Source organism: Stenotrophomonas sp. STEN240, from assembly GCF_056756175.1.
In genome coordinates this window covers 55,949-112,232 of the sequence record NZ_JBRRBO010000008.1, presented here as the reverse complement: position 1 = coordinate 112,232, position 56,284 = coordinate 55,949, and the positions used below count along the sequence as shown (strand labels likewise).

The 56,284-nt window shown below is 64.1% G+C and carries 49 protein-coding genes, 7 tRNA genes and 1 riboswitch (2 of these 57 cut by a window edge); of the genes, 44 read left to right on the top strand and 12 right to left on the bottom strand.

The window, feature by feature from the left end; translation table 11 throughout:
- The 23 genes from ACVOKO_RS05780 to ACVOKO_RS05670 form a co-directional block, all read left to right on the top strand.
- Nucleotides 1–215 carry the end of an NADH-quinone oxidoreductase subunit M gene (locus ACVOKO_RS05780; RefSeq protein ID WP_346497994.1) on the top strand. The gene continues 1,297 nt to the left of window position 1, outside the view, so 215 of the gene's 1,512 nt are visible here — the last part of the coding sequence; its start codon lies off the left edge, out of view; the stop codon is at nucleotides 213–215.
- Between the two features lie 36 nt (nucleotides 216–251).
- Nucleotides 252–1,712, top strand: coding sequence for an NADH-quinone oxidoreductase subunit NuoN (nuoN, locus tag ACVOKO_RS05775; protein WP_346497993.1), 1,461 nt, complete (start codon nucleotides 252–254; stop codon nucleotides 1,710–1,712).
- 199 nt (nucleotides 1,713–1,911) lie between these two features.
- Nucleotides 1,912–1,988, top strand: a tRNA-Met gene (locus ACVOKO_RS05770).
- Between the two features lie 200 nt (nucleotides 1,989–2,188).
- Nucleotides 2,189–2,776 (top strand): ribosome maturation factor RimP, encoded by a 588-nt coding sequence (rimP, locus tag ACVOKO_RS05765; RefSeq protein WP_346497992.1) that lies wholly within the window; start codon nucleotides 2,189–2,191, stop codon nucleotides 2,774–2,776.
- Nucleotides 2,777–2,780: 4 nt separating this feature from the next.
- Complete coding sequence (gene nusA / locus ACVOKO_RS05760; RefSeq protein WP_346497991.1) at nucleotides 2,781–4,292, top strand: transcription termination factor NusA; 1,512 nt, start codon at nucleotides 2,781–2,783, stop codon at nucleotides 4,290–4,292.
- 95 nt (nucleotides 4,293–4,387) lie between these two features.
- Complete coding sequence (gene infB, locus ACVOKO_RS05755; RefSeq protein ID WP_346497990.1) at nucleotides 4,388–7,024, top strand: translation initiation factor IF-2; 2,637 nt, start codon at nucleotides 4,388–4,390, stop codon at nucleotides 7,022–7,024.
- A 162-nt stretch (nucleotides 7,025–7,186) separates the two neighbouring features.
- Entirely contained in the window at nucleotides 7,187–7,576 is a 390-nt protein-coding gene (rbfA, locus tag ACVOKO_RS05750; RefSeq protein ID WP_346497989.1) for a 30S ribosome-binding factor RbfA, read from the top strand.
- 114 nt (nucleotides 7,577–7,690) lie between these two features.
- Entirely contained in the window at nucleotides 7,691–8,602 is a 912-nt protein-coding gene (truB, locus tag ACVOKO_RS05745) for a tRNA pseudouridine(55) synthase TruB (protein WP_346497988.1), read from the top strand.
- 182 nt (nucleotides 8,603–8,784) lie between these two features.
- Nucleotides 8,785–9,045, top strand: coding sequence for a 30S ribosomal protein S15 (gene rpsO, locus ACVOKO_RS05740; protein ID WP_057626688.1), 261 nt, complete (start codon nucleotides 8,785–8,787; stop codon nucleotides 9,043–9,045).
- Nucleotides 9,046–9,191: 146 nt separating this feature from the next.
- Nucleotides 9,192–11,300: a polyribonucleotide nucleotidyltransferase gene (pnp, locus tag ACVOKO_RS05735; RefSeq protein ID WP_346497987.1), complete on the top strand. Its 2,109-nt coding sequence runs from the start codon at nucleotides 9,192–9,194 to the stop codon at nucleotides 11,298–11,300.
- 524 nt (nucleotides 11,301–11,824) lie between these two features.
- Entirely contained in the window at nucleotides 11,825–14,242 is a 2,418-nt protein-coding gene (locus ACVOKO_RS05730) for a DNA internalization-related competence protein ComEC/Rec2 (RefSeq protein WP_430980720.1), read from the top strand.
- Nucleotides 14,243–14,245: 3 nt separating this feature from the next.
- A complete protein-coding gene (locus ACVOKO_RS05725; protein WP_346497985.1) occupies nucleotides 14,246–14,908 on the top strand; it encodes a MotA/TolQ/ExbB proton channel family protein in 663 nt (220 codons plus the stop codon).
- A gap of 4 nt (nucleotides 14,909–14,912) precedes the next feature.
- A complete protein-coding gene (locus ACVOKO_RS05720) occupies nucleotides 14,913–15,335 on the top strand; it encodes an ExbD/TolR family protein (protein WP_057626685.1) in 423 nt (140 codons plus the stop codon).
- Entirely contained in the window at nucleotides 15,332–17,077 is a 1,746-nt protein-coding gene (gene msbA, locus ACVOKO_RS05715) for a lipid A export permease/ATP-binding protein MsbA (protein WP_346497984.1), read from the top strand. The genes ACVOKO_RS05720 and msbA overlap by 4 nt, the downstream gene beginning before the upstream one ends.
- Nucleotides 17,077–18,099, top strand: a complete 1,023-nt coding sequence (gene lpxK, locus ACVOKO_RS05710) for a tetraacyldisaccharide 4'-kinase (protein ID WP_346497983.1) — start codon at nucleotides 17,077–17,079, stop codon at nucleotides 18,097–18,099. Before msbA ends, lpxK begins: the two co-directional genes overlap by 1 nt.
- Nucleotides 18,100–18,135: 36 nt before the next feature.
- Entirely contained in the window at nucleotides 18,136–18,909 is a 774-nt protein-coding gene (kdsB, locus tag ACVOKO_RS05705; RefSeq protein WP_346497982.1) for a 3-deoxy-manno-octulosonate cytidylyltransferase, read from the top strand.
- Nucleotides 18,906–19,397, top strand: coding sequence for a low molecular weight protein-tyrosine-phosphatase (locus tag ACVOKO_RS05700; protein ID WP_346497981.1), 492 nt, complete (start codon nucleotides 18,906–18,908; stop codon nucleotides 19,395–19,397). The genes kdsB and ACVOKO_RS05700 overlap by 4 nt, the downstream gene beginning before the upstream one ends.
- Nucleotides 19,394–20,803, top strand: a complete 1,410-nt coding sequence (locus ACVOKO_RS05695; protein ID WP_346497980.1) for a hypothetical protein — start codon at nucleotides 19,394–19,396, stop codon at nucleotides 20,801–20,803. The genes ACVOKO_RS05700 and ACVOKO_RS05695 overlap by 4 nt, the downstream gene beginning before the upstream one ends.
- Nucleotides 20,800–22,647 carry an excinuclease ABC subunit UvrC gene (gene uvrC / locus ACVOKO_RS05690; protein ID WP_346497979.1) on the top strand — a complete coding sequence of 616 codons (1,848 nt, stop codon included), beginning with the start codon at nucleotides 20,800–20,802 and terminating at the stop codon, nucleotides 22,645–22,647. The genes ACVOKO_RS05695 and uvrC overlap by 4 nt, the downstream gene beginning before the upstream one ends.
- A 7-nt stretch (nucleotides 22,648–22,654) precedes the next feature.
- Nucleotides 22,655–23,269, top strand: coding sequence for a CDP-diacylglycerol--glycerol-3-phosphate 3-phosphatidyltransferase (gene pgsA / locus ACVOKO_RS05685; protein WP_346497978.1), 615 nt, complete (start codon nucleotides 22,655–22,657; stop codon nucleotides 23,267–23,269).
- Between the two features lie 48 nt (nucleotides 23,270–23,317).
- Nucleotides 23,318–23,393 (top strand) — tRNA-Gly (locus ACVOKO_RS05680).
- A gap of 59 nt (nucleotides 23,394–23,452) precedes the next feature.
- A tRNA-Gly gene (locus ACVOKO_RS05675) sits at nucleotides 23,453–23,528 on the top strand.
- Nucleotides 23,529–23,586: 58 nt separating this feature from the next.
- A tRNA-Gly gene (locus ACVOKO_RS05670) sits at nucleotides 23,587–23,662 on the top strand.
- A 133-nt stretch (nucleotides 23,663–23,795) separates the two neighbouring features.
- Here ACVOKO_RS05670 and pnuC read toward each other — a convergent pair.
- The 3 genes from pnuC to ACVOKO_RS05655 form a co-directional block, all read right to left on the bottom strand.
- Nucleotides 23,796–24,380: a nicotinamide riboside transporter PnuC gene (gene pnuC, locus ACVOKO_RS05665; protein WP_346497977.1), complete on the bottom strand. Its 585-nt coding sequence runs from the start codon at nucleotides 24,378–24,380 to the stop codon at nucleotides 23,796–23,798.
- 8 nt (nucleotides 24,381–24,388) lie between these two features.
- Complete coding sequence (locus tag ACVOKO_RS05660; RefSeq protein ID WP_346497976.1) at nucleotides 24,389–26,563, bottom strand: TonB-dependent siderophore receptor; 2,175 nt, start codon at nucleotides 26,561–26,563, stop codon at nucleotides 24,389–24,391.
- A gap of 69 nt (nucleotides 26,564–26,632) precedes the next feature.
- Nucleotides 26,633–26,727, bottom strand: a riboswitch (TPP riboswitch).
- A gap of 42 nt (nucleotides 26,728–26,769) precedes the next feature.
- A complete protein-coding gene (locus tag ACVOKO_RS05655) occupies nucleotides 26,770–27,906 on the bottom strand; it encodes a phosphotransferase enzyme family protein (protein ID WP_346497975.1) in 1,137 nt (378 codons plus the stop codon).
- Nucleotides 27,907–28,295: 389 nt separating this feature from the next.
- Here ACVOKO_RS05655 and ACVOKO_RS05650 point away from each other — a divergent pair.
- Nucleotides 28,296–28,371, top strand: a tRNA-Gly gene (locus ACVOKO_RS05650).
- Between the two features lie 73 nt (nucleotides 28,372–28,444).
- A tRNA-Cys gene (locus ACVOKO_RS05645) sits at nucleotides 28,445–28,518 on the top strand.
- A gap of 181 nt (nucleotides 28,519–28,699) precedes the next feature.
- On the opposite strand, the gene ACVOKO_RS05640 is transcribed toward ACVOKO_RS05645, so the two are convergent.
- The 3 genes from ACVOKO_RS05640 to ACVOKO_RS05630 form a co-directional block, all read right to left on the bottom strand.
- A complete protein-coding gene (locus tag ACVOKO_RS05640; protein ID WP_346497974.1) occupies nucleotides 28,700–29,899 on the bottom strand; it encodes a leucine-rich repeat-containing protein kinase family protein in 1,200 nt (399 codons plus the stop codon).
- 169 nt (nucleotides 29,900–30,068) lie between these two features.
- Nucleotides 30,069–31,160 carry a 4Fe-4S dicluster domain-containing protein gene (locus tag ACVOKO_RS05635; RefSeq protein ID WP_346497973.1) on the bottom strand — a complete coding sequence of 364 codons (1,092 nt, stop codon included), beginning with the start codon at nucleotides 31,158–31,160 and terminating at the stop codon, nucleotides 30,069–30,071.
- Nucleotides 31,157–31,444, bottom strand: a complete 288-nt coding sequence (locus tag ACVOKO_RS05630; protein WP_346497972.1) for a hypothetical protein — start codon at nucleotides 31,442–31,444, stop codon at nucleotides 31,157–31,159. The genes ACVOKO_RS05635 and ACVOKO_RS05630 overlap by 4 nt, the downstream gene beginning before the upstream one ends.
- Nucleotides 31,445–31,621: 177 nt before the next feature.
- On the opposite strand from ACVOKO_RS05630, the gene ACVOKO_RS05625 reads away from it, so the two are divergent.
- From ACVOKO_RS05625 to ACVOKO_RS05605, 5 genes are all read left to right on the top strand, one after another.
- Nucleotides 31,622–32,008, top strand: a complete 387-nt coding sequence (locus ACVOKO_RS05625; protein WP_346498009.1) for a group III truncated hemoglobin — start codon at nucleotides 31,622–31,624, stop codon at nucleotides 32,006–32,008.
- A gap of 102 nt (nucleotides 32,009–32,110) precedes the next feature.
- On the top strand, nucleotides 32,111–33,520 hold the full coding sequence (gene hemN, locus ACVOKO_RS05620; RefSeq protein WP_346498008.1) for an oxygen-independent coproporphyrinogen III oxidase: 1,410 nt from the start codon (nucleotides 32,111–32,113) through the stop codon (nucleotides 33,518–33,520).
- Nucleotides 33,521–33,601: 81 nt separating this feature from the next.
- Nucleotides 33,602–33,688, top strand: a tRNA-Leu gene (locus ACVOKO_RS05615).
- Between the two features lie 22 nt (nucleotides 33,689–33,710).
- A complete protein-coding gene (locus ACVOKO_RS05610; protein ID WP_346497971.1) occupies nucleotides 33,711–35,000 on the top strand; it encodes a nucleotide sugar dehydrogenase in 1,290 nt (429 codons plus the stop codon).
- Between the two features lie 31 nt (nucleotides 35,001–35,031).
- Nucleotides 35,032–36,654, top strand: a complete 1,623-nt coding sequence (locus ACVOKO_RS05605; RefSeq protein WP_346497970.1) for an FMN-binding glutamate synthase family protein — start codon at nucleotides 35,032–35,034, stop codon at nucleotides 36,652–36,654.
- 161 nt (nucleotides 36,655–36,815) lie between these two features.
- On the opposite strand, the gene ACVOKO_RS05600 is transcribed toward ACVOKO_RS05605, so the two are convergent.
- Together ACVOKO_RS05600 and ACVOKO_RS05595 are read right to left on the bottom strand one after the other, a co-directional pair.
- Nucleotides 36,816–38,048, bottom strand: a complete 1,233-nt coding sequence (locus ACVOKO_RS05600; protein WP_346497969.1) for a TIGR03862 family flavoprotein — start codon at nucleotides 38,046–38,048, stop codon at nucleotides 36,816–36,818.
- On the bottom strand, nucleotides 38,032–38,463 hold the full coding sequence (locus ACVOKO_RS05595; RefSeq protein ID WP_346497968.1) for an FKBP-type peptidyl-prolyl cis-trans isomerase: 432 nt from the start codon (nucleotides 38,461–38,463) through the stop codon (nucleotides 38,032–38,034). Before ACVOKO_RS05595 ends, ACVOKO_RS05600 begins: the two co-directional genes overlap by 17 nt.
- A gap of 61 nt (nucleotides 38,464–38,524) precedes the next feature.
- On the opposite strand from ACVOKO_RS05595, the gene ACVOKO_RS05590 reads away from it, so the two are divergent.
- The 3 genes from ACVOKO_RS05590 to ACVOKO_RS05580 all read left to right on the top strand — a co-directional run bounded on the left by ACVOKO_RS05590 (nucleotide 38,525) and on the right by ACVOKO_RS05580 (nucleotide 40,958).
- Nucleotides 38,525–38,890, top strand: coding sequence for a DUF6164 family protein (locus tag ACVOKO_RS05590; RefSeq protein WP_346497967.1), 366 nt, complete (start codon nucleotides 38,525–38,527; stop codon nucleotides 38,888–38,890).
- A 190-nt stretch (nucleotides 38,891–39,080) separates the two neighbouring features.
- Nucleotides 39,081–39,848 (top strand): sulfurtransferase, encoded by a 768-nt coding sequence (locus tag ACVOKO_RS05585; protein ID WP_346497966.1) that lies wholly within the window; start codon nucleotides 39,081–39,083, stop codon nucleotides 39,846–39,848.
- 114 nt (nucleotides 39,849–39,962) lie between these two features.
- On the top strand, nucleotides 39,963–40,958 hold the full coding sequence (locus ACVOKO_RS05580; protein ID WP_346497965.1) for an LLM class flavin-dependent oxidoreductase: 996 nt from the start codon (nucleotides 39,963–39,965) through the stop codon (nucleotides 40,956–40,958).
- A 272-nt stretch (nucleotides 40,959–41,230) separates the two neighbouring features.
- Here the strand turns inward: ACVOKO_RS05580 and ACVOKO_RS05575 are convergent, their stop codons facing one another.
- A complete protein-coding gene (locus tag ACVOKO_RS05575) occupies nucleotides 41,231–41,905 on the bottom strand; it encodes an exopolysaccharide biosynthesis protein (protein WP_346497964.1) in 675 nt (224 codons plus the stop codon).
- Nucleotides 41,889–43,232, bottom strand: coding sequence for a hemolysin family protein (locus ACVOKO_RS05570; RefSeq protein ID WP_346497963.1), 1,344 nt, complete (start codon nucleotides 43,230–43,232; stop codon nucleotides 41,889–41,891). The genes ACVOKO_RS05575 and ACVOKO_RS05570 overlap by 17 nt, the downstream gene beginning before the upstream one ends.
- 273 nt (nucleotides 43,233–43,505) lie before the next feature.
- Here ACVOKO_RS05570 and ACVOKO_RS05565 point away from each other — a divergent pair, with 273 nt between their 5' ends.
- Together ACVOKO_RS05565 and ACVOKO_RS05560 are read left to right on the top strand one after the other, a co-directional pair.
- A complete protein-coding gene (locus ACVOKO_RS05565; RefSeq protein ID WP_346497962.1) occupies nucleotides 43,506–44,132 on the top strand; it encodes a DUF47 domain-containing protein in 627 nt (208 codons plus the stop codon).
- Nucleotides 44,133–44,144: 12 nt separating this feature from the next.
- Entirely contained in the window at nucleotides 44,145–45,266 is a 1,122-nt protein-coding gene (locus ACVOKO_RS05560) for an inorganic phosphate transporter (protein WP_346497961.1), read from the top strand.
- Between the two features lie 238 nt (nucleotides 45,267–45,504).
- Here ACVOKO_RS05560 and parE read toward each other — a convergent pair whose 3' ends face one another.
- Complete coding sequence (parE, locus tag ACVOKO_RS05555) at nucleotides 45,505–47,394, bottom strand: DNA topoisomerase IV subunit B (RefSeq protein ID WP_346497960.1); 1,890 nt, start codon at nucleotides 47,392–47,394, stop codon at nucleotides 45,505–45,507.
- Between the two features lie 157 nt (nucleotides 47,395–47,551).
- On the opposite strand from parE, the gene ACVOKO_RS05550 reads away from it, so the two are divergent.
- From ACVOKO_RS05550 to truD, 7 genes are all read left to right on the top strand, one after another.
- Nucleotides 47,552–47,803 carry a hypothetical protein gene (locus ACVOKO_RS05550; protein WP_346497959.1) on the top strand — a complete coding sequence of 84 codons (252 nt, stop codon included), beginning with the start codon at nucleotides 47,552–47,554 and terminating at the stop codon, nucleotides 47,801–47,803.
- A gap of 130 nt (nucleotides 47,804–47,933) precedes the next feature.
- Nucleotides 47,934–49,598, top strand: a complete 1,665-nt coding sequence (locus tag ACVOKO_RS05545; RefSeq protein WP_346497958.1) for a CTP synthase — start codon at nucleotides 47,934–47,936, stop codon at nucleotides 49,596–49,598.
- 386 nt (nucleotides 49,599–49,984) lie between these two features.
- Nucleotides 49,985–51,277: a phosphopyruvate hydratase gene (gene eno, locus ACVOKO_RS05540; protein WP_346497957.1), complete on the top strand. Its 1,293-nt coding sequence runs from the start codon at nucleotides 49,985–49,987 to the stop codon at nucleotides 51,275–51,277.
- A gap of 5 nt (nucleotides 51,278–51,282) precedes the next feature.
- Nucleotides 51,283–51,654 carry a cell division protein FtsB gene (gene ftsB, locus ACVOKO_RS05535; protein WP_346497956.1) on the top strand — a complete coding sequence of 124 codons (372 nt, stop codon included), beginning with the start codon at nucleotides 51,283–51,285 and terminating at the stop codon, nucleotides 51,652–51,654.
- Nucleotides 51,651–52,349 carry a 2-C-methyl-D-erythritol 4-phosphate cytidylyltransferase gene (ispD, locus tag ACVOKO_RS05530; protein ID WP_430980719.1) on the top strand — a complete coding sequence of 233 codons (699 nt, stop codon included), beginning with the start codon at nucleotides 51,651–51,653 and terminating at the stop codon, nucleotides 52,347–52,349. Before ftsB ends, ispD begins: the two co-directional genes overlap by 4 nt.
- 45 nt (nucleotides 52,350–52,394) lie before the next feature.
- Nucleotides 52,395–52,895: a 2-C-methyl-D-erythritol 2,4-cyclodiphosphate synthase gene (ispF, locus tag ACVOKO_RS05525; RefSeq protein ID WP_346497955.1), complete on the top strand. Its 501-nt coding sequence runs from the start codon at nucleotides 52,395–52,397 to the stop codon at nucleotides 52,893–52,895.
- Nucleotides 52,892–53,983: a tRNA pseudouridine(13) synthase TruD gene (gene truD, locus ACVOKO_RS05520; protein WP_346497954.1), complete on the top strand. Its 1,092-nt coding sequence runs from the start codon at nucleotides 52,892–52,894 to the stop codon at nucleotides 53,981–53,983. Before ispF ends, truD begins: the two co-directional genes overlap by 4 nt.
- A 173-nt stretch (nucleotides 53,984–54,156) precedes the next feature.
- Here truD and ACVOKO_RS05515 read toward each other — a convergent pair whose 3' ends face one another.
- A complete protein-coding gene (locus ACVOKO_RS05515; protein WP_346497953.1) occupies nucleotides 54,157–54,696 on the bottom strand; it encodes a Smr/MutS family protein in 540 nt (179 codons plus the stop codon).
- A gap of 181 nt (nucleotides 54,697–54,877) precedes the next feature.
- On the opposite strand from ACVOKO_RS05515, the gene surE reads away from it, so the two are divergent.
- Both surE and ACVOKO_RS05505 read left to right on the top strand, forming a co-directional pair.
- Nucleotides 54,878–55,657, top strand: coding sequence for a 5'/3'-nucleotidase SurE (gene surE / locus ACVOKO_RS05510; RefSeq protein WP_346497952.1), 780 nt, complete (start codon nucleotides 54,878–54,880; stop codon nucleotides 55,655–55,657).
- Nucleotides 55,654–56,284, top strand: partial view of a protein-L-isoaspartate(D-aspartate) O-methyltransferase gene (locus ACVOKO_RS05505; RefSeq protein WP_346497951.1) — the 5' portion only. It continues 47 nt past the right edge of the window; only the first 631 of its 678 coding nucleotides appear in the window; the start codon lies at nucleotides 55,654–55,656; its stop codon lies off the right edge, out of view. The genes surE and ACVOKO_RS05505 overlap by 4 nt, the downstream gene beginning before the upstream one ends.

Below are 56,284 nucleotides of genomic sequence, written 5' to 3'. Positions count from 1 at the left end.
ATTCGCTGTGGCTGTACAAGCGTGTGTTCTTCGGTGAGGTGGGCAATGCCCACGTCGCCGAGCTGAAGGATATGAACGGTCGCGAATGGCTGGTAATGGGCGTATTTGCTGTAGGCACCTTGGTGCTGGGCTTCTACCCGCTGCCGCTGACCGAGCTGATGGAGCCGTCCATCGCCAAGCTGGCGATGCAGATCGCATCGAGCAAGCTGCTGTAAGCGGCCCGTCGAGAGTATTGATTCCAGGATTTGATGATGACCACGCCGACGCCTCTGCCGTTGACCATGACCGACCTGCTGCCGTTGCTGCCCGAACTGGTAGTGATTGGCGGTGCCTTTGCCCTGTTGATGCTTGATCTGTTCATCAGCACCAAGCACAAGGTCTGGACCCACTTTCTGTCGGTAGCGATCCTTGCTGTCGCCTTCGCCTTGCTGTTGGGCGGTGCAGGCGGGCAGGGCGAGGTGTTCCACGGCATGTTTGTCCGTGACAACGCCGCCGATGTCATGAAGACGGTGATCGTGCTGGTCAGCGGTTTGAGCCTGATCTACGGCTGGAGCTACCTGCGCGAGCGCAACCTGTACCAGGGCGAGATCCCGGTGCTGATCCTGTTCGCCACCGCCGGCATGATGATCCTGGTGTCGGCCGGCAGCCTGCTGATGGTGTACCTGGGCCTGGAACTGCTGGCACTGTGCTCCTACGCGCTGGTTGCCAGCAACCGTGAGAACAAGCTCGCCGCCGAAGCAGGCATGAAGTACATCGTGCTCGGTTCGCTGGCGTCGGGCCTGCTGCTGTACGGCATGTCCTTGATCTACGGCGCCACCGGCTCGCTGCACTTGGACGTGATCCATGCCTCCATCGCCCATTCGGACGAGCGCTTGCTGCTGTTGACCGGTGCGGTGTTCATGGTTGCCGGTGTTGCCTTCAAGCTGGGCGCTGCACCGTTCCATATGTGGCTACCGGACGTGTACCAGGGTGCCCCGGCACCGATCGCGCTGTTCATCAGCTCGGCACCGAAGCTGGCTGCCTTCGGCATGGCTTACCGCCTGCTGGAAATGGGCGTTGGCCCGCTGTCGACCGAGCTGCAGTACGTGTTGGCCGGCCTGGCCGCACTGTCGCTGGTCGTTGGCAACCTGATGGCGATCGCACAGAGCAACCTGAAGCGCATGCTGGCCTATTCGACGGTTTCGCACATCGGCTTCCTGCTGATGGCGGTGGCCGGTGGTGGCAAGGAAGGCTATTCGGCGGCGATGTTCTACGCCATTGCCTACGCCATCATGTCGACCGCCTCGTTCGGCGCGATCATCGCGCTGTCGCGTGCCGGTTTCGAGGCCGAGAACATCGAGGACTTCAAGGGCCTGAATGCCCGTAGCCCGTGGATGGCAGGCCTGGTCCTGTGCATCATGGCGTCGCTGGCCGGTATTCCGCCGTTCCTCGGCTTCTGGAGCAAGCTGGCGGTGCTGAGCGCTGCGATCAAGGGCGGCCTGTTGTGGCTGGCCATGGTCGGCGTGCTGTGTGCGGTGATTGGTTGCTTCTACTACCTGCGCGTCATCAAGGTCATGTACTTCGATGAGCCGGTAGGTGAGCCGCTGCCGCGTAACAACGATCGCATCCTGGGTATCGTTTTGGGCGTGAATTCCGTGCTGTTGCTGGTCCTCCCGCTGGGCTTGGGCCCGATTCTGGAATGGATGAGCAATTCTTTTGCACATTTGTCATAAAAAACGATACAAATCTGCGCGAAGTGTGTATTATTCATCTCCTGAGTTGACGACCTCACCGCCTAGCGGAAAGGTCGGAGCCACCTGATAAGTGGTTCAACCGGAAGGGTTTTTCCGGGTTTCTCTAGCAGTTAGAGAGAAACGCGAAGTAAATAAGTCTTGCATTATCGACTTGGTTACTTCATAATCTCGCTTCTGATGCGGGGTGGAGCAGTCTGGCAGCTCGTCGGGCTCATAACCCGAAGGTCGCAGGTTCAAATCCTGCCCCCGCTACCAGCTTCGGTCTTTGGCAACACGCAGTGTTGATAGAGGCAAAAGTTGGGCTCGCAAGAACGGCTGCTTCCGTTCTTGCAACCGGGATCCGGCCAACGGATCCAAACGGACAAAGGGCCCACGTGGGCCCTTTGCTGTTTCTGTAATACGCAAAACCCCGGTTGGGTTACAACCGTTCTCTAACTTACGAATCAAGGCTGGCTGTGAGCGACAAGGCTACTGAAATCGCGAATCTGCTGAGCCCCACCGTGCAGGCGTTGGGGCTCGAGTTGCTTGGCGCCGAATATCTGCCGGCCCCGGGCGGTGCAACGTTGCGCCTTTATATCGACGTGCCGCTGGCTGAGCAGCCTGAGCGCATGGTCAACGTCGAAGACTGCGAGCGGGTGAGCCGTGAGGTTTCCGCGCAGTTGGATGTTGAAGACCCGATCAGCGGCAATTACACGCTGGAAGTGTCCTCGCCCGGCGTGGATCGCCCGCTGTTCACGCTGCAGCAGTTCGAGCTGGCCATTGGTGAATCCGCCAAGGTCGGGCTGAAGCTGCCGCAGGAAAACCGCCGTCGCCTGCAGGGCGAGATCGTTGCGGTTGACCTGACGCAGGGCACGGTGACCTTTGTCGTCGACAACAAGCCGTTCGTGGCTTCGTTCGACAATATCGACAAGGCACGCATCATTCCGGACTGGGCCGCATTGGGCCTCGCACCGACCAAACCGACGGGTCCTGCTCCCAAGCAAGGCAAGTCCAAGAATAATTCCAATAACGAAACGGCGGCCAAAAAGCCGCGCGCGGAGTGAGCCGATGAGCAAGGAACTTTTGCTGGTAGTTGACGCAGTCGCCAACGAGAAGGGCGTGCCGCGCGAAGTTATTTTTGATGCGATCGAGGCCGCGCTGGCCTCTGCCGCGAAGAAGCGTTACCCCGATCAGGAAATCCTGGCGCGCGTTTCGATCAACCACAAGGACGGTACCTACGAAACCTTCCGTCGCTGGGAAGTGGTCGCCGATGACGTGGTGATGGAATCGCCGGACCGCCAGATCCGCATGATGGACGCGGTGGACGAAGCCGATGACGTCGAGATCGGTGATTACATCGAAGAACAGATTGAAAATCCGGATTTCGGCCGTATCGCAGCGCAGGCTGCCAAGCAGGTCATCGTCCAGCGTGTGCGCGAGGCTGAGCGCCAGCAGGTGGTGGATGCGTGGAAGGACCGCGTTGGCGAGCTGGTCACCGGTGTGGTCAAGCGCGCCGAGCGCGGCAACATCTATGTCGATCTGGGCGGCAATGCCGAAGCCTTCATTCCGAAGGACAAGGGCATTCCGCGTGACGTGCTGCGTGCCGGCGATCGTGTTCGCGGCTACCTGGCTGAAGTGCGTTCGGAACCGCGTGGCCCGCAGCTGTTCATCAGCCGCGCTGCTCCGGAATTCATGATCGAGCTGTTCAAGCTGGAAGTGCCGGAAGTCGGCCAGGGCCTGGTTGAAATCAAGGCCTGTGCGCGTGACCCGGGCGACCGCGCCAAGATCGCCGTGCTGGCTCACGACACCCGTACCGATCCAATCGGCGCCTGCATCGGCATGCGCGGTTCGCGCGTGCAGGCCGTGTCCAACGAGCTCAATGGCGAGCGCGTGGACATCGTGTTGTGGAACGACAACCCGGCCAACTTCGTCATCAACGCGATGGCGCCGGCTGAAGTGCAGTCGATCATCGTCGACGAAGAAAAGCATTCAATGGATCTGGCCGTGGCAGAAGACCGCCTGGCCCAGGCCATCGGCAAGGGCGGCCAGAACGTGCGCCTGGCCAGCCGTCTGACCGGTTGGCAGCTGAATGTGATGACCCAGGACCAGGTGACCGCCAAGTCGGAAGCCGAGCAGGGCGTCGCCCGTCAGCTGTTCATGGACAAGCTGGAAGTGGACGAAGAAATTGCCGGCATCCTGGTGTCGGAAGGCTTTGGTACGGTGGAAGAAATCGCCTACGTGCCGGTTGGTGAGTTGCTGGCAGTGGAGGGCTTCGACGAAGATATCGTTGAAGAACTGCGTGCCCGCGCCCGCGATGCGCTGCTCAATGAAGCGCTGGCGGTGGAAGAGGGGGTTGACGGCGGTGTGCCGACAGCCGATCTGCTGGCACTGAAGGGCATGGATGAGGCTACCGCGTATGCGCTGGCTGGCCACGGCGTGCGCACAAGTGAGGATCTGTCGGATCTGGCTGCCGACGAGGTTCTGGAGTTCGGCATCGAGGGTATGGATCTGGAGCGCGCCGCGGCGTTGGTCCTGGCAGCCCGCGCCGAGGAGATCGCCCGCCTGGAGCGCGGCGAATGAGCCAGCGATGAACAGTGCCCTGAGCCGCTCAGGGCGTAGACTCCGCGCTGCCTTCGTTCGTAACGAGGGAGTGCAAACAAGATCATAGGATCCGAATGTCGCAGCAAACCACCATCCGCAAGCTCGCCGAACTGGTCAACACGCCGGTCGAGAAACTGCTTGAACAGCTGTCCCAGGCCGGGATGAAGTTCAGCGGTCCCGACCAGGTCGTGACCAGTACCGAGAAAGTGAAGCTGCTTGGCTTCCTCCGCCGTTCGCACGGCAAGGAAGAGCAGCCGGTCGAAGAGGCTGATGCCGCATCGAAGAAGATCACCCTGAATCGCCGCAAGCATCAGGAAGTGACCGTCAGTGCTGGCCGTAGCAAGACCACCGTCAATGTGGAAGTGCGCCAGAAGCGCACCTACACCAAGCCGGAAGGTGGCAAGCCTGCGATGACGCCGGACGAAGAGCGCGCCGATATCCTGCGCAAGCTCGAAGAATCGCGTCAGCGCAATCTCGACGAGCAGCGCATGCTGGCCGAGAAGGATCGCGCCCGCGACGAAGGCATCGCCGCCAAGAAGGCCGCCGAGGTAGCCGAGGCTGCACGCGTGGAGGCCGAGAAGGTCGCCGCCGAAGAAGCCGCCAAGGTCGCTGCAGCAAAGCCGGCTCCGGCAGCTGAAGCGCCGGCACCGCGTGCTGCGCGTCAGGCCCCGGCAGCAGCAGCTGCCCCGGCCCGTGCGCCTGCCCGCGATGACCGTGGCAACAACAACGCCAATGCCAACGCCAAGCCGGGCAAGCGCAACGAAGGTGGTGATGGCAACCGTTTCGGCGGCCAGCTGCACCTGTCGGCGTCTGATCGTGCCCGTCGTGGCAACAGCAACAACAATAATTCGCGTGGCCGTCCGGGTGCTCGCGCACCGCAGGGCCGTCGTGGCAATGACGCATCGCGCAGCGGTGGCGGCAGCCATGCCTTCGAACGTCCGACCGCACCGGTTGTGCGTGAGGTCGCCGTCGGCGACACCATCACTGTGGCCGATCTGGCACAGAAGCTCGCTCTGAAGGGCGGCGAGGTGGTCAAGGCGCTGTTCAAGATGGGCGTGATGGCCACCATCACCCAGTCCATCGATCACGATACCGCCGCGCTGGTTGTCGAAGAGCTCGGCCACAAGGTCGTGCGCGCCAGTGACAACGATGCCGAAGACGCACTGCTGGCCATCACCGACGCCGATGAGCGCGTAGCGGTGCCGCGTGCACCGGTGGTGACCATCATGGGTCACGTCGATCACGGCAAGACCTCGCTGCTGGATTACATCCGTCGCACCAAGATCGCCACTGGCGAAGCCGGCGGCATTACCCAGCACATTGGTGCCTACCATGTGACCACGCCGAAGGGCGTGATCAGCTTCCTCGATACCCCGGGCCATGCCGCGTTCACCTCGATGCGTGCCCGTGGTGCGCAGCTGACCGATATCGTGGTGGTGGTTGTCGCTGCCGACGATGGCGTGATGCCGCAGACCAAGGAAGCCATCCAGCACGCTCGCGCAGCCAATGCGCCGATCGTGGTGGCAATCAACAAGATCGACAAGGCGTCGGCTGATCCGATGCGCGTCAAGAACGAACTGCTTGCAGAGCAGGTCGTGGCCGAAGATTTCGGTGGTGACGTGCAGATGGTTGAAATCTCGGCCAAGACCGGCCTGGGCATCGACGACCTGCTGGATGCGATTTCGCTGCAGGCCGAAGTGCTGGAGCTGAAGGCCGTGGCCGAAGGCCGCGCCAGCGGCGTGGTCATCGAATCCTCGCTGGACAAGGGCCGTGGCCCGGTCGCGACGGTGCTGGTGCAACAGGGTCTGCTGAAGAAGGGCGACTACCTGGTGTGCGGTATCCAGTACGGCCGCGTGCGTGCATTGTTCGACGAAACCGGCAGCCAGGTTGCTGAAGCCGGTCCGTCGATTCCGGTGCAGGTGCTGGGTCTGTCCGGCGTGCCGGAAGCTGGCGACGACTTCGTCGTGGTTGAAGACGAGCGTCTGGCCAAGGACGTCGCGCAGACGCGCGAAACCAAGCGTCGCGAGTCGCGCCTGGTCGCTACTGCCGGCAGCCGCATGGAAGACATCATGTCGCAGCTGGGCAAGGGCGATGGCCAGCAGGTATTGAACCTGCTGATCAAGGCCGACGTGCAGGGTTCGGTGCAGGCACTGAGCCAGGCGCTGGTGGCACTGTCCAACGACGACATCCGCATCAACGTGATCCACTCCGGCGTGGGCGGCATCACCGAGTCCGACGCCAACTCGGCTGTGGCTTCCAAGGCCACCGTCATCGGCTTCAACGTGCGTGCGGATGCTTCGGCCCGTCGCATCATTGAGTCCAACGGCGTTGACCTGCGTTACTTCTCGATCATCTATGACGTGATCGACCAGGTGAAGCAGGTGGCCTCCGGTCTGCTCGGCGTGGAAATCCGCGAAGAGATCATCGGTATCGCGCAGGTCCGCGACGTGTTCCGCAGCTCCAAGTTCGGCGCGGTTGCAGGCTGCATGATCATCGAAGGCGTGGTGAAGCGGAACAAGCCGATCCGCGTGCTGCGGGACAGCGTGGTGGTATTCGAAGGCGAGCTGGAATCGCTGCGTCGCTTCAAGGAAAACGTCGAGGAAGTTCGCAACGGTACCGAGTGCGGTATCGGCGTGAAGGCTTACAACGACGTCAAGCCGGGCGACCAGATCGAGTGCTTCGAGCGTATCGAAGTGCCGCGCACGCTCTAAGTGCCGGGATTGGGTGTTGGAGTTCGGGATTCGCCGAGGCGGATTGCCACTGATCTTCAGCTCCCATCGCGGTATGGATGCACGGTTCGGGAATCGCTCGCGGTTCCCGGATCGGTTGTACGGTTCCATTGAAATTCACTCTTTATTGCTGATACTTGCCTGATGCCTAAGACTTTCCATCGTACCGACCGTGTTTCTGCACAGATCCGCCGTGATCTGGGCACGCTGGTGCATGCCGCCGTGCGTGAATTCGGCCTGCCCTCGGTCAGTGTGTCGGACGTGGAAGTCACGCGTGACATGGCCCACGCCAAGATCTTCGTGACCGCGCTGATGCCGGAACGTGCGGAAGAGGCGATGAAGGGCTTGCGCGGGCTGACCGTCGAGCTGCGCATGTCCCTGGCCAAGGCGATGAAGCTGCGTCACGTGCCGGAGCTGCACTTCCACTACGACGATTCGGTCGACCGTGGCGAGCGCATCGAAAACCTGCTGCGTGACCTGGTGCCGCCGCCGGAACCCGAATCCGACGCCGACAAAGACACCAATAAAGAATAATCGCAGCAGCCCGAAAGGGCTGTTGTCATGTCTGGCCTGCGTGCGATCGCGCAGGCGGCTTACCCGTTTTCCGCCAGTAGCGCCGGGTGCGCGCTGGCTTGCCCATGGTGTTGCATGCGTCCTCGAATCCAATTCCGCCGCCTGGATGGCATCGTTCTGCTCGACAAGCCGGCTGGCATGAGCTCCAACACGGCCCTGCAGGTTGCCCGCCGTCTGTTCCGTGCCGAAAAGGGTGGGCATACCGGCAGCCTCGATCCGCTGGCCACCGGCCTGCTGCCGCTGTGTTTCGGCGAGGCGACCAAGATCGCCGGCCTGCTGTTGGGCTCGGCCAAGGCCTATGACGCCGAAATCCGGCTGGGCAGCACCACCGATACCGATGATGCCGATGGCGCTGTGCTGCGCGAGCGGCCGGTTCCGGCGTTCAGTGACGAACAGCTGCAGGCGGCCTTGGCCAGCCTGACCGGCAACATCCGGCAGCGTGCGCCGATCTATTCGGCCTTGAAGCAGGGCGGTGAGCCGCTGTACGCCAAGGCGCGCCGCGGCGAGGCCATCGAGGCGCCCGAGCGCGAGGTGCTGGTGCAATCGATCGAGGTGCTGGGGCGTGAAGAGGCGCATCTGTCGCTGCGCGTGACCTGTGGCTCGGGCACCTACATCCGCAGCATTGCCCGCGACCTGGGCGAGCTGCTGGGCTGTGGCGCGCATGTCACCGCGCTGCGCCGGCTGTGGGTTGAACCGTTCATGGCGCCGAAGATGATCGGCCTGGATGCGCTGCGCACGGTGGCCGAATCCGGTGACGAGGCGGCGCTGATGGGCTGGCTGCTGCCGATCGAGCAGGGTTTGAGCCAGTTTGCCCGGGTTGACCTGGATGCGGCGCAGGCGGCGCGGTTCTGCCTGGGCCAGCGCTTGCGTGACCCGGCCTGGCCAGTCGGCCTGGTGGTGGTTCATGGAGAAAGCGGCCAGCCGCTGGGCCTGGGCCAGGTCGAAGAAGGCGGGCGATTGGGCCCGCAACGCCGCTTCAATCTCTGAACGGGCAGGGGCCAGCCGTACCTTCCAGGTCACGTTCGCCTTGTCCCGGATGGTTGTGACCGTTACAATTTTGCGGCCCTAGAAAGGGCAACTGTCCGCCTCGGTGGGCAGCCTATTAATCGGCGAGCTGAGCGGTGCGTCCATTGACGTTCCTGCCGGCCCCGCATCTGAAGAGAAAACTCATGTCGATCGACACCCAGAAAGTCATTGAAGAAAACAAGCGCGGCGCTGCCGACACCGGTTCCCCGGAAGTCCAGGTTGCCCTGCTGACCGCTCGCATTGAACTGCTGACCGGCCACTTCAAGGAACACAAGAAAGATCACCACAGCCGCCGTGGTCTGCTGCAGATGGTCAACCGCCGCCGTAGCCTGCTCGACTACCTGAAGAACAAGGATGTCGCACGCTACAAAGCATTGATCGAAAAGCTCGGCCTGCGCCGCTAATCGATATCCGCCGCGGCGCAGCGATGCGCCGCGGCTTTGTTTTAAGAGCTTCAAAATCGTAGTAGACCGGCCGGAACCGCCCGGCCAGCCGTTGCCGACATGGGTTGGCACCGGACCAATCGAAGAAAGCATTTCAAGGATCCCCCGTGGCAAAAATCACCAAAACCTTCCAGTACGGCAAACACACCGTCACGCTTGAAACCGGCGAAGTCGCCCGCCAGGCCGGCGGCGCAGTCATCGTCAAGATGGACGACACCGTGTTGCTGGTCACTGCCGTCGCCGCCAAGAGCGCGCGCGAAGGGCAGGACTTCTTCCCGCTGACTGTTGATTACCAGGAAAAGTTCTACGCCGGTGGCCGTATCCCGGGTGGCTTCTTCAAGCGTGAAGGCCGTGCGACCGAGAAGGAGACGCTGATTTCGCGCCTGATCGATCGCCCGATCCGTCCGCTGTTCCCGGAAGACTACAAGAACGAAGTGCAGATCATCGCCACGGTGATGTCGCTGAACCCGGACATCGACGGCGACATCGCCGCGCTGATCGGTGCTTCCGCTGCGCTGTCGCTGGCCGGCACCCCGTTCAAGGGCCCGATCGCCGCCGCCAAGGTGGGTTACAAGGATGGCGAATACATCCTCAACCCGACCGTGTCGGAGCTGAAGGAATCGCAGCTGGAGCTGGTGGTCGCTGGTACCGCCAATGCCGTGCTGATGGTGGAATCCGAAGCCGCGCTGCTGTCCGAAGACGTGATGCTGGGCGCCGTGACCTTCGGTCACCGCGAAATGCAGAAGGTCATCAACGCGATCAACGAACTGACCGTTGAAGCCGGTACCAAGCCGAGCGACTGGGTTGCCCCGGCCAAGAACAACGTACTGATCAGCGCCCTGCAGGAAGCCGTCGGCGGCAAGCTCGGCGAAGCCTTCCAGGTGCGTGACAAGCTGCAGCGTCGCGATGCCATCTCGGCGATCAAGAAGGACGTGGTTGAAGCCCTGGCTGGCCGCGTTGCCGCTGAAGGCTGGAACCCGGCTGAAGTGTCGAAGGAATTCGGCGAGCTGGAATACAGCACCATGCGCAACTCGGTGCTTGACACCAAGGTCCGCATCGACGGCCGTGCGCTGGACACCGTCCGCCCGATCGCGGTGAAGACCAGCGTGCTGCCGCGTACCCACGGCTCGGCCCTGTTCACCCGCGGCGAGACCCAGGCCATCGTGACCATCACGCTGGGCACCGCACGCGACGGCCAGATCATTGACGCTGTTGCCGGTGAGTACAAGGAAAACTTCCTGTTCCATTACAACTTCCCGCCCTACTCGGTCGGTGAGTGCGGTCGTTTCGGTGCGCCGAAGCGTCGTGAAATCGGCCACGGCCGTCTGGCCAAGCGCGGTGTGCTGGCTGTGATGCCGTCGCTGGAAGCCTTCCCGTACACAATTCGCGTTGTGTCGGAAATCACTGAATCCAACGGCTCCTCGTCGATGGCTTCGGTCTGCGGTTCCTCGCTGGCCCTGATGGACGCCGGCGTGCCGGTCAAGTCGCCGGTCGCAGGTATCGCCATGGGTCTGGTCAAGGAAGGCGAGCGTTTCGTCGTCCTGTCCGACATCCTGGGTGACGAAGATCACCTGGGCGACATGGACTTCAAGGTCGCTGGTACCGCCGAGGGCATCTCCGCCCTGCAGATGGATATCAAGATCGAAGGCATCACCGAAGAGATCATGAAGCAGGCACTGCAGCAGGCCAAGGCTGGCCGTCTGCACATCCTGGGTGAAATGGCCCACGGCCTGACCACCCCGCGTGCCGAGCTGTCGGATTACGCACCGCGTCTGCTGACCATCAAGATCCACCCGGACAAGATCCGCGAAGTGATCGGCAAGGGTGGCTCGACCATCCAGGCCATCACCAAGGAAACCGGCACCCAGATCGACATCCAGGACGATGGCACCATCACCATCGCTTCGGTGAACAACGCCGCTGCCCAGGCCGCCAAGGCCCGCATCGAGCAGATCACCTCGGACGTCGAGCCGGGCCGCATCTACGAAGGCAAGGTCGCCAAGATCATGGACTTCGGTGCATTCGTCACCATCCTGCCGGGCAAGGACGGTCTGGTCCACGTGTCGCAGATCTCCAGCGACCGCGTCGAGAAGGTTGGCGACGTGTTGAAGGAAGGCGATCTGGTCAAGGTCAAGGTGCTGGAAGTCGACAAGCAGGGCCGTATCCGCCTGTCGATGAAGGCAGTCGAAGAAGGCGAGGGCACTCCGGCCGAATAAGGCTGCCGTGTTGTATCGCTGAGAAGAAAAGCGGGCCTTGTGCCCGCTTTTCTTTTGCCTGGAAAACGGCGGAGCCTGCCAACCAAGGCGCAGCGCATAAGCAAGGCAACGCGCGCAAGATAGTGCCGAGCCACGCTCGGCAGCGGCCGTACAAGCAAACCGGCAACCATGCTCGGCAGAGGCCGTCCAAGCAAACCCGCAGCCGTTTGTAGGAGCGGCGTCAGCCGCGAAACCAGCAGCCTTGAAGCGCCCGCAATCCTTGGAACCTGATCGACCTTCAGCTTCGCGGCTGACGCCGCTCCTACAAAAACCTATCCTGCAAACCCCGACACCGGTAGTGCCGAGCCATGCCCGGCAGAGGCCGTACAAGCCAAACCCGCAGCCGTTCGCAGGGGCGGCGCAAACACTGCCGCAACCCGGCGACGCTCGATGCCCGACAACCCCGATCTTCCAGCGCCCGGTTCTGCCGATGGAATCGGGGCAGGTGCCTGCCAGCATTGGCCATGGGGCAAATGGAGGCGGATATGGCTGCTCGCTCAGACGGGGGTGGTGTGGGGCCAGGTCATGCAGGCATCGCTTTTGCCGGCAAGGCTGTTGCCATCTGTTTTCTGGCAGGCATCTGCATTGCGATCCTGGCGCCTGGCTTGCCGCCAAGCCCCTTGCGGTGGTCCAGCCTTTTGCTCGGCCTTTTGCTGTGGCTGGCCAGCCCACGCTGGCGCTGGCTGGGTGCATTGCTGGCTGGCATGGCTTGGGCGTGGTTGCACGCCGGCTGGGGCCTGGATCAGCAGCTGCCGCTGGCCTTGGAGGGTAGGGAAGTGTCTGTGGTCGGCGTAGTGGCCAGCCTTCCCCAGCACGAAATCCGACGTACCCGTTTCCAGCTACGGGTGGATGGAGACATCGCTCAATCGGCGGGTCTGCATGGGCGCACATTGCAGGTGTCCTGGTACGACGACTTCGGTGCAAGCGAGCCGGGTGCGCGCATCCACGTGCGTGCTGGCGAGCGCTGGCGGCTGGATCTGCGCGTGCGCGCACCCCGTGGTCTGATCAATCCCGGTGGCTTTGATGCCGAACGCCATGCCTTGGCGCAAGACATCGCCGCCAGCGCTATCGTGCGGCAGGCGCCGACGCCGCACAGAGTGTCGGCTGCAGCAGGGCTTGGCGCGTGGCGCGAGCAGATGGCGGCGCGGATCAGGGCGCAGGTGCCGGCCGGATCCTCGCACTATGTGCAGGCATTGGCGCTGGGTGACACGCGCGGGCTTGGTGAGGCGGATTGGCAGGTGCTGCGGGCGACAGGGCTGACCCATCTGATCGCCATCTCCGGCTTCCATGTTGGCATGGTCGCTTTGTGCGCAGCGTGGATGGTGGCCGGTGTCTGGCGGCTGCTGCCCTGGTGTGGCCGCTATTGTCCCAGGCCGCAGGCGGTCGCCATCGGTGCGCTGATCGGCGCAACTCTGTATGCAGCCGTTGCCGGCTTTGGCCTGCCGACAGTGCGGACGGTGTTGATGGTGGCGGTGGTGGTGCTGGCGCGGCTTGGTCGCCGGCCAGTGGATGTGGCCGCGTCACTGGCATTGGCTGCATTGGCTGTGCTGTGTCTGGCGCCGTTGTCGGTGTTGACGGCCGGCTTCTGGCTCAGCTTCGCCGGTGTGGCGTGGCTGCTGTGGTGCCTGCCTGAGCGCGGGCATTGGCTGCGCAGTTTTCTGTCGGCGCAGCGGGTGGCGACGCTGGGCCTGCTGCCGCTGACGGTACTGCTGTTCGGCCAGGCCTCGGCGATCGGGCCGGTCGCCAACCTGCTGGCGATTCCGTGGTGGAGCCTGGTGGTGGTGCCATTGGCGCTGCTGGGTACTGCCTTGGAGGCCGCATGCAATGGTGCCGGTGGGTTTGCCTGGCGGGCATCGGCATGGTGTTTCGATCTGAGCTGGCCGCTGTTCCAGGCGCTGGGTAGTGGCCGTTATGCGCTGTGGTGGTTGCCGGAGCCGGCGTGGTTGGCGCTGCCGCTGGCCTTGTTGGCGGCGGTCTGGATGTTGCTGCCTGCCGGCATGCCGGGCAAATACCTGGCGCTCCTGCTGTGGTTGCCTTTGTGCCTGCCGTGGCGTGACCGGCCCGGCGACGGTGCGTTTGAACTGACCACGCTGGATGTTGGGCAAGGCTTGGCGGTGCTGGTACGTACCGGCCAGCACAGCCTGCTGTTCGATGCCGGCCCGGCGGTCGCCGACGGCTTTGATGCGGGCGAGCGGGTGGTGGTGCCGGCACTGCGCGCCTTGGGCGTGCAGCGGCTGGACGCGTTGGTGGTCAGCCACGGCGATCACGACCATGCAGGCGGCGTGGCGGCGGTACAGGCCGTATTGCCGGCGCGCAGTCTCTGGGCGCCGCCCGGGTTGACGTTGCAGTCGCCACAGGCCGGGTCTGTCTGCGAGGCGGGGCAGGTATGGCAATGGGACGGGGTACGCTTCGAGTTCCTGCATCCGACGCAGGGGTTTCCCTATCTGGGCAACGAGTCCAGTTGCGTGTTGCGGGTGCAGGGGCCCTTTGGGGCTGCCCTGTTGACTGGCGATATCGGTGAGGTGATCGAACAGCGTCTGCTCAAACAGGTGCCGGCAAAACTGCGCGCGGATGTGGTGCTGGTGGCGCACCACGGCAGTGGCGGTTCGTCCAGCCCGGCTTTTGTGGCCGCAACCGGCGCGCGCCTTGCGCTGATCTCCAACGGCCACGGCAACCGCTTCGGCCATCCACGCCAGGACGTGGTCAGGCGTTGGCAGCGCAATGGCGCCGAAGTGCTGGCTACAGACAATAGTGGGGCGCTGCAGGTGTGGCTTGGTGAAGGCGGGCTGCAGGTACGGGAGCGCAGAATCTGGCGTTCAAGGCTGTGGGATGCCGCTGAGCGGGCGCGGGCGGCTGCTATCCTATCGGACATCAAAAACGCGGCCACGGCGCCGGAGGGTTGAAACGTGTGGGAATTGGTCAAAGCCGGCGGATGGCCGATGGTGCCGTTGCTGCTGTTGGGCGTGCTGGCGTTGGCCATCGTTCTGGAGCGTTTCTGGAGCCTGCGGCGTAACGAGGTATTGCCCCCGGGGCTGGGCCAGGAGGTCCGCAACTGGGCAGCGCGCGGCAAGCTGGATGCCAGCCATATCGACTCCCTGCGTGCCAACTCACCGCTGGGTGCGTTGCTGGCTTCCGCGCTTGAGGCGCGCAATCGCCCGCGTGACCAGATCCGCGAACGTATCGAAGACACTGGTCGTCATCTGGTACATCGGATGGGGCGCTTCCTGAATGCCTTGGGCACCATTGCCTCGGCCGGTCCCTTGCTGGGCCTGCTGGGTACCGTGGTGGGCATGATCCAGATGTTCCTGGGCATCCTCGATCACGGCGTGGGCGATGTGGGCCAGCTGGCCGGCGGCATCGGCAAGGCGCTGGTGTGTACCGCCACAGGCATGATGGTGGCGATCCCGGCGTTGATGTTCCATCGCTATTTCCGTGGCCTGATTGATGGCTATGTGATCGAGATGGAGCAGGAGGCCGCAGCGCTGCTGGACGCGCTCGATGGGCGGCCGGCGGTGATGGCTGCCAACAAGGCTGCAGCGCCGCGCCCGGCGGCGACTGAAAAGGCCTGAGCCCATGCGTATTGGTAGCAACCGCACGCAGGATGAGCCGCATATCGATCTGGTGCCCCTGATCGACGTGATCCTGGTGCTGATCATTTTCTTCGTGGTGACCACCACCTTCGATGCGCGCTCGACGCTGCAGGTGCAACTGCCCACCGCCAGCGACCAGAAGACGACGGCGCCGCAGAGTTCGTTGAGCGTGCTGGTCAATGCCGATGGCCGCTACTTCGTCAATGACCAGGAAGTGCTGCGCACCGACATCGAATCGCTGAAGCAGATCATCGCGCAGCTGGCCGGTGCTGATCGCGAGCAGACGGTGCTGCTGCGCGCCGATGCGCGTACACCGTATCAAGCGGTGGTCACCGCGCAGGATGCCTTGGGTCAGCTTGGGTTCCGCCGGATTGCGATTGCCACTGCGCCGGAAGCCAAGCAATGAGTGATAACACTTCGGCCTGGCAGGTCTACAAGCGCTTGCTGGGCTTTGCCAAGCCCTATCGGCCGCTGCTGTTGATGGCTGGCCTGGGCATGCTGATCGAAGCAGCTGCGGGCAGTGGTTTCCTGGTCTTGATGAGCCCGATCACCAATAGCCTGGTGAACCCGAAGGACATCAATCAATGGATGCCCTTGGCCGTTATTGGCCTGTTCCTGTTGCGTGGTGCGGCCGGCTACTTGACCGACATAGGCATGGGCAAGGCTGCACGCAGTATCGCGCGAGATTTCCGTGTGCGCGTACTGGGCAAGTATTTGAGGTTGCCAGGCCAGCGGTTTGATTCGGAGCCGGTGCCTTCGATGCTGGTACGGCTGGGCTCGGATAGCGATCAGGTGGCGCAGGCCGCGGTTGATGCGATGAAGGTGGTCTTGCAGCAATCACTGCAGGCACTTGGTTCGCTGGGGGTGATGCTTTACTACAGCTGGCAGGTAACCCTTGCGATCTTTGTGCTGGCACCGCCGTTGGCATGGGTGATGAACAAGGTGGCCAAGCGCTACCGTCGTATCAGTCACCGCATCCAGGAGAGTGGGGCTGATCTGCTTCAGGCGGCCGACCAGGCGCTGTCCAGCCAGCAGGAAGTCAAGATTTACGGCGCACAGCCGGTCGAGCTGGATCGCTATACCGCCCTGGCAAATACCAATCTGCGCTTGGCGATGAAGGTCGAGGCGACGCGCAGTGTTTCTTCAAGCATGGTGCAGTTGATTGGTGCGGTGGGGCTGGCGGCGCTGTTGCTGATTGCCGGTCACGAAGCCGCTGCCGGGCGCCTTACCGTGGGTGATTTTGTCGGTCTGTTGATGGCGATGCTGGCCATCATCCCCGCGCTGAAGCAGCTCACCAACGTGCAGAACATGACCCAGCGTGGCATCGCCTCGGCGCAGCGCCTGTTCTCGGTTCTTGATGCTGAAGATGAAGTAGACGCAGGCAGCATTCCGCTGCAGCGTGCAAAGGGCCTGCTTGAGTTCCGCAATGTCACCGCGCGTTACGCAGGGCAGGACAAGCCGGCGCTGCAGGACATCAGCTTCATTGCCCGGCCGGGCACGGTCACCGCCATTGTCGGGCGTTCCGGCAGCGGCAAATCAACCTTGATCAAGCTGATTCCGCGCTTCTATGAAATCGAGGCCGGTGAGATCCTGCTTGATGGTCATCCGCTGCAGGACTACAAGCTGGCCGACCTTCGTCGGCAGATCGCCCTGGTCGGTCAGCAGGTGACCTTGTTCAATGGCAGCATCGCGCAGAACGTGGCCTACGGCGAGTTGCAGGAGCGCAGCGAAGCGGAGCTGCAGCAGGCCATCGATGGCGCCAATGCCAGCGAGTTCGTCGAGCAGCTGCCGCAGGGTGTGGATGCGCCGGTGGGGGCCAAGGGCAGTCGTCTGTCCGGCGGCCAGCGCCAGCGCCTGGCGATTGCCCGCGCCATGCTCAAGGACGCGCCCATCCTCATCCTGGACGAAGCCACCGCCGCGCTGGACAACGAATCCGAGCGGCTGGTGCAGGACGCCCTGCAGAAGCTGATGCCCGACCGCACCACGCTGGTCATCGCCCATCGCCTGTCCACCATCGAACATGCCGATCAGGTGTTGGTGATGGACCAGGGGCGCATTGTTGAGCGGGGCACCCATGCCGAGTTGCTGGCGTTGGGTGGCGTGTACGAACACCTGCATAGCATGCAGTTCCGCGACAGGCAGGAATGATGGCCAAGCAAGGACCGCAAACGCCGGCCTACTGGTATGGCGATGCGCCGGTGCCATTGCCGGCACGCTTGCTGGCACCGCTGTACGCCGCGCTCACCGGCCTGCGCCGCAGTCTGTACCGGCGCGGCTGGCTGCGCGCCCGGCAGGTGGCGGTGCCGGTGATCGTGGTTGGCAACATCACCGCCGGTGGCACCGGCAAAACGCCGTTGACCATCGCACTGGTCAACCGCCTGCGCGAAGCCGGCTGGAAGCCGGGTGTGGCCAGCCGTGGCTATGGCCGCGATGAGGCCGATACCGCGCGTTGGGTTACCGCCGATATGGACGTGCGCCTGGGCGGCGATGAGCCGGTGCTGATCGCCTGGAAGACCGGCGTGCCGGTGCGGGTGGACAAGGATCGGGTGGCGGCGGCGAAGGCGCTGCTGGAAGCTGGCTGCGATGTGGTGGTCTGCGACGACGGCCTGCAGCACTACCGTCTGGCGCGTGACATCGAGATCGAAGTGGTCGATGCGGTGCGTCGCTATGGCAATGGCCGGCTGCTGCCAGCCGGGCCGCTGCGTGAGCCGGTGTCGCGAGCGGCACATTGCGACTTCCGTGTGGTCAACCTGGGCCAGGCCAGCGATGCGCCGGATCAGCTGGCCGAATGCGGCTTTGGCGAGTGGGCCATGCGTTTGTCGATCGAGGTGGCGCGGCCGCAGAATGGCGGCCCCGACAAGCCCTTGAAGGCCTTCGCTGGGCTGCGCGTGCATGCGGTGGCCGGCATCGCCAACCCGCAGCGGTTCTTTCAAATGTTGCGCAGCCGCGATATCGGCGTGGTGCCGCATGCTTTCGCCGATCATCATCGCTATACACCGCAGGACCTGTCGTTCGGCAGCGAGTTGCCGCTGTTGATGACCGAAAAGGATGCCGTTAAATGTCAGGCATTCGCCACCGCCTGGCATTACGCGGTGCCGCTGCAGGCCGAGCTGCCGGCAGCGTTCTGGATTGCCTTGCTGGATCGTCTGGGTAAGTTGGCCCGCGCCTGATAGGGGCGGCCATGCTGCTTGTTGGAAGGAGTTGAAATGAGCCTTGTTGCTGAATTTGTGGTGGCCATTCCGGCCCGCTATGCCTCCACCCGCCTGCCGGGCAAGCCGTTGGCGCTTATCGCCGGCGAGCCGATGGTGCTGCATGTGGCGCGTCGCGCCCTGGCGGCCGGGGCCCGCGAAGTCTGGGTAGCCACCGACGATGCGCGCATCGCGCAGGCGGTGGCGGGTTTGTCCGGCATACACGTGGCGATGACCGACCCGGCACACGCCTCCGGTACCGATCGCCTGGCCGAATGCGCCCGCCAAGCGGGTTGGGCGGACGATGTCATCGTGGTCAACCTGCAGGGGGATGAGCCGTTCGCTCCCGCTGCCGGCATCCGTGCGGTGGCGACGGCCCTTGCCGATAGTGGCGCACCGATGTCCACCTTGGCGACGCTGGTGGAGGACGCACCCACCTTGTTCGATCCCAATGTGGTCAAGCTGGTACGCAACGCCCAGGGCGACGCGTTGTACTTCAGTCGTGCCCCGATTCCGTGGCACCGTGATGGCTTCGCCCGCAGTCGCGACAACTTGCCGCCGGCACAGTGGCTGCGGCATATCGGCATCTATGGTTACCGTGCAGGCTTCCTGCAGACGTTTGCGGCCATGCCGCCCGGCAACCTCGAGCAGATCGAGTCGCTGGAGCAGTTGCGGGTGCTGGAGGCCGGTTACCGGATAGCCGTGGCGTTGTCGCCCGCGCCGTTCCCGCCGGGCATTGATACCCCGGAAGACCTACTGCGCGCCGAAGTGCAGATGCGGGCAGCGCCTTGAAGTTGCTGGTGGTATGCCTGGGTAATATCTGCCGCTCGCCGATGGGTGAGGGCGCTTTGCGCGCACGGCTCGGCGAGGCCGGGCTGGATGGCTGGGTGCAGGTCGACTCGGCGGGCACCTCCGGTCATTGGCATGCCGGGCGCAGCCCGGATCCCCGAGCCGTTGCCTGCGCCCGCGGCCATGGCGTGGATATTTCCGGCCAGCGTGCCCGCCAGCTGCTGGTTGCGGATTTCGAAGAGTACGACCTGATTCTGTGCGCCGATGGCGACAACCTGCGCGACGCCCAGGCATTGGCGCCTGCGGGCCTGGCCTCGCGTGCGGTGCCATGGCTGCCGTGGGCCGGAATCACCCACAGCGAGGTGATCCCGGATCCCTATTACGGTGATGTGAAAGATTTCGAGCACAGTTGGGCACTGATCGATGCTGCGGCCCAGGTCACGGTGCGTCGCCTGTCGCGGCGCGAGGACTCCGGCATAATCCCTGCATGAACGAAACCCGCGTATTGGAACTGCCCACTTCCGCTATCTGGCTCAATGCCGCACCGGTAAGCCTGCAGGATATGCGTGGCCGCCCGCTGGTACTGGCCTTCGTCAACGGCGCATCGGTGTGGTGCATGCAGCGCCTGGCCGAGGTCAAACGCTGGCAGGCACGCAACCCAGGCCGGGTGCAGTTGCTGGTGGTGCAGGTGCCGCGATTCGAGTTCGAGCGCGAGCCGCAGCATGCCTTGAAGCTGTTGCGCCGGCAGGGCGTCAGCGCGCCCATCGTGCTGGATGCGCAATGGGATGCGTGGCGCCGGTTCGAGGTGCAGTCCTGGCCGACCTTGGTGCTGCTCGATGCCTACGGGCAGGAGACTGAGCGGCTGGTAGGCGCGACTGGCGACCTGGAGCGGGCCTTGAACACATTGTGCGAAGGCGTGACACGGCCGCTGGACGACGATGGCATACGCGAACTCAACGCCGAGCCGCGCCTGCCGTTGCTGTTCCCGGCCGGGCTGGTGGCAACTGCCGATCGTCTGTACGTGGCCGACACCGGCCATCACCGGATTCTTGAATGCACCCATGCCGGGCGCGTGCTGCGCCAGTTCGGCCTGGGCAGTGCCGATCTGATCAATGGCGGGCTTGGCGAGGCGGCGTTCAATCGTCCGCAGGGTTTGGCGCTGGTGCGCGAGATCCTGTATGTGGCCGATACCGGCAACCATGCGTTGCGCAGCATCAACCTGATCAGCGGGCAGGTGGATACCTTGTGCGGTAACGGCCGTGCGGGCGATCCGCGCGCCGGCGTGCTGGCCCAGCCCTGGGACAGCCCGCTCAATCATCCGGCCGCAGTGGCTGTGGCTGACAACCAGATCCACATCGCCATGGCCGGCGACAACCACATCTGGAGTTACGACCTGGGCAGCCGTGAGCTGCGCTGGCGGGCGGGTGCCGGTGCGGTGGAAGTGCGCGACGGCAGCGGCCATCTGGCAGCGTTCGCGCAACCCAGCAGCCTGGTTGCGGTCCAGCAGACCCTGTACGTCTGCGACTCGCTGGGTTCGGCCATCCGCTCGGTGCAGCTGCGCGGTGATCTTGTGCAGACCCTGGTCGGGCAGGGCCCGTGGGAATCGGGCAACGTCGATGGGCCGCGCCTGCGCGCGCGCCTGCAATACCCATTGGCGCTGGCAATGGGGCCGGACTCGCCGCTGTTGTGGATTGCCGATGCGGGCAACGGCACGCTGCGTACCTTGCGGCTGGGCGGCGGCGATCTGTCTACCGTCAATCTGCCGCGTCGCCTGCATGGCCCGGCGGCGTTGGCGGTGGCGGCCGGCGCCATCTGGATTGCAGAGGCTGACGCGCATGCCGTTTTGCGTTTTGATCCACTCAGCGGCGAACTGAGTGAAGTGCCGATTGAAGGATGACCGACGCAGTCGCCAATGAGTTCGATGGCAAGGCCTTTGCCGCGGCGCTAAGCACCGCGCCGGGGGTGTACCGGATGTACGCTGCCGACGACACCCTCCTGTACGTGGGCAAGGCCGGTGCGCTGCGCAAGCGCGTTGGCAGTTATTTCAATGGCTCGCCGAAGAGTCGACGCATCATGATGATGCTGTCGCAGGTGACGCGGATGGACGTCACCGTCACCCGCAACGAGGCCGAAGCGCTGCTGCTGGAAAACCAGCTGATCAAGTCGCTGACGCCGCGCTACAACGTGTCACTGCGTGACGACAAAACCTATCCGCAGGTACTGCTGACCCGCGAGCAATGGCCGCGCATCGCCCTGCATCGTGGGCCGCGTGCGATACCTGGACGCTACTTCGGGCCGTATCCCGGCGTGGGCGCGGTGCGCGAGACGCTGAACCTGATGCACAAGCTGTTCAAGCTGCGCAGCTGCGAGGACAGCGTATTCCGCAACCGCTCGCGCCCCTGCCTGCAGTACCAGATCGGCCGCTGCAGCGCGCCCTGCGTGGACCTGGTGGCGCAGGCCGAGTACGACGAATCGGTGCGGCGTGCGGCGCTGTTCCTGGAAGGCAAGAGTGACCAGCTTGCCGACGAATTGATGCAGGCCATGCAGCAGGCCAGCGATGCGCTGGAGTTCGAGCGCGCCGCGCGGCTGCGCGATCTGGTGGCTTCGCTACGCAGCATGCAGAACCGCCAATATGTGGATGGACGCGCAGCCGATCTGGACGTGCTGGCCTGCGCAACGCAGGGCGCCAGCGCCTGCGTGATGTTGTTGGCGTTCCGCGACGGTCGCAATCTGGGAACGCGCGCGTTCTTCCCGCGCACCAATGGCGAAGACAGTGCCGAGGAAGTGTTGGCGGCGTTTGTCTCGCAGTACTACGTCGAGCATGAGCCGCCGGCCGAAGTATTGCTGGATCGGCAGATTCCGGATGCGGAGATGATCGAGGCCGCGCTCAGCGCGTCGGCCGAGCGCAAGGTGGCCTTGAAGTGGAACGTGCGTGGCGAACGTGCGGGTTATGTGGAACTGGCCAGCCGCAACGCGCAGATCACCTTGATTGCCGAGATGGACAGCGCCGGCGCGCAGCAGGCGCGCAGCGAAGCGGTGCGCGAGATGCTGGGGCTGGCCGAGCCGGTCAAGCGCGTGGAGTGCTTCGATATCAGCCACACCATGGGCGAGGCCACGGTGGCTTCGTGCGTGGTGTTCGATGCGGCTGGCCCGGTACGCGCGCAGTACCGGCGCTACAACATCAGCGGCATCGAGCCGGGCGACGATTACGCCGCCATGCGTCAGGCCATCGACCGTCGCTTCCGCCGCGCGGTGGAAGAGGGTGGGGTGCTGCCGGACGTGCTGCTGATCGACGGTGGTGCCGGACAGTTGGCGCAGGCACAGGCGGCGTTGGCCGACCTGGGCGTGGAAGGGGTGATGCTGGTTGGCGTTGCCAAGGGCGTGGAGCGTCGCGCCGGGCATGAAGCGCTGGTACTGCCCGATGGTCGCGAACTGCGTCCTGGTGCGGCCTCACCGGCGCTGCAGTTCATTCAGCAGGTGCGCGATGAAGCCCATCGTTTCGCCATCACCGGCCACCGCGGGCGTCGCCAGAAGGCGCGCATGACCAGCAAGCTGGAAGACATTCCGGGCATCGGCCCGCGTCGACGCGCGAGTCTGCTCAAGCATTTTGGCGGAATTGCCGGGCTCAAGGCGGCCGGCGAGGCGGAAATTGCCCGCGTGGAAGGCATCAATGCCGCCCTCGCCGCGCGTATCTACGCTAACCTTCATGGTCTGTCGGTACCCGATCCGGCAGCGGAGTAATGTTGTAATGAAATTGACCATCCCCACTTGGCTGACGCTGCTGCGGATCATGATGATCCCGGTGCTGGTGCTGGTGTTCTACCTGCCCTACGCATGGACCAATTTCGCCTCGGCGGCGATTTTTGGCCTGGCGGCAATCACCGACTGGCTGGATGGCTGGGTGGCGCGGCGGTATGAGCAGCATTCGGCGTTCGGCGCGTTCCTGGACCCGGTGGCGGACAAGTTGATGGTGGCGGTGGCCTTGTTCCTGATCGTGCAGGGGCACCCGACGCCGTGGATGGCGTTCTGGGCGGCGGTGATCGTCGGCCGTGAAATCGCGGTATCGGCGTTGCGCGAGTGGATGGCCGAAATTGGCCAGCGTGCCAAGGTGCGGGTGGCGATGATCGGCAAGGTCAAGACCACCGCACAGATGGTGGCGCTGCTGTGCCTGCTGTACTCGGTATCGCCGAATACGCCGTTCACCGATATCTGGATGGGCGCCGTGGTTTTCCATATTGGCGACTGGATGCTGGCCATCGCCGCGATGCTGACCCTGGTGTCGGCACTGCAGTATCTGCGGGCGGCCTGGCCGAGCCTGCGTGAAGATGAAAAAGCTGCCCGCAACGGCGCAGTTAAAAAGTGAACAGGCTGTTGACACTGCTGCCAATGCATGTAGAATTTCGCCTCCCAAGCGGGAATAGCTCAGTTGGTAGAGCGCAACCTTGCCAAGGTTGAGGTCGCGAGTTCGAGTCTCGTTTCCCGCTCCAGTTTCAAGCATTGGTCCGTGTGGTTTGTGGGCTGATGAGTAAATAGATGTAGCAAGCCTGCGGGAATAGCTCAGTTGGTAGAGCGCAACCTTGCCAAGGTTGAGGTCGCGAGTTCGAGTCTCGTTTCCCGCTCCAGTCTTGCAACACATCTTCGAATGCTGGTTGTCCGCTTGGCGGCTGTCACATTCAATCCGCGGGAATAGCTCAGTTGGTAGAGCGCAACCTTGCCAAGGTTGAGGTCGCGAGTTCGAGTCTCGTTTCCCGCTCCAGATAATGGCCTGCAGATTCCATGTGATATCTGCAGGCAAAGAAAAGCCCCTGACGGGGCTTTTTTATTGTCCAGCGTTTTTGCCTGCAGCCATTGCTGCCGGTGCCGGCAGCAATGGCGATGCGAAGGCGCGATCAGCGCGCGCCGTGCGCCGCGGGTTCCGCAGCGGAGGTGTTGGCCGCTGCACTCCATGCGCGCAGCCCGATCACGGCCAGGCCGAGGAAGAACACATACAGGGCGGCAGTCACATGCAGTGACTTGAACAGGTACGCGCCCACGTACACCACGTCGACCACGATCCACAGCCACCAGGTGGCCGTGTGGCGGCGTGCCTGCCACCACTGCGCGACCAGGCTCAGGCCGGTCAGCATCGCGTCCAGCCATGGCAACGAGGCATCGGTGAAGCTGTGCATGCCGGCGCCCAAAGCGATACCAACGAGCAGGCCGATGCCGAGGTCACGCAGCATCTTGCTGCATGACAGGGGCACGATACGCACGCTGCCTTCATCGGCGGCGTGCCGGCGCCAGTTGATCCAGCCATACAGCAGGAAGCCGGCGAAGGCGGCCTGCAGCAGACTGTCCGAGTAGAGCTTGGCCTCGATGAACACCAGTGCGTACAACGCCACCGATACCAGGCCGACCGGCCAGGCGACCATGCGCCGTTGCGCCATCAGCCAGACGCCGAGGATGCTGCACAGCGCGGCCGACCATTCGAGCATGGCGCTGCTCACAGCGCGAAGCTCACCGATACGCGGGCCTGCCGCGGTGCACCCGGGAACAGGTAGTAATCGCCCATGCTGCTGCCGGTATCGCGCCAGTAGAAACGGTTGAAGACGTTGTCCACCGACAGGTTCCAGCTCACCGCGTGGCCCTGCAGCTGGTGCTGGAAGCGCAGGCCGGCATCGAACACGCTGTAACTGGGGGCGCGCACCGCGCCATCGGCGCGCGCGGTATTGGCCGAGGCATAACGCCAGCCGCCGGTCAGGTCCAGGTTCTCGATGAAGGGCAGGGCATAGCTCAGGTGCACGCTGCCGCGTAGCTTGGGCACGTTGACCAGCTGGTGGCCTTGGTAGCTTGGCGTGTCGGTATCGCGTGCGCGCGCCTGCAGCACGCTGGCGCTGGCGATGATCTGCAACGCATCGCTGAGCTGGCCGTTGGCGGTCAGTTCCAGGCCGATGTGGGCTTGCTTGCCCTCTTCAACAAAGGTGTAGCCGACATCGCTGTTGTCGGGTTTCGCGTATTGATACGGCTGGGTGGTGCGGAACAGTGCCGCGCCCAGGTTCAGCTGTTCGCTGCTGGCGTACTTGACGCCGACTTCGAGCTGGCGCGATTGCACTGCCGGCAGGAAGGTGTCGGCATTCGATGTCCAGAACGGTGCCTCCTGGCCCAAGGAAATGCCTTCGACATAGCTGGCGTAGGCAGTGAGGCTGTCGCTGGCTTTCCACAGCACGGCGGTCTGCGGCAGGAAGCGCGACAGGCGGCTGCGGCGCTGCGGGTTGCCGCGCTTGTCGTAGGCGCGTTCGTCCAGGCGCACGTAACGGCCGCCGGCCAGCCACTGCCAGTCTTCATTGAGCTGGATGCGGTCCAGTGCGAAAACCGCAGTCTGGCGGCTGTCCAGGCGGCGTGCGGATGCGCCGGGCTGCAGCGGCGAGGGTTCGAATACCGGCAGGCGGTTGTCGTGGATGTTGACCGTGCCGACGTACTCGTTGACGTTGCGGCGCTTGTCCACGGTGCGGCGGAACTGGTCAGCGCCCAGCATCAGCTGATGGCCGAAGCTGCCGGTGTCGAAGCTGCCACGCAGCTCGGCGCGCAGTTCCTGGTTGCGGCGGGTATCGTCCGGGCTGCGGTAGTCGTAGATGTCGTAGTCGCCGTTGGGCGCGAAGTAGTTGCCGGGCACGCTGCCGTCGGCGCATTGCGCGGCGTAGTAGCAGCCGTAGGCGAAGGCGACGTTGTCGTCGATCACCGTGCGGCTGTGGCTGAGCGCAACGCGCGATTGCCAGTTGGCATTGAAATCGTAGGTATGCAGTGCGGTGATGTTGGTGCTGGCGATACCCACCGGTTGCTGCCACGGCTGGTAGCCGAGCATGTGCTCGCGGTCCACGCCGGTCGGCAACGTGCTGCCCCCCAGCAGCTGATAGCCGGAGGCCGAGCGCTGCATGCTGGTCTGGTAGTTGGCGTCCACTTCAAGCTTGCCGCGTTCGCCGATCAGCCAGTCGGTTGCCAGTGCATAGAAGTTGCGGCGGCCATCGGCATGTTCGATATAGGACTTGCTGTCATCCCAGGCTGCGTTGAAACGCAGGCCGAAGCGCGGCGTCAGCCAGTGGCCGACGTCGATGGCCGCGTAACGCGAACCTTCGGAATCGCTGCCCAGGGTGAGGGTGCGCACTTCCGCTGTCCGCTTGCCGACGTAATTGATGATGCCGCCCGGCGCCATCACGCCGGCGGCGAGGCCGGCCTCACCCTTGAGGATTTCCACCGACTGCAGGTTTTCCAGTGCCAGGCGCTGTTCGCCGGCAATGGACATGCCGTTGAAGCGGTAGCCGGTGGCGGTGTCCAGCGCGAAGCCGCGGATGGCGATGTTCTGGTAATAACCCACCGGCGCGTAGGCATCACCGAGCGAGGCGTCATTGCTGGCCAGTTCGGACAGCGAGCGGATCTGCTGGTGGTCGAGCAGGTCACGATCCAGCACGTTCATTGAAGCCGGGGTGTTCTTCCAGTCGCCACTGCCAAAGCTGTTGACGCGGGCGTTGTCTGCTTCCGGCTGGTGGGCCTGCACGCGCACGGCGGCAAGTTCGGTCGGGGAGTGTTCGGCGGCCGCATCGAGGCCGGTGTCGCTGGCATACAGCGGCAGGGCAGTGCTCAGGGCGAGGGACAACAACGTGGGGCGCAGGCAGCGGTTCATTCGATTCGTCTTCAGACAACAAGGGAGACGAAGCGAAGGCGTGCATGCGCAGCGCCGGTGACGGCGCTACGACTGCTGCTCAAAGCTCCCTACGCCGGTGCAAACCGGATCAGGTTCCAAGGGACTCTCTCAGCCTGGCATTCCAGGCACCCCCGCTTCAGGGGGCATTTCACTACAAATGCGAACGATTTGCGAGCCGGCCTGCTTCAGGCTGCCTCGTGCAGGGCATGCAGCAGGGCTTGGCCAGGGGTACTGCCGAACCATTGCGGGTGGCCGAGCATGAACGGTTGCCAGGCGACATCAGCGTTGGCGGTCGAGCCGGTGATGCCTTCGAAGTACTCCACTTCGGACAGTGCAAAATCGAAATGCACCATCGGCAGCAGGTCGGCCAGCAGGTGCACGCGCTCGGCCGACAGCGGCAGGACCTGGCGGTAGCCTTCGAGCAGGGCCAGTGCGATATCGATGCGCACCGCGTCGTTGCCGCGTTCCAGTTGCAGCCAGGCAATCGCATTGCGTTCGATGGCGGTGGCCAGGTCGAACAGGGCACTGGTGGGCGAGGCCAGCCCAAAATCCAGCACCGTGCTGACTTCGTTGGCGTGCTGGTCGGTGCCCCAAAGCAGGTTGGAAACATGCCAGTCGTTATGTGCCCACAGCTGCGGCTCGGCCTGCAGGCGCTGGGCCAGGCCCTTGTGCCAGGGCAGGACGTTGCGCTGCAGTTGCTGTTCCCAGGGGATGCGGGCCAGGTAACGGGCCAGGCCGGGGCGGTTGGGCAGGTCGGCCTTGAGGATGGCGATCGGGTCTTCGGCGCGGATCAGCTCATCTCGTGCGACCAGCAGCTGGGTGCTGCGTTGCGGCGCCTGGTAGCTGGCCGAGGCGCGGTGCAGGGTGGCCAGCATGCGGCCGGCCGCGCGTGCGCGTTCAATATCGGTCAACAAGGTCCACGACGGCGCATCGCGGTACAGGTCCGCGCCTTCGCCGATGGTGTGCAGTTCATAGGTCCAATCGCCGTGTTCGATGGCGGTATGGCCATCCTTGCCCTGCAACAGGGTGACCACCGGCACGCCATGGTTGGCCAGATGCTGGATGAACCGGTGTTCCTCTTCCAGGCAGGCAGCGCTGCGCACCAGCCGGTGATGGCGCTTGATGAACAGTTTGCCGCGCGCGCTCTGCACGATGGCAGCGGCCGACATCGGCCGCGGGCTGTGCCAGAGCAGCTGGCTGTCGGCTTGCAGCTGCGGGTAATGCTTCTGCAGCCAAGCGAGCTCGGGCGCGTCGATGGCGGGCCAGTCAGCGGCCACTTCATCGTTGTTGAGGCCTTGCACGCGGTGCGGTTGCTGGATCATCAGGACAGGCTGGGGCAGGTGATGCGAGAGAGGCGCGATGGTACGTCAGTTGTAGCGACCAGCAAAAAGCCAGCCCACCAAGTTCCCTTCGGGCCGCGTGAAAGGGAGACGGCACCAATGTAGTGCCGAGCCATGCTCGGCAAGGGCTTTACCCGTAAAGCATCGCAGTGCCGAGCCAAGCTCGGCAGGGGGCTCACCCGTAAAGCATCGTAGCGCCGAGCCATGCTCGGCAAAGGGCTCACCCGTACAAGCGTCCAGGCCGCCCCAGCCCCTGCGGCTCATCAGCACCGCCCGCACCCAGCCCCTTCAGCCACCCGCACAATGTGAAAGAAATTGTTAAAAGCGCTGGCGCATCATCGGTGAAGTCTGTAATATGCGCGGCACACCACGCGGGAATAGCTCAGTTGGTAGAGCGCAACCTTGCCAAGGTTGAGGTCGCGAGTTCGAGTCTCGTTTCCCGCTCCAAATCTGAAAGGGCCCCCGCAGCGGGGTCTTTTCATGTCGAGGTGGTGTATCGCTTCGACGATGCAAGTTGTTTGGCCTGGTAGCAGAGTGGTTATGCAGCGGATTGCAAATCCGCGTACGCCGGTTCGATTCCGACCCAGGCCTCCATGAGGCAAGCACTAAAGCCCTGAGAAATCAGGGCTTTTTTGTTTTCCGCGATTTGTTGCCGGTCGCCTGCAACCTGCGGCTTGGCGCTGTAATCCCCTCTGCGACGGGTTTATGGGTGGCAGAGGGAGGTGGCGCGCGCGGTGCAGGTTGGCGCCCGCCTGTGAGCAGGCAAAGCCTGCTGTCAGATGCCGGTTCGCGCGCTGATCTCATCTTCAAGGTGCGCAAATGCGCGCCATTCGATTGCCTGCAGCTGCGTGCGCTGTGCGGGCGGCAACATGCTGCTCAACATCGCTGCACCGAAGTCGCTCAACACGGCCTCGCCGGTGGTCGGGTTCCACAGGATGTTGTGGGCGTACAGGTCGCCATGCAGTACGCCGTTCGCATGCAGATGGGTGAGTGCGGCGCGGATGCAGGCGAGCAGGCGTTCGGCGATGGCGGGCGTGAAGCGTGTATCGGTCGCATAGATATCGCGCGTGCAGCTGGCCAGGCTGGGCGGGCCAGCCAGATTGACGTACACCGCCGGGAGCAGCGGCATCGCCACCGCCAGACGGCCTTGCGGGTGCCCTTCAACCACCGCCAACGGCGCCAGCAGATTCGGGTGGCCGGCGGCAGCGAGACCGGCGGCCAGTTCCGACTGTGGCGTGCCATCACTGGTGAATGCCGCCTTGAAGACCTTGACCGCAACCGCCTCGCCGCTGCGTTTACGGGTGGCGCGATGGATGTGTCCACTCGCTCCTTCGCCCAGCAGTGCGTCCATCTCCAGGTCGTCGTAGTTGATGGCGTGGTGATGTGCATCGGCGAGCGCGGCTTGCTCGGCCTCGGCGGTCAGCGGATTGCCGGCCAATGCTGGCCATGCCAGGTTCGGCAGTGCAAGCAGGGTTGCTGGAATTGCACTGAACTGGTTGCTGGCAATGCGCAGCAGCTCCAGTGCCTTGCAATCGCTCAGATCGGGCAGGGCAGTGAGTTGGTTGCACGAGAGCATCAGCTTCTGCAGGCGCGGGCGTTGGCCAAGTGCTGCCGGCAGTTCACTGAGTTGGTTGTCGGTGAGAATCAACCAGCGCAGCCGCGGCGGCAGGCTGCGTTCGGGTACGTGCGTAATCGCGCAGGCCTTGAAGCCGATCATTTCCAGCTGCTCGCAGGCGCCAAGTACAGCCGGCAACTGCGTGAATGGATTATTGGAGCAGAACAGGATGCGCAGCTTGTGCAGCCGCTGTAGCTCATCGGGCAGGGAGGTGAGCTGGTTGCCGGAAAGATCCAGTACTTGCAGGGTTTCGGCCAAGGCATACAGGGCCAGCGGGAATTCGGTCAGGCCCTGGTTTACCAGGCGGACGGTGTGGGCGCCGGCGAGCGAGCCGTTTTTCAGATCTTCAAGGGTATGCATGCGCGGCGAGTGTACTGGCTCCAGCACAAGAGTTTTGTGGGAGCGGCGTCAGCCGCGAAGCAAGCAGATCGTCAGCGCAAGGCTTTTGTGGGAGCGGCGTAAGCCGCGAAGCTGGCTGATCAATAGATTGCATGGATGGCAAAGATTCCAGCAAGGTAAGCCTCGCCGCTTACGCCGCTCCTGCAATGCTGGTAGCGGTGAGTGCCGCCAGCACGATGCACACCAGCGCGATGCCGGCAAACACCAGCGGCTTGATGCGTAGTCCAGATATGGCGCCCGCGTCATCGGTTATCGGCCGGGCGCGATGGATCAGGTCCAACGGGTAGTGGCTGGCGGCCATGGCATCGTCGCAGGCATCCATGCAGTTGCCGCATTCGATGCAGCTGCGTGAGTGGCCGTTGCGGATATCCAGCCCGATAGGACAAGCCGCAACGCAGGCGCTGCAATCGGTGCAGTCACCCAGGTGCACGGGGCTGAATTTGGGCATGGCGCCGGCGATCGCCGGATGCGCAGCACGGAACACGTAGTCGGCGGCGGTGGTGGCGTCGAGCAGCCCGCGTGAACGGTGCAACACGCTGGCGTTGTCCAGCGCGCGCGGGCCGCGTGGCTCGCCGCGTGGGGCGTTGTATTGGATGGCCGGCGTGCGTGTGTCGGTAATCAGGGTCTGTATGCGGCTGTAAGGGCATAGGTAGCTGCATACCTGTTCATGCAGGTAGACCACGTTTGCCCAGGTCGCCAGGCCGTAGAAGCTGATCCAGAACCATTCCCAACCGCTGAGCGAGAAGCTGAGCAGGCCCTGCACCAGATCCGCGATGGGGGTGAAGTAGCCGACGAAGCTGATCCCGGTCCACAGCGCGATCCCCGCCCACAGGGCCTGCCTGAGCGGAGGCCCCAGCGCTGCCATCCGGCCCTTGAAGGCGGTCAGGCCGGTCAGCTTGCGGAACAGGCGGGTCAATACCGTTTGCGGGCAGGCATAGGTGCACCACAGGCGGCCGTACAGGCTGGTAGCCAGGCACAGCAGGGCCAGTGCCGCCAGGGCAAGCCATAGCAGCGGCAGTGACTGCTCCGGCTGCATCTGGAAACCGGCGATCTGGAACTGGCGCGCATCGATATCCAGCAGCAGCCAGGGAGTGTCGTTCCATTGCAGCCAGGGCAGGCCGTAAAACGCGGCCAGCATCGCCGTGGTGGTGAGCTGGCGGATGCTGTCGCGGCTGCGGGACGACTTGGCGCTGGCTTCGCCGATGCTGCGCACCGGCCTCATTCGAAGGACTCCTCCGGCTCGCGCGCCGGGCGCAGCAGCAGCGCGGTCACTCCGCAGGCGCACAGAGTGCCTGCCCAGAACATGAAAAAGCCCAGCGAATAGCCCAGCTCACGACTGATCACGTAGTGCGGAAAGCTGATCTGCTGCAGCTGCAGTGGATCGATAAAGGCGAAGAACACCGCCGACATCACCGCCGCGGTAAAAAAGCTGGGCCAGGCCACGGCGCCCAGCAGTTGGATCATGGGTAGCGCGCGGCGGCTGTCGTGTTCGGCGGGGGCAGTCATCGTGGATTCCCGGGGGCCTCATGGCGAAGGAATAGAATTGGGTGGATGGCAGCGCCGGTTTCATGGCGCCGCTGGCAACCCGGTTTGCAAGGCTAGGGGCTGTGCGGAGCGCCGTCGTTGATCCTGATCAAGCAGGGCGGGGCGATAGCGCTGGTTTGGGCAAATAACAGGAGGTGGGTGGTGCGGGCAGGGCCGGATGTATGCAGTGAGCAGGAAGTTGAGCTTCTGGTGCGGCGTTTCTACGCGCGGGTGCGCGAAGACGCGGTGCTGGGCCCGATATTCGAGGCGCGCGTGCACGACTGGGAGCAGCACCTGCAGCAGTTGGTGGACTTCTGGTCAGCACTGCTGCGCGGGACCTCGCGCTTCAACGGCGCACCGATGCCCAAGCACCTGGCCATTCCCGGCCTGGAGTGGCCAATGTTCGAGCGTTGGCTGGCCTTGTTCAGCCAGACCACCGCGGAGTTGGGTAATCCGGCAATGCAGGCGCTGGCCGATGAGGCGGCGGCGCGCGTTGCCGGCTCGATCTGGCGGCGTTATCACGCGCCCTCGTTCCCGATTCTCTAACTCCACTGATACACGGAGTTGGGCCCGCCTGTTCAGGAAGCGGCTGGATTGATCCAGCTCAAGGCGGGGCCCTGGCGTTGCGGGCAAGCTGTAGCCATGAACATGCCGCTGCCGACGACCTCCAACGCCTTGGGCTGGACCTTCGATGCCGACCTGCTGCGCCGGCATGATCGGCCCGGGCCGCGCTATACCTCCTACCCGACCGCGCCGCACTTCCATGATGGTTATGGGCAGGCGCAGTTCTGCGCGGCGGTGGCGCGCAGCAATGCGGCCGGCCGGCCGTTGTCGCTGTATGTGCATGTGCCTTATTGCAGCAGCCCGTGTTTCTACTGTGGCTGCAACCGGGTCATCAGCCGTGACCGCAGCAAGGGCGAACACTATGTTGATCAGCTGCTGGTCGAAGCCGACTGGCTGGCACCGCTGTTCGCGCGCGAGCGCGAGGTGGTGCAGCTGCACCTGGGTGGCGGCACCCCCAACTTTCTGGCGCCCGAGCAGCTGCGCCGGCTGATGGATGGCCTGCACCGCCTGTTCAATTTCAGCCAGGGCAGTGCGCGCGATTTTTCCATCGAACTGGATCCGCGTTCGGTCAGCGTGGACGATATCGCGGTACTCGCCGAGCTGGGCTTCAACCGTGCCAGCCTGGGTGTGCAGGATTTTGATCCGGCCGTGCAGCAGGCGATCAATCGCATACAGGCGGTGGACGAGACGATGGCCATCATCCAGGCCTGCCGCGACAACGGCATGCGTTCGGTCAACGTGGATCTGATCTATGGCCTGCCGCTGCAGACCTTGGCCGGCTTCGGACGCACGCTGGATACGGTGATCGACGCGCGCCCCGATCGTCTGGCCATCTATGGCTACGCGCACCTGCCGCATATGTTCAAGGCGCAGCGGCAGATCCAGGACCGTGATCTGCCTGATCCGGAGCAGAAGCTGGCGCTGTTGGGGCTGGCGGTGGAGCGGCTGTCGGCTGCCGGTTACCAGTACATCGGCATGGATCATTTCGCGCTGCCGGAAGAGGATTTGTCGCGCGCGCAACGAGCCGGCAGTCTGCATCGCAATTTCATGGGCTATACCACCCACGCCGACAGTGATCTGCTGGGCTTGGGGGTCAGTGCAATCAGTCATATCGACAGCAGCTACAGCCAGAACCCGCGTGATCTCAAGGAGTGGGAAGCCAAGGTTGCCGAAGGCGGCGTGCCGGTATGGCGTGGCCTGGAGCTGGACAGCGATGACATGTTGCGCGCCGAACTCATCCAGCAGCTGATGTGTCACGGCAAGGTCGATGGCCATGCCTTGGCACGGCGCCACGGGGTGGATTTTGATCTGTATTTCGCCGATGAACTGATCGCGCTGCGTCACCTGCAGGACGACGGGCTGGCCAGCTACAACGAAGGTGTGGTCGCCGCGACGGATCAGGGGCGGCCCTTGCTGCGCCTGATAGCGATGTGTTTTGACCGCTATCTGAAGGCCGCACAGCAGCCTGCGCGGTACTCGCGGGCGATCGGCTGAGTTCGAGATAGCGGTTGGCTCGGCACTGCCGCTCATCTTCGCGGTTCACAATTGGGCCGCAATCAGGCACGCTATCGCGATGCCCGGATGGCGAAACTGGTAGACGCATCGGACTTAAAATCCGCCGGCCGCAAGGCCTTGCCGGTTCGATTCCGGCTCCGGGCACCAGTTTGCAACCTCAAGGGATGGCATGAGCGCCGAGATCACCGCCGCGGCTGCGCCGCAGATCGCCATCATCGGGCTGGGCTATGTTGGCCTGCCATTGGCTGTTGAATTCGGCAAGACGCTCGATACCCTGGGTTATGACATCGATAGCGCCCGCGTTGCCGAACTCCAGGCCGGGCACGACCATACGCTTGAACTTGACGATGCCGAGCTGAACGCGGCGGTGCATGCGCGCTATACCTCGGCTGCGGCCGAACTGGCCGCGCGCAATGTTTTCATCGTGACCGTGCCGACGCCGATCGATGCCTATGAGCAACCGGACTTGGCACCGCTGCGCAGCGCCACGGCGTTGATCGCCAGCGTGCTCAAGCGCGGTGATCTGGTGATCTACGAATCCACCGTGTATCCGGGCACCACCGAAGAAGTCTGCGTGCCGCTGCTGGAGCAGGGCTCAGGGCTGCGCTTCAACCAGGACTTCTACTGCGGCTACAGCCCGGAGCGGATCAATCCTGGCGACCGCCAGCGGCGTCTGCCGGATATCCAGAAAATCACTTCCGGCTCCACGCCCGAGGCCGCAGCGCTGGTGGATGGCCTGTACCGGCGCATCATCACTGCTGGCACCTGGCCGGCGTCCTCGCTGCGCGTGGCCGAAGCGGCCAAGGTGGTGGAAAACATCCAGCGCGACGTGAACATCGCACTGGTCAACGAGTTGGCGCTGATCTTCGACAAACTCGGTATCGACACCCTGGATGTACTGGAAGCGGCCGGCACCAAGTGGAATTTCCTGCCCTTCCGGCCCGGCATGGTTGGCGGCCACTGTATTGGCGTGGACCCGTACTACCTGCTGCACAAATCCGAAAGCGTGGGTTACCACCCGGATCTGATCCACACCGCACGTCAGGTCAACAACCGGGTGGTGGCGCATGTGGTCACCCGCGTGCGTGGCCTGCTTGAGGATAAAAACAAACCACTGCAGAACGCGCGCGTGCTGGTGCTGGGCGTCACCTTCAAGGAGGACTGCCCGGACCTGCGCAATAGCCGCGGCCTGGACCTCGTGCAGATGCTGGCTGCGGCCGGCGCACATGTGGATGCCTATGACCCTTGGGCCGACCCGCGCAATGCGCATGACATGGGCGGTGTGGAGCTTGTGAAGGCGCCCCGGCAGGGAATCTACGACGCGGTGGTGCTGGCGGTGGCGCACCAGCAGTTCCGTGCCTTCGATGCCGCGCAGATCCGCGCCTTGGGTGTGCCCGACATGGTGGTCTACGACGTGAAATCGGCCTGGCCGAGGCAAGTAGTGGACGACCGGTTGTAGAATCCGCCATCCGTGTAGGTCGAGGACGGTAATGCATCGTTATCTGGTTTATGTGCTGGCACTGATTCTGCTGCCAGTATCGCTGGCACTGGCTACCCATTGGCCTGCTTGGTATTGGGGCGTGGGCCTGTTTGGACTGATGGCCTTGCTCGGCACCTGGGACGTGCTGCAGCGGCGCAGCGTGTTGCGGCGCAATTACCCGGTGCTGGCGCACTTCCGCTACGGCTTCGAATCGATCGGCCCGGAGATCCGCCAGTATTTCGTGCAGAGCGACCTGGAAGACGTGCCGTTCTCGCGCCAGCAGCGCCAGCTTATCTACCAGCGTTCGCGCAATGAGATGGACGTGGTGCCGTTCGGCACGCTGCGCAGTGCCTATGCGGTGGATTACGAATGGATCAACCATTCGCTGGCACCCACCACCATTGCGCATCATGATTTCCGCGTGGTGATTGGCGCCGAATGCGCAAAACCCTATTCGGCCAGCGTGTTCAATATTTCGGCGATGAGTTTTGGCTCCTTGTCGGCCAACGCGATCCGCGCGCTGAACAAGGGCGCAAAGCTGGGCGGCTTCTGTCACGACACCGGGGAAGGCTCGATTTCGCCGTACCACCGCGAAAACGGCGGTGATCTGGTCTGGGAAATCGGCTCGGGCTATTTCGGCTGCCGAGATGACAACGGCCGTTTCAGTGAAGAGCGCTTCGTCGCGAACGCCAGTTCCGATCAGGTCAAGATGATCGAGATCAAACTCTCGCAGGGCGCCAAGCCCGGCCACGGCGGCGTGTTGCCGGCGGCCAAGGTCAGCGCCGAAATTTCCGCGACCCGTGGCGTGCCGATGGGCGTGGATTGCGTCTCGCCGTCCAAGCACTCGGCGTTCTCCACACCGATTGAACTGCTGCAGTTCGTCGTGCGCCTGCGTGAGCTGTCCGGCGGCAAGCCGGTCGGCTTCAAACTGGCCATCGGCCATCCGTGGGAATGGTTCGGCATCGCCAAGGCGATGCAGGAAACCGGGATGATGCCGGACTACATCGTGGTTGATGGCGCCGAAGGTGGCACCGGTGCCGCGCCCGCCGAGTTCATCGATCACGTCGGCGTGCCGATGAATGAAGCGCTGATCCTGGTGCACAACACGCTCGTTGGGCTTGGGCTGCGTGACCGCATCCGCCTGGGCGCAGCCGGCAAAGTGACCACGGCGTTTGATATCGCCCGCACCATCGCCCTGGGCGCTGACTGGTGCAACGCCGGGCGTGGCTACATGTTCGCGCTGGGCTGCATCCAGTCGCTGAGCTGCCACAACGACAAATGCCCGACCGGCATTGCCACCCAGGATCCGAGCCGCTGGCGCCATCTGGAGCCGGTGGACAAGGGCCAACGCGTGTTCAATTACCACCAGAACACCATGCGCGCGCTGCGCGACCTGCTGGGTGCGGCTGGCTTGCACGATCCGTCCGAACTGGGCCCGGAGCACATCCTGCGCCGGGTCTCGCCGGTGGAGATCCGCTCGCTGGCCAGTCTGTACCGCTACCTGGCGCCGGGCGAGTTGCTGAAGAAGGTGCCTGAGCACACGGTATTCCGTGAGTATTGGGCCGAGGCGAGCAGTGCTGCGTTCACCCCGCCGGCGCGTGTTGCGGCGCTGCGTACCAGCAAGATGTGCTGAGCGCAGTCTTTGTGGGAGCGGCGTAAGCCGCGAAGCCGGGAATAATGAGGTGCCGGCTTGTTCGCAATTTCGCAATCTGATTGATCGCCAGTGTCGCGGCTGACGCCGCTCCTACATGGAGCGGCGTTGTCGGTGAGGCCACTACCGACCATGGGTCGGCACTACAGGAGCCAGCGCTCCACGCCTTCGGCGGCACGCTGGCCGCTGGCATAGCAGGCGGTCAGCAGGTAACCGCCGGTTGGGGCTTCCCAGTCCAGCATTTCGCCGGCGCAGAACACGCCCGGCTGCGCCTTGAGCATCAGGCCATCGTCCAGCGCTTCCAGCCGAACACCACCTGCGGTGCTGATGGTTTCGGCCATCGGGCGCGGGCGCACCAGCTGCAACGGCAGGCGCTTGAGCGTGCGCGCCACCGCGGCAGAATCGTTGCCGGCATCCTTGCCCAGCACTTCGAACAACAGCCCGGCCTTGGCCGCGTCCAGTCCGGCGGCGCGGCGCAGGTGCTCGCCGAAGCTGCGGCCCTTGCGGGCGCGGCCCAGGTCGGCGAGCAGGCGCGCTTCATCGCGGCCGGGCACCAGATCCAACTCCAGTGTCACCGCGCCATCGCGATTCAGGGTTTCACGCAGGTCGGCGGCCAGCGCATAGATCAGGCTGCCTTCGATACCGTACTTGCTCACCACGCATTCGCCCTGCAGTGCTTGTGCTTGCCCCTGCAGGTCGGTCCAGTGCGCGATGACCGGCTTGAGTGGTGCACCGGCATGGCGGCTGCTGAAGTGCGGCGTCCAATCAATATCGAAGCCGCAGTTGGCGGGCTGCAGGGGCGCGGTATCAACGCCGCGCGCCTGCAGCACCGGTATCCAGCTGCCGTCGGAGCCCAGCTCCGGCCAGCTGCCGCCGCCCAAAGCCAGCACCGTGGCATCGGCGCGCACGCTGATTTCGCCTTCGGCAGTGGCCATGCGCAGGCTGCCGTCTTCGCTCCAGCCCAGCCAACGGTGCTGCACATGGAAGCGCACGCCTTGTTCCTTCAACCTGCGTACCCAGCCGCGCAGCAGCGGGGCGGCCTTGCGGTCCACCGGGAACACCCGGCCGGAACTGCCGACATAGGTTTCCACGCCCAGCGCCGCAGCCCAGCGACGCAGGGCGTCGGCATCAAAGCCATCCAACCATGCGCCGACCTCGGCTTGGCGTTCGCGGTAGCGGCTGTCGAACAGCGGCCGCGGGTCGGAATGGGTGAGGTTGAGCCCACCTTTGCCTGCGATCAGGAACTTGCGCCCGGGCGAGCCCTTGGCCTCGTACAGATTGACCTTCAGCCCGCTAGCGCGCAGGCGCTCGGCGGCGAACAGGCCCGCCGGGCCGCCGCCGATGACGGCAACCGTTTTATCAGCGTGCTTTGACATCGAGCAGTTCTACATCGAAGACCAGCGAGGAGCCGGCCGGGATCGGGCCGACGCCGCGATTGCCATAGCCGTATTCGGCGGGAATCATCAGTGTGCGCTTGCCGCCCACCTTCATGCCGGCCACGCCTTCGTCCCAGCCGCGGATGACCTGCTTGTCGCCGAGATTGAAGCTGAACGGCTCGCCGCGATCCACCGAGCTGTCGAACTTCTCGCCGTGCTTGTCGGGCTTGCGTTCGTCGTAGATCCAGCCGGTGTAATGCACCGTGACCTTGCTGCCGGGCACGGCTTCGGCACCCGCGCCGGGCTGGGTATCGATGTGTTCGAACTTGGCAATCGTGCCACCGGGCGGCGGACCTGGCGGGGTGCAGCCAGCGGCCAGCAAGGACAGCAGCAGCGGGATGAACAGACGACGCATGGCGCGCTCCGTTGGAAAGGGGCGTGCAGGGTAGCGCATCGCTGCCGGGTATCATTGCGGCATGGCTAAACTGCTGCTCAATCTACGTAATGTCGGTGACGACGAAAGCTTCGAGGTCGGGCAGCTGCTCGACCGCAACAGCATCGCCTGGTACCGCACCGAAGCCAGCCCCTGGGGCATTTCCAGTGGTGGCATCTGGCTGCGCGACAACGATGATCAACCCCGCGCAAAGGCCTTGATGGCGACCTATCAGGCTGAACGCGGGCAGCGTGTGCGTGATGAGCGTCAGGCGGCGTTGCGTGATGGCAGTGCCGAGACTTTCGGTTCGATGCTGCGGCAGCGGCCTGGCTTTGTGGTTGCGGTACTGCTGGGCATGGTGGCGGCCGCGGCATTGGTGTTGCTGCCGTTCTTCCTGCTGCGGGGCTGAACGAGCGCCAGCTGCTGTGCCCCCTCCTTTTGCCGCAGGCAAGGGGAGGGTTGGGGAGGGGTGAGCTTTTGGGGCTTTTCCTGCGCTATCAGCTTCGCGGCTCACGCCGCTCCCTCAGCTCCTACAGCTCCTACAGCTGCTAGTCCCTTTGCAGCACAACGCTGCGCGGGCCGTCGTTTAAACTATGCCCATGATCGTCAATACCGCTGCCTATCTTTTCGTCCCGCTCGCCGATGCCGAAGCGTTGACCGCCACCTTGCATGAACGCGCCAAGGCGCTGGAGCTGCGTGGCACCATCCTGATTGCCGAGGAAGGTATCAATCTGTTCCTGGCCGGCAGCGAGCAGGGTATCGAGGATTTCTACCGCCAGCTCAAGGCCGATGCGCGTTTCGCCGACATGCGCATCAAGTACAGCCACAGCCAGATGCAGCCGTTCGCCCGGCTCAAGGCCAAGTTCAAGTCCGAGATCATCAGTTTCCGCCGCGACGACGGCCAGCCGCTGGATTACCCGCGCGCACCCAGCGTGGCCCCGGCCACCGTGCAGCGTTGGTTGCGGCAGGGCCATGATGACGATGGCAAGCGCGTAGTAATGCTGGACACCCGCAACTGGCAGGAATTCGCGCACGGCACCTTCGCCGGTGCGTTGACCCTGCCAATCGCCAAATTCACCGATCTGCCGGCCGCGCTGGAGCCGCACCGCGAGGCGCTGGCCGATGCCACCGTGGTCAGTTTCTGCACTGGCGGCATCCGTTGTGAAAAGGCCGCGTTGTGGATGCAGAACGACGGCATGCACAACGTGCTGCAGCTGGAAGGCGGCATTCTTGGCTACTTCGAGGAAGTAGGCGGCGAGGGCTATGACGGCCGCTGCTTCGTGTTCGATGAGCGGGTAGCGCTGGACGCACAGCTGCAGCCGCTGGTGGACCGCCAGGATGAGGCTCAGGCCCAAGCCCAAGCCTGATTCCTCGGCGGCAACAGGCTCTGGAAAACAGTGTCCCGGTGGAAATTGCGCTGACTGGATGGAGAATGCGAGGACAAACCCCATGTCCTTTGCATCGTCCATGGAGACCGCAGCATGATTCCACTTTCCATCCTTGACCTGGCCCCGGTCTGCGAGGGCTCCACGCCGCAGCAGGCCTTCGCCAACATGCTGGAACTGGCCCAGCACGCCGACCGCTGGGGCTATCACCGCTATTGGCTGGCCGAGCACCACAACATGCCTGGTATCGCCAGCGCCGCCACCTCGGTGCTGATCGGGCATGTGGCTGGGGGCACCTCGCGCATCCGCGTGGGTTCGGGCGGGGTGATGCTGCCCAATCATTCGCCGCTGCAGGTGGCCGAGCAGTTCGGCACGCTGGCCTCCTTGTATCCGGACCGCATCGATCTGGGCTTGGGCCGTGCACCGGGTACCGATCAGCCGACGGCGCGGGCATTGCGCCGTTACTTCGACAGCGCTGACCAGTTTCCACAGGATGTGGCCGAGCTGCTGCATTACTTCGCGCCCGTGCAGCCGGGGCAGACGGTACAGGCCGTGCCGGGCGGCGGCATTCCGGTGCCGGTATGGCTATTGGGCTCAAGCCTGTTCAGCGCGCGTCTGGCAGCGCAGATGGGGCTGCCGTTTGCGTTTGCCTCGCACTTCGCCCCGGATGCCATGGATGAGGCGCTGGCCTTGTATCGTCGTGATTTCCGGCCTTCCGAGCACCTGCAGCAGCCGTACGCGATCCTTGCCTTGAACGTGGTGGCCAGCGATTCGGAGGCTGAATCCAAGCGCCTGTTCACCAGTCAGCAGCAGGCCTTCGTCAATCTGCGGCGTGGCACGCCGGGGCGTATCCCGGCACCGGTGGATGACATCGAAGCGTTCTGGGCGCCGCATGAAAAGGCCGGTGTCGAGCGGGCCCTGGCCTGCAGCATCGTCGGAGACGCGGAGCAGGTGGCCGAAGGGTTGCTTGCGTTTGTCGAGCGGCATCGCCCGGACGAAATGATGCTGGCCGCCAACATCTACGACCCTGCGGCACGCCTGCGTTCGTTCGATCTGGCGATGCAGGCCTGGCAGCGTGTGGGGGCGGCGTAAGCCGCGAGGCTGACAGGGCGTTGGTAGAGCGCAGCCATGCTGCGCTGAGGCGGCGTCTTTGTAAGAGCGGCGTAAGCCGCGAAGCCGATGGCATTGAAATCACCCGTGGCAATGCAATCTGATCGACCCTCTGCTTCGCGGCTGACGCCGCTCCTACAAGGTTGATGTGTCGCTGGGGGTGTCGCCGGGAAAGCCTCTGCCGAGCATGGCTCGGCACTACGCTGCTGGGGCATTGCCGGTGGGGCCTCTGCCGAGCATGGCTCGGCACTACGTCAGTTCAGCCAGCGCTGGGCGAGGGCGATGCTTTCGGTGATCAGCTGGCCTGAGCCGAAGCCGAAGAACAGCCCGGCGGCGATTGCCGCTATCCAGTTGAACAGCATCAGCGCGCCATCACGTTCCAGCAGTGCAAGTGCGAACAACAGCAGCTGGAAGCCGAACAGGTAATTGGTGAACGGGATCGGCAGCGAGAGCAGCAGCCCGACCAGCAATAGCAGCACGCCAGTGAGCATGCGCGCCGGCAGCGGCACTATCAGGGCCTGCAGACGCGGCTTCAGCATGCGGTCCAGCCGCTGCAGCGGTCGGCTGATCTTGCCGAGAAACCTGTGCACGGTGCTGCGTTTGGGGCCGCGGCGGGCGATGAAGCCCGGTAGCCACGGCCGTGACATGCCGAACAACAATTGGCTGCCGATCAGGAACACCAACGGGCTGCTTACCGCGCCGCCTATGCCCGGGATCGGGATGAAGGCGGGCAGGATGGCAATGAACAGGAACACGCCGAACGCACTTTGTTCCAGCCCTTGCAGGACCTTGCCCAGTGGCAGGTGTTCGTCCGGGTCGCCGCGCTCAAACATTGCCAGCAGCGTGCGGATGCCTTCATTGCGGTAACCGCCGGCCGCTGTGGTGGCGCCGTCAGGTGCGGCGCCGTCCGGCTCAACCGGTGATGTCATCGGCGTCTTCTTCCGGCAGCCTGCACAACAGCAGCTTGTCGATGCGGGCGCCGTCCAGGTCGATGATCTCGATGCGCCAGCCGGCCCAGTCGAAATGTTCACCTGCGTGCGGAATGCGGCCGAAGTAGTGCATGCACATGCCGGCCAGCGTGTAGTAATCGCCTTCTTCGGCATCGGGCAATTCCGCGCCGTTCATCAGCTCCTGCAGGTCATCCACCGGCAGCGAGCCGTCAACCAGCAACGAGCCGTCTTCGCGGGTGACGACCAAGGCGTCATCGTCGCTGTTCTCGGTGGCCTGCAGGCGGCCGACCACGGCGCCCATCAGGTCCGAAATCGTTACCAGGCCCTGGATTTCGCCGTATTCGTCCACCACCAGCGCCATCGACTGGTGCTCCTCGCGGAAGATCTCCAGCAGCTTCATCGCGTGGGTGGATTCGGAGACGTACAGGGTCTCGCGCAGGTTCTCGAACAGGTTGTGGCTGCCGCCGCTGATGCGGGTGACCAGGCTCTTGACCTCAAGAATGCCGGCGATGTCCTGGTCGTTGCCGCGGTAAACCGGGTAGCGCGAGAAGGCGTGGTCCCGCATGGCCTGCAGGTTCTTTTCCGGATCGGCGTTGGTGTCCAGCCAGGCGATACGGTTGCGTGGCGTCATTAGGCTGTCGGCGGTGCGGTCGCCCAGGCGCATGACGCGGTTCATCATGTCGCGCTCGTGGCTGTCGATCACGCCCTGTTCGTGGCTTTCGGCCACCAGCATGCGGATTTCCTCTTCACTGACCGAGGCCGATTCGGTCTTGCCCAGGCCGAGCAGGCGCAGCACCAGGCGGGTGGAGTGCGACAGCAGCCAGACGCCGGGGGCGGCAATACGGGCCAGCCAGCTCATCGGCACGGCGACGATGCCGGCGATGTCTTCCGAGCGGGTCAGGGCGACGCGCTTGGGCACCAGTTCGCCGAAGATCAGCGTCAGGTAGGTGATCAGGGCCACGGCCAGGGTCTTGCCGAGGAAGTCCGACCAGGGCTGCACCGCGCCAAACAGCGAGAAATTGGCCGACAAAGCCGGGAACAGGGCCTGCAGCTGCTGGGCAATGGCGCCACCGATCGCATCGCCGCCGTAAACGCCAGTCAGGATGCCGATCAGGGTGATGCCGATCTGCACCGTGGACAGGAAGTTCTCGGGCTTCTCGGACAGGGCCAGGGCGCGCGCGGCGCGCTTGCTCGAGCCGGCCAGCTGTTTCAGGCGGCTCTTGCGGGAGGTCATGACCGACATCTCGGACATGGCAAAGAAGCCGTTGAGCAGAATCAAGGCCAGTACGATGAAAAATTCAAACACGGGTCTCTCCCCGGGTTGGTGACAGGGAGGGAGGGTGCTTGCGGCGGCGGCCGCTCAGGGGCGGGATCCGGCGCTGTGGCGGGGGATTAGGGTCGTCTTCCATAGGGTGCGCCGCGAGGGCGCTGGGGGATATTAGCAAACCACCGGGCCACGGGTACGGCCGGCTGTTCACATTTCAGGTTTAAAAAAGACGCTGGGAATACCCTGAATGCCATCTAGCCGTCATAATTCGCCCCTGGTGCCGTCCCTCCCGCGACGGCGAATAGGCTCCCCATGTTTTCGTTGCAGACCATCTTTGGCTCCGGCAAGCAGTTTTATACCTACCTCGACGAGGCCGCGCAGGCCGCCTATGACGGTGCCAAGGCACTGCACAGCATGATGCGCGAGGCCGATCGTCAGCCGGCGCTGGATGCGTTCAAGCTCGCTCGTCTGCGCGAGCGCGCCGCCTCGGACAAGATCAGCCAGGCGTTGGTTGACAGCTTCATGACGCCGATCGAGCGCGAGGACATCGAAGCGCTGGGTTCGGCGCTGTACAAGATTCCCAAGCAGATCGAGAAGTTCGCCGACCGCTACTCGCTGGCCGTGCAGCATCTGGAGCAGATCGACTTCGCCCCGCGCGCAGCAATGCTGGAGCAGGCCGCCGGTGTGGTGGTGGAGATGGTCAATGACCTGCGCCACATGAATCTGGACCGCATGACCGCGCTCAACGAAAAGCTGCGTTCGCTGGAGAACGAGGCTGATCGCCTGATGCTTGAGCTGTACCGCGACATCTACTCCGGTCGCTTGGACAATCTGCAGATGTTCCTGCTCAAGGAATTCTTCGAGATCCTGGAAAAGGCCATCGACCGTTGCCGCGAAGCCGGTGTGGTGGCCTACCAGATCGTGCTCAAGAACAGCTGACGGGGACGCTCAATGCTCACCCTCGTCCTGGTGGTGATTTTCGCCGCGCTCGTCTTCGAGTTCATCAACGGCTTTCACGACACCGCCAACTCTATTGCCACCGTGGTGGCAACCAAGGTCCTGTCGCCCGGTTGGGCGGTGATGCTGGCCGCTTTCATGAACCTGATCGGCGCGCTCACCGGTACCGCCGTCGCGCTGACCATCGCCAACGGTCTGCTCAACACCGACGTGGTCGAAGTGACCCCGCAGGTGATTCTGTGCGCCTTGCTTGGCGGCATTGTCTGGAACCTGATCACCTGGTGGAAAGGCCTGCCGTCCTCGTCCTCGCACGCCTTGATTGGTGGCCTGTGCGGCGCTGGTCTGGCCGCTGCGCACAACAACTGGGATGCGCTGATCTGGTCGCAGAACCTTGGCAACTGGGCGCAGAACAAGGGCCTGTTGTGGAAGGTGTTCGTGCCGATGATCACCTCGCCGATCGCCGGCTTCCTGCTCGGTATCGTGGTGATGTGCCTGTTGTGGGCGATCATCGCGGGCATGGCGCGCGTCGGCGGCGTATTGGGCCGTCTGGCCCGTCCGCGCTGGGTCAACGCCTTCTTCGGCAAGGCGCAGATCGTGTCGGCGGCCTATATGGGCTTCGCCCACGGCCACAACGATGCGCAGAAGACCATGGGCATCATCGCCATGACCTTGATCGGCGCCGAGGCTACCGGTGCATTGAATGACCTGCCGTCCTGGCTGGCCTTCATGCATCCCGATGCCAATGCCGGTGGCGGCATCGCCATGTGGATCGTGTTGACCTGTGCGGTGGTGATGGCTGCCGGTACCGCTTCGGGTGGCTGGAAGATCATCAAGACCCTGGGCCACAAGATGGTCAAGCTGCACCCGATTCACGGCTTTGCCGCGGAGACCAGCTCGGCCACCATCCTGACCCTGGCTGCGCACTTCGGCATGCCGGTCTCGACCACGCACAGCATCTCCACCGCGATCATGGGCGTTGGCTTCGCCAAGAACCCCAAGTCGCTGCGCCTGGGCGTGATCGAGCGCATCCTGTGGGCCTGGATCCTGACGATCCCGGCGGCAGGTGGTTGTGCTTACCTGATCCTGCGTCTGTTTGAAATGGTGGGTTGGAACTGAGTCATCGGTTTCCAGTCTGCAGATAAAAACCCGCCAGCGATGGCGGGTTTTTTGTTGCGAGCAGAGCTGTTTGTAGGAGCGACGTAAGCCGCGAAGCAGATAAGCCATCAGATTGCGGAGATGACTGGCTCGACAGCATTGTCAGCTTCGCGGCTTACGCCGCTCCTACAAAAGCCGGGCTGCCAACAAAAAAGCCCGCCGGTCAGGGCGGGCTTTCGCTGCAAGGCAATGCCGGGGATCAGGCTTCCAGCGAAGCCAGATCGCCCTTGCTCTCCAGCCAGCCCTTGCGGTCCGGTGCGCGCTTCTTGGCCAGCAGCATGTCCATCAGCGCCGAGGTCTGCTCGCTGTCGTCCACGGTCAGCTGCACCAGGCGGCGGGTATCCGGGTGGATGGTGGATTCGCGCAGCTGCGAGGGATTCATCTCGCCCAGGCCCTTGAAGCGGGTGACGCTGACCTGGCCGCGGATCTTCTCGCGCTCGATCTTGTCCAGCAGCGAGCGCTTCTCTTCTTCGTCCAGTGCGTAGAACACCTGCTTGCCCACGTCGACGCGGAACAGCGGCGGCATCGCCACAAACACGTGGCCAGCATCCACCAGCGACGGGAAATGGCGCAGGAACAGCGCCGCCAGCAGGGTGGCGATGTGCAGGCCGTCGGAGTCGGCGTCGGCCAGGATCACCACCTTGCCGTAACGCAGGCCGGACAGATCGTCCTTGCCCGGGTCACAACCAATTGCGATGGCCAGGTTGTGGACTTCTTCAGAGGCCAGCACGCTGCCGGAGGCGACTTCCCAGGTGTTCAGGATCTTGCCGCGCAGCGGCAGGATGGCCTGGAAATCCTTGTCGCGGGCCTGCTTTGCGCTCCCGCCTGCCGAGTCACCCTCGACCAGGAACAGCTCGGTGCGCGACAGGTCCTGGCTGATGCAGTCGGCCAGCTTGCCGGGCAGGGCCGGGCCCTGGGTGACTTTCTTGCGGGTGACCAGTTTTTCGGTCTTCAAGCGGGCGCTGGCACGCTCGATGGCGATCTGCGCGATCTTCTCGCCCAGCTCCACGTTCTGGTTCAGCAGCAGGCTGAAGGCGTCGTGCGCGGCGCCTTCGACAAAGCCGGCGGCCTGGCGCGAAGACAAGCGCTCCTTGGTCTGGCCGCTGAACTGCGGGTCGGTCATCTTCAGCGACAACACGAAGGACACCCGGTCCCAGACATCTTCCGGGGCCAGCTTGACGCCGCGCGGCAGCAGGTTGCGGAAGTCGCAGAACTCGCGCAGCGCCTCGGTCAGGCCGGTACGCAGGCCGTTGGCATGGGTGCCGTGCTGGGCGGTGGGGATCAGGTTGACGTAGCTTTCCTGCACCAGCTCGCCTTCCGGCAGCCAGGCCACGGCCCAGTCAACAATCTCGGTTTCCTTCTTCAGCGAGCCGTAGAACAGGTCGGCGGGCAGCATCTCGCGCTCGCCCAGCTCGGCCTTCAGGTAGTCGCGCAGGCCGTCTTCGTAATACCAGGTGTCGACTTCGCCGGTGGCTTCGTCGGTCAGCTTGACGGTCAGGCCCGGGCACAGCACGGCCTTGGCGCGCAGCAGGTGGCGCAACGCACGCACGTTGAACTTGGGCGTGTCGAAATATTTGGGGTCGGCCCAGAAGCGCAGGCGGGTGCCGGTGTTCTTCTTGCCGACGCTGCCGACCACTTCCAGCGGGCTGGCGCGGTCGCCATCGCGGAAGGTGATGCGGTGCTCGCTGCCGTCGCGGCGGATGTGGATCTCCACCAGCGTGGACAGGGCATTGACCACCGACACGCCAACGCCGTGCAGGCCGCCGGAGAAGGTGTAGTTGCGGTTGTTGAACTTGCCGCCGGCGTGCAGCCGGGTCAGGATCAGTTCGACGCCCGGGATCTTTTCTTCCGGGTGGATGTCCACCGGCATGCCGCGGCCGTCATCGCTGACCTCGCAGCTGCCGTCCTTGAACAGGGTGACCTCCACGGTTTTGGCGTGGCCAGCCAGGGCCTCATCGACCGAGTTGTCGATCACTTCCTGCGCCAGATGGTTCGGGCGGGCAGTGTCGGTATACATGCCAGGACGGCGTTTGACCGGGTCCAGGCCGGAGAGGACTTCGATGTCAGCGGCGTTGTAACGGGCGTTCATGGATCTCGGTAGGGCGCAAATCGACGTGCGAGTTTGCGGTCTGGCGGCGATTTTTGCACGCGGGGCATTCAGGGCAGGGGCAGCTGGGGCGCGGTATCCTATGCACATTGCCAAACATGCCCGCCATTTCAGGTGGGGCAAGCCGAGGAGGTTTTGGATGAAAACGTCAAAATTGCTGGCCCTGGGTGTTGCTGTTGCAGCGGTTGCCGCCATTCCCTTGGTAATGGCGCAGAGCGCCGACAAGGACAAGGCTGCCGAGTCCGCGCAGGCCGCCCCGGTCGACAAGGCGCAGAGCGAGGCCGAGCAGAAGGCCAAGCGTCGCGCGGCTGCGGCTGCCCAGGACAAGGCCAAGGCTGACCAGCCGGCGCCGCGTGAAGAAGAGGAAGAGGAAGCCCGTCGCCGTCGCTGACGCGGTTTTTCCTGAGTTTCAAGGACGCCCCGGCGCAGGCCGGGGCGTCTTTTTTTTAATCCGCCGCATCCAGTGCTTGGGTGTTTTGGCGACAACCTTTAAACTAGGGCTTTCCGGGAGGCAGTGAGCCGTGACCCCCCTTATTTTTGTTACCGGTGGTGTGGTGTCCTCGCTAGGCAAGGGCATTGCAGCCGCGTCCCTGGCCTCGATTCTCGAGGCGCGTGGCCTGAAGGTCACCATGATGAAGCTGGATCCGTACATCAACGTCGATCCAGGCACGATGAGCCCCTTCCAGCATGGCGAGGTCTATGTCACCGACGACGGTGCCGAGACCGACCTGGACCTGGGTCATTACGAGCGTTTCGTACATAACCGCCTGAGCCGCAAGAATTCGGTGACCACCGGGCGCATCTACGAAAACGTGATCCGCAAGGAGCGCCGTGGTGATTACCTGGGCGCCACCGTGCAGGTCATCCCGCATATCACCGACGAAATCCGCCGCTGCATCGACGAGGCCACCGAAGGTTTCGACGTGGCGCTGGTGGAAATCGGCGGCACCGTTGGCGATATCGAGTCGCTGCCGTTCCTGGAGGCCATCCGCCAGGTGCGTACCGAGCGCGGCCCGGAGAAGGCGCTGTTCATGCACCTCACCCTGGTGCCGTACATCGCGGCCGCCGGCGAGCTGAAGACCAAGCCGACCCAGCACTCGGTCAAGGAACTGCGCTCGATCGGCATCCAGCCGGACGTGCTGCTGTGCCGTTCCGAGCAGGCCATTCCGGATTCGGAGCGCCGCAAGATTTCACTGTTCACCAACGTTTCCGAGCGCGCCGTGATCAGCGTGCCGGACGTTGAGGTGCTGTACCGCGTGCCGATGGGCCTGCATGAGCAGGGCCTGGACGAGATCGTGGTCAGCCAGCTCAAGCTGGGCGACAAGGCCGGTCCGGCCGATCTGTCCGAATGGGAAGCCGTGCTGGATGCAGCGCTGCACCCGCTGGATGAAGTGACCATCGCCGTGGTCGGCAAGTACGTCGATCACCAGGACGCCTACAAGTCGGTGGGCGAAGCGCTCAAGCACGGCGGCCTGCGCCAGCGCACCAAGGTCAACCTGAAGTGGCTGGAAGCGCAGGAGCTGGAAGAATCCGGCCTGTCTGCGCTGGATGGCGTGGACGGCATCCTGGTGCCGGGCGGCTTCGGTGACCGTGGTTTCGAAGGCAAGGTACTGACCTCGCAGTACGCCCGCGAGCAGAAGGTGCCGTACTTCGGCATCTGCTACGGCATGCAGGCGGCTGTGGTGGATTTCGCCCGCCACGTGGCTGGTCTGGAAGGCGCCAACAGCACCGAGAACGACCGCCAGTCGCCGAACCCGGTGATCGGTCTGATCACTGAATGGCGTACCGCCACCGGTGAGGTCGAGAAGCGTGACGAGAAGTCCGACCTGGGCGGCACCATGCGCCTGGGCCTGCAGGAGCAGCGCCTGAAGCCGGGCACCCTTGCCCGCGAGCTATATGGCAAGGACGTGGTGTCCGAGCGTCACCGCCACCGTTACGAGTTCAACAACCGCTACCGCACCCAGCTGGAAGATGCGGGTCTGGTGATTGCCGGCAAGTCGATGGATGACACCCTGGTGGAAGTGGTTGAACTGCCGCGTGACCAGCACCCCTGGTTCCTGGCCTGCCAGGCGCACCCGGAGTTCCTGTCGACCCCGCGTGGCGGCCACCCGCTGTTCATCGGCTTCATCCGCGCCGCACGCGAGAAGAAGGCCGGCGGCAAGCTGCTGCAGGAAGCCCGTGCCTGAAAAGGTAGTGCCGAGCCATGCTCGGCAAGGGCTTTCCCAAGGAAATGAACTGTAGTGCCGAGCCATGCTCGGCAAGGGCTTTCCCAGGGCAATGAACTGTAGTGCCGAGCCATGCTCGGCAAGGGGCCTTACCCGTAGCGCATGAATGGAAGCGAGCTTCGCTCTCCTTACCCTCATCCGCCCTTCGGGCACTTTCTCCCGCAGGGGGAAGGGCAAGGCGCCCCCAAACAAGGCCCGCCCCGTGCGGGCCTTGTCCGTTTCAGTGGCCCACGCCGCTTTCAGGCGAAAGCAACGGCCGCGCCAGCCTGCGCTTCGTTTAAACTCCCGGCTGGTTTTTGTGTTTCCCGTCGATAACAGACTCACCCAAACGAGCCTAGCCCCCAGACATGACCAACATCGCCAAGATCCACGCCCGTGAAATCCTCGACAGCCGTGGCAACCCCACGCTGGAAGCCGAAGTCACCCTGACTGACGGCTCGTTCGGCCGCGCCGCCGTGCCGTCCGGTGCTTCGACCGGTACCAAGGAGGCTGTGGAACTGCGCGATGGCGACAAGACCCGTTACCTGGGCAAGGGCGTGCGCAACGCCGTAAACAACGTCAACGGTGCCATCGCCACCGCGCTGGCCGGCTTCAATGCCGAAGACCAGCAGGGCCTGGACCGCCGCCTGATCGATCTGGACGGTACCGAGAACAAGGGTCGCCTGGGCGCCAATGCGCTGCTCGGTGTTTCCATGGCCGCTGCCCACGCGGTCGCCGCTTCCAAGAAGCAGGCGCTGTGGCAGTACCTGGCCGCCAAGACCGGTGCCACCCCGTCGCTGCCGGTGCCGATGATGAACATCATCAACGGCGGCGCGCATGCCGATAACAACGTCGATTTCCAGGAATTCATGGTCCTGCCGGTCGGCTTCAGCTCGTTCAGCGAGTCGCTGCGCGCCGGCACCGAAATCTTCCACGCGCTGAAGTCGGTGCTGAAGAGCCACGGCCTGAGCACCGCGGTGGGCGATGAAGGCGGCTTCGCGCCGGACTTCCGCAGCAACGTCGAAGCCCTGGACACCATCTTGGAAGCCATCGGCAAGGCCGGCTACAACGCTGGCGAAGATGTCCTGCTGGGTCTGGACGTGGCTTCCAGCGAGTTCTACGAGAACGGCAAGTACAACCTGGTAGGCGAGAACAAGCGCCTGACCTCCGACCAGTTCGTCGACTTCCTGGCCGACTGGGCCGCGCAGTACCCGATCATCAGCATCGAAGACGGCCTGGCCGAGAACGACTGGGCCGGTTGGAAGCTGCTGACCCAGCGCATCGGCAACAAGGTACAGCTGGTGGGCGACGATCTGTTCGTCACCAACCCGAAGATCTTTGCCGAAGGCATCGAGTCGGGCACCGCCAACGCCATCCTGATCAAGGTCAACCAGATCGGCACCCTGACCGAGACCCTGGAAGCCATCGCCATGGCCGACAAGGCCGGTTATGCGGCCGTGGTCTCGCACCGTTCGGGCGAAACCGAAGACACCACCATCGCCGACATCGCCGTGGCCACCACCGCCACCCAGATCAAGACCGGCTCGCTGTGCCGCAGCGATCGCGTGGCCAAGTACAACCAGCTGCTGCGCATCGAGGAAGCCCTCGGTAGCGGCGCGCGCTACGCCGGTCGTGACGCGTTTGTCTCGCTCAAGCGCTGATCGTCATGCGTAATTGGCGCTGGCTGCTGCTGGTGCTGGCGGTACTGCTGGCGTTGCTGCAGTACCGCTTCTGGTTTGGCCAGGGCAACTCGGGCGAAGTGATGATGCTCGAGGCGCAGGTGGCCAACCAGAAGCGTGACAACGACGGTCTGCAGCAGCGCAATGATTCCCTGGCCGCCGAAGTCCAGGACCTCAAGGATGGCGAAGCTGCCATCGAAGAGCGTGCGCGCAGCGAACTGGGCATGATCAAGCCCGGTGAGAAGTTCTATCGTGTCGTCGAAAACGCTCCGGTTGCGGCTCCCGCCGCGCCGGCGCCGGCAACATCGACGCCGGCCGGGCAGGGCAATCAACAATCGCCGCCGGAGAACGTGCCGTGATCGTGCAGACCTGGGCCGTAGTGCCTGCGGCCGGGCGTGGTGCGCGTTTCGGCGGCCCGGTGCCCAAGCAATATCTGTTGGCCGACGGCGAGCCGCTGCTCGCACATGCGCTGCAATCGCTGCTTGCCCATCCCGGCGTCGCCGGGGTGATGGTGGCCATTGCCGAGAACGATGCCGATTGGCCGGGCTGGACCTCGTTTGCCGACAAGCCGGTGCTGACCAGCGTGGGTGGCGCCACCCGCGCGGCGTCGGTATTGGCGGGTTTGCAGGCGCTGCCGGACAGCGTGCGTGCCGATGACTTCGTGCTGGTCCACGATGCGGCGCGGCCAAATCTGGCTGCCACCGATCTGAGCCGTCTGCTGGAAGTGGGGCGTGCGGACCCGGTCGGCGGCATTCTTGCCGCACCTGTGCGCGATACGCTCAAGCGTGCCGGCGATGATGGCGGCATTGACCGCACCGAGCCGCGTGAACGCCTGTGGCGCGCACTGACCCCGCAGTTGTTCCGCCGCCATCAGCTCACCCGCGCTTTGCAAGAGGCCGCTGCGGCCGGTGTTGATGTCACCGACGAAGCGATGGCGATGGAGCGGCAGGGCGTGCGCCCGTTGCTGATCGAAGGCGCCGAAAGCAATTTCAAGGTCACCACCCCGGCCGATCTGGCCCGTTTTGAATTCGAGCTGTCGCGGCGCGGCAGCTGATCCCTTGCCGGCGCGTTGGCGTCGGCTCTGCCAAGAAGTATTGCCATGAACTCTTCTGTTTCCTTCCCTCCCATCCGTATCGGCCAGGGCTATGACGTGCACGCCTTCGGTGAGGGCGACCACATCATGTTGGCTGGCGTGCGCGTGCCGCACAGCCGCGGCGTGCTTGCCCATAGCGATGGCGATGTGGCTTTGCATGCGTTGTGCGATGCCATGCTCGGCGCGCTGGCGCTGGGCGATATCGGCGTGCATTTCCCGCCCTCCGATGATCGCTGGAAAGGCGCGGACAGCAGCCGCTTTGTCACCCACTGCAATGAATTGCTGCGCGAACGTGGCTGGCAGGTCGGCAATGTCGATATCACCGTGATCTGTGAGCGGCCCAAGGTCGGCCCGCACGCGCTGGCGATGCGCCAGACGGTGGCGCAGCTGTTGGAGATCGAGCTGGATCGGGTCAGCGTCAAGGCCACCACCAGTGAGAAACTGGGCTTCACCGGCCGCGAAGAAGGCATAGCCGCGCAGGCCGTGGCCTTGTTGGTGGCCGCATGAACGCGCTGCCTTTGGCCTTTGGCGAGCCGGTGCTGACGGCGGCAATGCGCAGCGTGCCGGAAGATTTCCAGGTGGATGAAATTCCGGCTTTCGAAGCGACCGGCGAGGGTGAACACCTGCTGCTGGACATCCGCAAGCGCGGTGCCAATACCGTGGCCATTGCCAAGCAGTTGGCGCAGTGGGCTGGCGTGCCGGAAATGGGCGTCAGCTATGCCGGGCAGAAAGATCGGCATGCGGTGACCACGCAGCGTTTCAGCGTGCACCTGCCCAAGCGCGTCGCGCCGGACCTGGCGCTGCTGGAGTCGGATGAGCTGCACGTGCTGGCCTCGACCTGGCACAACCGCAAGCTGCAGCGCGGGGCATTGGCGGGTAACCGTTTCAAGCTGGTGCTGCGCAATGTGCAGGGCGACAAGGCGGCAATCGAAGAGCGTCTGCAGATCGTCGCTGCACGCGGCCTGCCGAACTGGTTTGGCGAGCAGCGCTTTGGCCGTGACGGTGGCAATGTGCCGGCTGTATTGCAGATGTTTGCGGGCCGTCGGGTGCGCAAGGATCAGCGCTCGATGCTGCTGTCCGCCGCGCGCTCGGCTTTGTTCAACCGGGTGCTTGCCGCGCGCGTGGAGCAGGGCAACTGGGACACCGCGTTGGAAGGCGAGGTGTGGATGCTGGATGGCAGTCGTTCGGTATTCGGCCCCGAGCCAATGAACGAGGTGCTGGCCGAGCGGCTGGGTCGTTTCGACATTCATCCCAGCGCGCCGTTGTGGGGCGTTGGTGAGCTGCGTGCTACCGATGCCGCGCGTGCGGTGGAAGATGAAGCGTTGGCCGATGAGCAGGCGTTGGCGCTGCGTGCCGGGCTGGAACAGGCCGGGCTCAAGCAGGAGCGCCGCTCGCTGCGGTTGAAACCGTCGCTGATGCAGCACCAGTGGCTGGCAGACGACGTGCTGGAAGTGTCGTTCGCATTGCCGCCGGGTTGCTATGCCACCGCAGTGCTGCACGAACTGGGCGAAGTGACTGATGCAAGCCGCAATGAAATTGCGGGCGTTGCGCCGACTGAAACCGAAGTGCCCAGCGCAGAAGACGCCGCCGAATAAGCGTCTGACCAAACCGTAGCCCGGGTAAGCGCAAGCGCACCCGGGAAGGAAGCTGGCAGCCAGTGTTACTTCAACATGTCGCGCGGACAGCCCCGGGTGCGCTTACCCGGGCTACGGCGACGGGAAGGTTGCCCTGGTTCAAGTGAACGGTAATGGCTGGCCGCGCGGGCGGCTCAGCGATTGGTCAACAGCACCAGTACCGCGCCGGTGCCGCCCTGGGTGGGCGGCGCCGAATGAAAGGCCAGCACATCGTTGCGCTGGCGCAGCATGCGGTCGACCAGGTTCTTCAGCACCGGTGCGCCGCCATCGGACTGCAGCCCCTTGCCATGGATGATGCGCACGCAGCCATGTTCATGCGCGCGCGCTTCCAGCAGGAACTGGCGCAGCAGGTTTTCCGCCTGCACGACGGTGGCGCCATGCAGGTCCAGTTCGTCCTGCACCGAATACTGGCCGCGCTTGAGCCGTTGAAACATCTGCGGTGGCAGGTTGTCGCGCCGGTAGCTGGCGGTGTCGCCGGCTTCCAGTGGCTTGCTGGAACGTAACAGGCGGGCAAATTCGCCCAAAGCCTCGGATTCATCCTGTTCTGCCATGCGCGCGCGCGGCTTGGGGCGTGGTTTGACCGCAGCCGGCGGCTCCACCGGGCGCATTGGCGTCACTTCGCCAATGGCCGAGCGGAACAGTGCGGCGTCATCTTCATCATCTGGGTACGACATTTGCACAGCGTAACGTGCGCGCAGTCGCAGGCAAGCCCTGTGGGGGTGGAAAGTGGCATGGTGCATTCCGGTATCATGGCCGCTCAGGTCGGTCCGTCCCGGTGATGTACTAACCGGGGGTTCCGGCGATTGCGGCGCTGAGTGGGAGCGCCGCGTGTTGATCCAGTAACCCAGGCCTTTAATGCGCGTACTTGTATCAAATGACGATGGTGTGGACGCCCCGGGCATCAAGATGTTGGCCGAGGAGCTTCGCAACGCCGGACATGAAGTCACCGTGGTGGCGCCGGACCGTGACCGTTCCGGTGCCTCCAACTCACTCACGCTGGATCAGCCGGTACGTCTGCGCCGCATAGATCACTACACCTGTTCGGTAGCGGGCACACCCACCGACTGCGTGCATCTGGCGCTGACCGGCATGCTCGAATACGAGCCCGATATTGTTGTCTCCGGGATCAACAACGCCGCCAACCTGGGCGACGATGTGATCTATTCGGGCACGGTGTCGGCAGCGATGGAAGGGCGCCACCTCGGCCTGCCATCGGTGGCGGTGTCGCTGGTCACGCACAAGCACGAAGCAAGGAATTTCCGCACCGCTGCCCGCGCCGCGGTAGAGATCGTGTCCCGGCTGATCGCCGATCCGCTGCCCGCCGACACCATTCTCAACGTCAATGTGCCCGACCTGCCGTGGGAAGAAATCCGCGGTTTCGAGGTTACCCGGCTGGGCAACCGTCACCGCGCCGAAGCCTGCATTCCGGCCACCGATCCGCGCGGCAATACCGTGTACTGGATCGGCCCGGCTGGCAGCGAGCAGGACGCCGGCCCCGGCACCGATTTCCACGCCGTGCGTACCGGCCATATTTCGATCACCCCGATCCAGGTGGACCTGACCCGCTACTCGGCACTGGAAAAGGTCGCCAGCTGGGTAGGCGGGCTGACCGACACCCTGGGGCAGCCGGAATGACGGCGCGGATGCGCCTGCAGCCGGAGGCCGTAGGTATCGGCATGACCTCGCAACGGGTACGTGACCGCCTGGTGGACCGCCTGCGCGAAGTGGGCATCGCCGACGAGACCACGCTCAATGCCGTGCGTGTGGTGCCACGGCATCTGTTCATCGATGAGGCGCTGGCGTCGCGTGCCTATGAAGACACCGCCTTGCCGATTGGCCATGGCCAGACCATCTCCCAGCCCTGGGTCGTGGCACGGATGACCGAGGTAGTGCTCGCGGTCGCACCGAAGAAGGTGCTGGAAGTGGGCACCGGCTCGGGTTACCAGGCGGCCATTCTGGCTGCGCTGGGGCTGGAGGTGTTCACGGTCGAGCGCATCGGCGACCTGCTGCGGCAGGCGCGCAAGCGCTTCCGCCACCTGGGCATGAACATCCGTACCAAGCATGACGACGGCCGTGTTGGCTGGCCCGAACATGGCCCCTATGACGCCATCGTGGTGACCGCAGCAGCGCCGGCCCTGGTCGATGCCTTGATCGAACAGCTGGCCGTGGGCGGCCGGCTGGTTGCGCCTGTTGGCGGGCCCGGCGGACAGGTGCTGTTGCAACTGACCCGGCTCGCTGATGGCACCATTGCCCAGGAAGAGC

Excerpts from the sequence above, each read along its gene's own strand:
- nuoN (WP_346497993.1), top strand. The coding sequence starts at position 252 with ATGACCACGCCGACGCCTCTGCCGTTGACCATGACCGACCTGCTGCCG.
- nusA (WP_346497991.1), top strand. The coding sequence starts at position 2,781 with ATGAGCAAGGAACTTTTGCTGGTAGTTGACGCAGTCGCCAACGAGAAG.
- infB (WP_346497990.1), top strand. The coding sequence starts at position 4,388 with ATGTCGCAGCAAACCACCATCCGCAAGCTCGCCGAACTGGTCAACACG.
- rbfA (WP_346497989.1), top strand. The coding sequence starts at position 7,187 with ATGCCTAAGACTTTCCATCGTACCGACCGTGTTTCTGCACAGATCCGC.
- truB (WP_346497988.1), top strand. The coding sequence starts at position 7,691 with ATGCGTCCTCGAATCCAATTCCGCCGCCTGGATGGCATCGTTCTGCTC.
- rpsO (WP_057626688.1), top strand. The coding sequence starts at position 8,785 with ATGTCGATCGACACCCAGAAAGTCATTGAAGAAAACAAGCGCGGCGCT.
- ACVOKO_RS05730 (WP_430980720.1), top strand. The coding sequence starts at position 11,825 with ATGGCTGCTCGCTCAGACGGGGGTGGTGTGGGGCCAGGTCATGCAGGC.
- ACVOKO_RS05720 (WP_057626685.1), top strand. The coding sequence starts at position 14,913 with ATGCGTATTGGTAGCAACCGCACGCAGGATGAGCCGCATATCGATCTG.
- msbA (WP_346497984.1), top strand. The coding sequence starts at position 15,332 with ATGAGTGATAACACTTCGGCCTGGCAGGTCTACAAGCGCTTGCTGGGC.
- lpxK (WP_346497983.1), top strand. The coding sequence starts at position 17,077 with ATGGCCAAGCAAGGACCGCAAACGCCGGCCTACTGGTATGGCGATGCG.
- kdsB (WP_346497982.1), top strand. The coding sequence starts at position 18,136 with ATGAGCCTTGTTGCTGAATTTGTGGTGGCCATTCCGGCCCGCTATGCC.
- ACVOKO_RS05695 (WP_346497980.1), top strand. The coding sequence starts at position 19,394 with ATGAACGAAACCCGCGTATTGGAACTGCCCACTTCCGCTATCTGGCTC.
- uvrC (WP_346497979.1), top strand. The coding sequence starts at position 20,800 with ATGACCGACGCAGTCGCCAATGAGTTCGATGGCAAGGCCTTTGCCGCG.
- pgsA (WP_346497978.1), top strand. The coding sequence starts at position 22,655 with ATGAAATTGACCATCCCCACTTGGCTGACGCTGCTGCGGATCATGATG.
- pnuC (WP_346497977.1), bottom strand. The coding sequence starts at position 24,380 with ATGCTCGAATGGTCGGCCGCGCTGTGCAGCATCCTCGGCGTCTGGCTG.
- ACVOKO_RS05660 (WP_346497976.1), bottom strand. The coding sequence starts at position 26,563 with ATGAACCGCTGCCTGCGCCCCACGTTGTTGTCCCTCGCCCTGAGCACT.
- ACVOKO_RS05655 (WP_346497975.1), bottom strand. The coding sequence starts at position 27,906 with ATGATCCAGCAACCGCACCGCGTGCAAGGCCTCAACAACGATGAAGTG.
- ACVOKO_RS05640 (WP_346497974.1), bottom strand. The coding sequence starts at position 29,899 with ATGCATACCCTTGAAGATCTGAAAAACGGCTCGCTCGCCGGCGCCCAC.
- ACVOKO_RS05635 (WP_346497973.1), bottom strand. The coding sequence starts at position 31,160 with ATGAGGCCGGTGCGCAGCATCGGCGAAGCCAGCGCCAAGTCGTCCCGC.
- ACVOKO_RS05630 (WP_346497972.1), bottom strand. The coding sequence starts at position 31,444 with ATGACTGCCCCCGCCGAACACGACAGCCGCCGCGCGCTACCCATGATC.
- hemN (WP_346498008.1), top strand. The coding sequence starts at position 32,111 with ATGCCGCTGCCGACGACCTCCAACGCCTTGGGCTGGACCTTCGATGCC.
- ACVOKO_RS05610 (WP_346497971.1), top strand. The coding sequence starts at position 33,711 with ATGAGCGCCGAGATCACCGCCGCGGCTGCGCCGCAGATCGCCATCATC.
- ACVOKO_RS05605 (WP_346497970.1), top strand. The coding sequence starts at position 35,032 with ATGCATCGTTATCTGGTTTATGTGCTGGCACTGATTCTGCTGCCAGTA.
- ACVOKO_RS05600 (WP_346497969.1), bottom strand. The coding sequence starts at position 38,048 with ATGTCAAAGCACGCTGATAAAACGGTTGCCGTCATCGGCGGCGGCCCG.
- ACVOKO_RS05595 (WP_346497968.1), bottom strand. The coding sequence starts at position 38,463 with ATGCGTCGTCTGTTCATCCCGCTGCTGCTGTCCTTGCTGGCCGCTGGC.
- ACVOKO_RS05590 (WP_346497967.1), top strand. The coding sequence starts at position 38,525 with ATGGCTAAACTGCTGCTCAATCTACGTAATGTCGGTGACGACGAAAGC.
- ACVOKO_RS05585 (WP_346497966.1), top strand. The coding sequence starts at position 39,081 with ATGATCGTCAATACCGCTGCCTATCTTTTCGTCCCGCTCGCCGATGCC.
- ACVOKO_RS05580 (WP_346497965.1), top strand. The coding sequence starts at position 39,963 with ATGATTCCACTTTCCATCCTTGACCTGGCCCCGGTCTGCGAGGGCTCC.
- ACVOKO_RS05575 (WP_346497964.1), bottom strand. The coding sequence starts at position 41,905 with ATGACATCACCGGTTGAGCCGGACGGCGCCGCACCTGACGGCGCCACC.
- ACVOKO_RS05565 (WP_346497962.1), top strand. The coding sequence starts at position 43,506 with ATGTTTTCGTTGCAGACCATCTTTGGCTCCGGCAAGCAGTTTTATACC.
- ACVOKO_RS05560 (WP_346497961.1), top strand. The coding sequence starts at position 44,145 with ATGCTCACCCTCGTCCTGGTGGTGATTTTCGCCGCGCTCGTCTTCGAG.
- parE (WP_346497960.1), bottom strand. The coding sequence starts at position 47,394 with ATGAACGCCCGTTACAACGCCGCTGACATCGAAGTCCTCTCCGGCCTG.
- ACVOKO_RS05550 (WP_346497959.1), top strand. The coding sequence starts at position 47,552 with ATGAAAACGTCAAAATTGCTGGCCCTGGGTGTTGCTGTTGCAGCGGTT.
- eno (WP_346497957.1), top strand. The coding sequence starts at position 49,985 with ATGACCAACATCGCCAAGATCCACGCCCGTGAAATCCTCGACAGCCGT.
- ftsB (WP_346497956.1), top strand. The coding sequence starts at position 51,283 with ATGCGTAATTGGCGCTGGCTGCTGCTGGTGCTGGCGGTACTGCTGGCG.
- ispF (WP_346497955.1), top strand. The coding sequence starts at position 52,395 with ATGAACTCTTCTGTTTCCTTCCCTCCCATCCGTATCGGCCAGGGCTAT.
- truD (WP_346497954.1), top strand. The coding sequence starts at position 52,892 with ATGAACGCGCTGCCTTTGGCCTTTGGCGAGCCGGTGCTGACGGCGGCA.
- ACVOKO_RS05515 (WP_346497953.1), bottom strand. The coding sequence starts at position 54,696 with ATGTCGTACCCAGATGATGAAGATGACGCCGCACTGTTCCGCTCGGCC.
- surE (WP_346497952.1), top strand. The coding sequence starts at position 54,878 with ATGCGCGTACTTGTATCAAATGACGATGGTGTGGACGCCCCGGGCATC.